Source organism: Mastigocoleus testarum BC008, assembly GCF_001456025.1.
Taxonomy (GTDB): domain Bacteria; phylum Cyanobacteriota; class Cyanobacteriia; order Cyanobacteriales; family Nostocaceae; genus Mastigocoleus; species Mastigocoleus testarum.
This window is the reverse complement of sequence record NZ_LMTZ01000128.1, coordinates 1-57,671: the sequence shown is the minus strand read 5'-3', so window position 1 is coordinate 57,671 and position 57,671 is coordinate 1. Positions and strand designations below refer to the sequence as shown.

General features: G+C 36.7%; 36 protein-coding genes, 1 tRNA gene, 1 pseudogene and 1 CRISPR repeat array. Of the genes and pseudogenes, 22 read left to right on the top strand and 16 right to left on the bottom strand.

The genetic code is table 11. From position 1 onward, the window contains the following. Positions 1–201 precede the first annotated feature (201 nt). Positions 202–570, bottom strand: a complete 369-nt coding sequence (locus BC008_RS33370; protein ID WP_027842545.1) for a group I truncated hemoglobin — start codon at positions 568–570, stop codon at positions 202–204. 1,082 nt (positions 571–1,652) lie between these two features. Beyond that, complete coding sequence (locus tag BC008_RS33365; RefSeq protein ID WP_027842547.1) at positions 1,653–2,297, bottom strand: DUF1997 domain-containing protein; 645 nt, start codon at positions 2,295–2,297, stop codon at positions 1,653–1,655. Positions 2,298–2,488: 191 nt separating this feature from the next. Between BC008_RS33365 and BC008_RS33360 the strand changes: the two genes are divergently transcribed. Together BC008_RS33360 and BC008_RS33355 are read left to right on the top strand one after the other, a co-directional pair. Further along, positions 2,489–3,148, top strand: a complete 660-nt coding sequence (locus BC008_RS33360) for an NAD(P)H-binding protein (protein ID WP_027842548.1) — start codon at positions 2,489–2,491, stop codon at positions 3,146–3,148. Between the two features lie 381 nt (positions 3,149–3,529). Next, complete coding sequence (locus BC008_RS33355) at positions 3,530–4,237, top strand: glycoside hydrolase family 24 protein (RefSeq protein WP_036265097.1); 708 nt, start codon at positions 3,530–3,532, stop codon at positions 4,235–4,237. On the opposite strand, the gene menH is transcribed toward BC008_RS33355, so the two are convergent. Together menH and BC008_RS33345 are read right to left on the bottom strand one after the other, a co-directional pair. Then, complete coding sequence (gene menH, locus BC008_RS33350; RefSeq protein ID WP_027842549.1) at positions 4,238–5,065, bottom strand: 2-succinyl-6-hydroxy-2,4-cyclohexadiene-1-carboxylate synthase; 828 nt, start codon at positions 5,063–5,065, stop codon at positions 4,238–4,240. It abuts the gene before it with no gap. A gap of 347 nt (positions 5,066–5,412) precedes the next feature. After that, positions 5,413–5,877: a metal-sensing transcriptional repressor gene (locus tag BC008_RS33345; RefSeq protein ID WP_027842550.1), complete on the bottom strand. Its 465-nt coding sequence runs from the start codon at positions 5,875–5,877 to the stop codon at positions 5,413–5,415. Between the two features lie 247 nt (positions 5,878–6,124). Here BC008_RS33345 and BC008_RS33340 point away from each other — a divergent pair, with 247 nt between their 5' ends. After that, positions 6,125–7,354, top strand: coding sequence for an HhoA/HhoB/HtrA family serine endopeptidase (locus tag BC008_RS33340; protein WP_027842551.1), 1,230 nt, complete (start codon positions 6,125–6,127; stop codon positions 7,352–7,354). 124 nt (positions 7,355–7,478) lie between these two features. Here the strand turns inward: BC008_RS33340 and BC008_RS33335 are convergent, their stop codons facing one another. Continuing rightward, complete coding sequence (locus BC008_RS33335) at positions 7,479–7,880, bottom strand: hypothetical protein (RefSeq protein ID WP_058184280.1); 402 nt, start codon at positions 7,878–7,880, stop codon at positions 7,479–7,481. A 182-nt stretch (positions 7,881–8,062) separates the two neighbouring features. Beyond that, a CRISPR array of direct repeats spans positions 8,063–8,466; the repeat unit is 37 nt; unit sequence GTTTCAATCCCTGATAGGGATTTTATGGTGTTTCAAC. A gap of 340 nt (positions 8,467–8,806) precedes the next feature. On the opposite strand from BC008_RS33335, the gene hslO reads away from it, so the two are divergent. Both hslO and BC008_RS33325 read left to right on the top strand, forming a co-directional pair. Continuing rightward, positions 8,807–9,715, top strand: coding sequence for an Hsp33 family molecular chaperone HslO (gene hslO / locus BC008_RS33330; protein ID WP_027842552.1), 909 nt, complete (start codon positions 8,807–8,809; stop codon positions 9,713–9,715). Positions 9,716–9,878: 163 nt separating this feature from the next. Continuing rightward, positions 9,879–11,948: a coiled-coil domain-containing protein gene (locus tag BC008_RS33325; protein ID WP_027842553.1), complete on the top strand. Its 2,070-nt coding sequence runs from the start codon at positions 9,879–9,881 to the stop codon at positions 11,946–11,948. 227 nt (positions 11,949–12,175) lie between these two features. Here the strand turns inward: BC008_RS33325 and BC008_RS45885 are convergent, their stop codons facing one another. Beyond that, complete coding sequence (locus BC008_RS45885; protein WP_036265741.1) at positions 12,176–13,963, bottom strand: SUMF1/EgtB/PvdO family nonheme iron enzyme; 1,788 nt, start codon at positions 13,961–13,963, stop codon at positions 12,176–12,178. 821 nt (positions 13,964–14,784) lie between these two features. On the opposite strand from BC008_RS45885, the gene BC008_RS33315 reads away from it, so the two are divergent. The 3 genes from BC008_RS33315 to BC008_RS33305 all read left to right on the top strand — a co-directional run bounded on the left by BC008_RS33315 (position 14,785) and on the right by BC008_RS33305 (position 17,063). Continuing rightward, positions 14,785–14,856, top strand: a tRNA-Gln gene (locus BC008_RS33315). A gap of 75 nt (positions 14,857–14,931) precedes the next feature. Continuing rightward, positions 14,932–15,981, top strand: a complete 1,050-nt coding sequence (locus BC008_RS33310; protein ID WP_027843772.1) for an ABC transporter permease — start codon at positions 14,932–14,934, stop codon at positions 15,979–15,981. A 554-nt stretch (positions 15,982–16,535) separates the two neighbouring features. Next, entirely contained in the window at positions 16,536–17,063 is a 528-nt protein-coding gene (locus BC008_RS33305) for a glycine-rich domain-containing protein (protein ID WP_058184278.1), read from the top strand. Positions 17,064–17,143: 80 nt separating this feature from the next. Here BC008_RS33305 and BC008_RS33300 read toward each other — a convergent pair whose 3' ends face one another. Further along, positions 17,144–19,462: a tetratricopeptide repeat protein gene (locus tag BC008_RS33300; protein ID WP_027843773.1), complete on the bottom strand. Its 2,319-nt coding sequence runs from the start codon at positions 19,460–19,462 to the stop codon at positions 17,144–17,146. A gap of 292 nt (positions 19,463–19,754) precedes the next feature. Here BC008_RS33300 and BC008_RS48800 point away from each other — a divergent pair. Continuing rightward, a pseudogene (locus BC008_RS48800) lies at positions 19,755–19,922 on the top strand (IS701 family transposase); the annotation flags it as partial. A gap of 666 nt (positions 19,923–20,588) precedes the next feature. Continuing rightward, positions 20,589–21,287, top strand: coding sequence for a response regulator (locus tag BC008_RS33295; protein ID WP_027843774.1), 699 nt, complete (start codon positions 20,589–20,591; stop codon positions 21,285–21,287). A 73-nt stretch (positions 21,288–21,360) separates the two neighbouring features. Here the strand turns inward: BC008_RS33295 and BC008_RS33290 are convergent, their stop codons facing one another. From BC008_RS33290 to BC008_RS33270, 6 genes are all read right to left on the bottom strand, one after another. Further along, entirely contained in the window at positions 21,361–23,601 is a 2,241-nt protein-coding gene (locus BC008_RS33290; RefSeq protein WP_027843775.1) for a substrate-binding domain-containing protein, read from the bottom strand. A 657-nt stretch (positions 23,602–24,258) separates the two neighbouring features. Beyond that, a complete protein-coding gene (locus BC008_RS46985) occupies positions 24,259–26,490 on the bottom strand; it encodes a substrate-binding domain-containing protein (RefSeq protein ID WP_235595980.1) in 2,232 nt (743 codons plus the stop codon). Positions 26,491–26,542: 52 nt separating this feature from the next. Beyond that, positions 26,543–27,445 (bottom strand): DUF1822 family protein, encoded by a 903-nt coding sequence (locus tag BC008_RS33280; protein WP_027843777.1) that lies wholly within the window; start codon positions 27,443–27,445, stop codon positions 26,543–26,545. After that, complete coding sequence (locus BC008_RS33275; protein WP_027843778.1) at positions 27,442–28,137, bottom strand: hypothetical protein; 696 nt, start codon at positions 28,135–28,137, stop codon at positions 27,442–27,444. The genes BC008_RS33280 and BC008_RS33275 overlap by 4 nt, the downstream gene beginning before the upstream one ends. Then, positions 28,109–28,249, bottom strand: a complete 141-nt coding sequence (locus tag BC008_RS49875; RefSeq protein ID WP_161938196.1) for a hypothetical protein — start codon at positions 28,247–28,249, stop codon at positions 28,109–28,111. The genes BC008_RS33275 and BC008_RS49875 overlap by 29 nt, the downstream gene beginning before the upstream one ends. A gap of 1,378 nt (positions 28,250–29,627) precedes the next feature. Beyond that, a complete protein-coding gene (locus tag BC008_RS33270) occupies positions 29,628–30,965 on the bottom strand; it encodes a dihydroorotase (RefSeq protein ID WP_027843779.1) in 1,338 nt (445 codons plus the stop codon). A 262-nt stretch (positions 30,966–31,227) separates the two neighbouring features. Between BC008_RS33270 and lepB the strand changes: the two genes are divergently transcribed. From lepB to BC008_RS33230, 8 genes are all read left to right on the top strand, one after another. Next, entirely contained in the window at positions 31,228–31,875 is a 648-nt protein-coding gene (lepB, locus tag BC008_RS33265) for a signal peptidase I (RefSeq protein WP_027843780.1), read from the top strand. A 1,606-nt stretch (positions 31,876–33,481) separates the two neighbouring features. Continuing rightward, positions 33,482–34,795: a hybrid sensor histidine kinase/response regulator gene (locus BC008_RS33260; protein ID WP_027846450.1), complete on the top strand. Its 1,314-nt coding sequence runs from the start codon at positions 33,482–33,484 to the stop codon at positions 34,793–34,795. Between the two features lie 47 nt (positions 34,796–34,842). After that, entirely contained in the window at positions 34,843–36,018 is a 1,176-nt protein-coding gene (gene ldpA / locus BC008_RS33255; protein WP_027846449.1) for a circadian clock protein LdpA, read from the top strand. 41 nt (positions 36,019–36,059) lie between these two features. Then, positions 36,060–37,808 carry a R3H domain-containing nucleic acid-binding protein gene (locus tag BC008_RS33250; protein WP_027846448.1) on the top strand — a complete coding sequence of 583 codons (1,749 nt, stop codon included), beginning with the start codon at positions 36,060–36,062 and terminating at the stop codon, positions 37,806–37,808. A gap of 965 nt (positions 37,809–38,773) precedes the next feature. Continuing rightward, complete coding sequence (locus BC008_RS33245) at positions 38,774–38,986, top strand: UPF0175 family protein (protein ID WP_036268366.1); 213 nt, start codon at positions 38,774–38,776, stop codon at positions 38,984–38,986. A 547-nt stretch (positions 38,987–39,533) separates the two neighbouring features. Further along, on the top strand, positions 39,534–40,823 hold the full coding sequence (gene bioA, locus BC008_RS33240) for an adenosylmethionine--8-amino-7-oxononanoate transaminase (protein ID WP_027846359.1): 1,290 nt from the start codon (positions 39,534–39,536) through the stop codon (positions 40,821–40,823). Between the two features lie 351 nt (positions 40,824–41,174). Continuing rightward, positions 41,175–44,708, top strand: a complete 3,534-nt coding sequence (locus tag BC008_RS33235; protein WP_058184276.1) for a tetratricopeptide repeat protein — start codon at positions 41,175–41,177, stop codon at positions 44,706–44,708. Further along, complete coding sequence (locus tag BC008_RS33230) at positions 44,647–46,305, top strand: phosphorylase family protein (protein WP_153009707.1); 1,659 nt, start codon at positions 44,647–44,649, stop codon at positions 46,303–46,305. The genes BC008_RS33235 and BC008_RS33230 overlap by 62 nt, the downstream gene beginning before the upstream one ends. Before the next feature lie 300 nt (positions 46,306–46,605). On the opposite strand, the gene BC008_RS33225 is transcribed toward BC008_RS33230, so the two are convergent. Then, the gene (locus tag BC008_RS33225; RefSeq protein WP_027846346.1) at positions 46,606–47,346 is read right to left on the bottom strand and encodes a pyridoxine 5'-phosphate synthase; all 741 of its coding nucleotides are present in this window, start codon (positions 47,344–47,346) and stop codon (positions 46,606–46,608) included. Between the two features lie 316 nt (positions 47,347–47,662). Between BC008_RS33225 and BC008_RS33220 the strand changes: the two genes are divergently transcribed. Further along, positions 47,663–49,177, top strand: coding sequence for a TRM11 family methyltransferase (locus tag BC008_RS33220; protein WP_058183555.1), 1,515 nt, complete (start codon positions 47,663–47,665; stop codon positions 49,175–49,177). Positions 49,178–49,486: 309 nt separating this feature from the next. Here the strand turns inward: BC008_RS33220 and upp are convergent, their stop codons facing one another. Together upp and BC008_RS33210 are read right to left on the bottom strand one after the other, a co-directional pair. Continuing rightward, entirely contained in the window at positions 49,487–50,122 is a 636-nt protein-coding gene (upp, locus tag BC008_RS33215; RefSeq protein ID WP_027846345.1) for a uracil phosphoribosyltransferase, read from the bottom strand. 235 nt (positions 50,123–50,357) lie between these two features. Beyond that, on the bottom strand, positions 50,358–51,602 hold the full coding sequence (locus tag BC008_RS33210) for a URC4/urg3 family protein (protein ID WP_036267810.1): 1,245 nt from the start codon (positions 51,600–51,602) through the stop codon (positions 50,358–50,360). A gap of 796 nt (positions 51,603–52,398) precedes the next feature. Here BC008_RS33210 and BC008_RS33205 point away from each other — a divergent pair. From BC008_RS33205 to BC008_RS33195, 3 genes are all read left to right on the top strand, one after another. After that, the gene (locus BC008_RS33205) at positions 52,399–52,878 is read left to right on the top strand and encodes a hypothetical protein (RefSeq protein WP_027845961.1); all 480 of its coding nucleotides are present in this window, start codon (positions 52,399–52,401) and stop codon (positions 52,876–52,878) included. A 190-nt stretch (positions 52,879–53,068) separates the two neighbouring features. Beyond that, positions 53,069–53,899 (top strand): fimbrial biogenesis chaperone, encoded by an 831-nt coding sequence (locus BC008_RS33200; RefSeq protein WP_058183556.1) that lies wholly within the window; start codon positions 53,069–53,071, stop codon positions 53,897–53,899. After that, a complete protein-coding gene (locus BC008_RS33195; protein WP_058183557.1) occupies positions 53,896–57,006 on the top strand; it encodes a carboxypeptidase-like regulatory domain-containing protein in 3,111 nt (1,036 codons plus the stop codon). The genes BC008_RS33200 and BC008_RS33195 overlap by 4 nt, the downstream gene beginning before the upstream one ends. Positions 57,007–57,671 lie beyond the last annotated feature (665 nt).

The following is a 57,671-nucleotide window of genomic DNA, read 5'->3' as shown; positions in this document are numbered from 1 at the left end:
TTGGAGAGACCCTGTAATCATTATCTACCAACTTTTGGTATTGCTGATAATCCTTAATTTTCCTCAAGCGATCTATAAACTAACTAAGTGTTTAATTATTCTAAAGTTCTTGTAAAGTTTTAACGCAGAGACATTACATCGCTACACCTTTCTTATGTTTCCTTTAAGATGCTAGAGCGCCATCGGGGACCCAGATAATTCTTAGTGGTTAAGAACTTCACCTCGAACAGATTCTGTAATTTGTGCCACTTCTGTAATTAAATCTTCAGGTACGTTCAACTCTCGGAGAGTCGCCACTATATTTTCAATTAGTGCATCGAAGTGCGTATCTGTAAGTCCAAGATGTTCTACTAATCTCTGGTGGGCTTGTCGCATTGAACGCCCATCATAGCCGGTCTTACCACCGAAAGCATAGGTCAAAAAAGATGCTAAATGTTCTCTCTGCCTATTCATGTCTATACCAGCAAAGAAATGGCTTACTTTTTCGTTTGCCATGAGTCGCAAATATAGTTTATCTACTGCAGCTTCTACAGCAGGCTCGCCACCAATCCGTTCAAACAATGTACTCATTAGTTAAACGATTCACCTTTAGTCAGGACTAAATAAGTATAAGTTTTGCTTTTTGCGATCAATAAACATCATCAAGCTTCACTTTCCATTTATTTGTGAATAATCTTGGAATTCTTTCAGCTTTGACTAACTCAAGAATACAATTTGCTAGTTACAAACTTGGATTTCTATATTCTGTTAAATCGCTTTGAAACAGATTAAATAGCTCAAACTTAACTGAAAATTGTATTAATGTATGTGAAACTTATTATATTTCACCTATAAATTGCAATTTGAGCCAATAGAAAAACGCTTAATAACAGGTTCACAACATCCTTGATTAAGAGCTAAAAAATTTCAATTAAATGACATAGCTCAGCAGAAGTTTTATCGATATGAGGAATACAATACAACATTATTAGATAGAGTAATAAATAAATTCCTAAAAATTACATTTTTTTGTATTTCTGCTGCAAAATTATCAGTATTATGTGATTTTTATATGAAATATTGAAGGGTATTATAAATTTAAAATCAGGGTTTGAAGACTTCTCATTATTTTTTGAGTAAGGCTGATATTTTACTTCACAAATTTCCACATAAACAATCTTAAATCTCGGTAGCAGTTGAATAAAAGGAAACTGCAAAAAGCTTCTAATCATCTTGAAGCTTAAAGAGGTAAAAGACTCAGGTAAAAAATTCGCTAAAATGTAATGGAGAGATTATCCGTATATCTAGATATAATAGCTACTTCAAAAAAGATATAGTTTAATTTTTAACGTCAATAAATAGTGTAATTTAGAACATTTGTAAGTTAATTTCCAACTCCAGTAAAATCTCAAATAATATTATTAGCAACAATCCCCAAGATAAATATGGGTTTCATAGTTATTCATGAGAACAATTCGAACTTAATGGCAATCAAATTACGAGAAAAATTGAAGACTATTGTCTCCAGTTTAATATTCCTTCTGAAAAAAACATAGAATTTACGAGGTATTAGATTATTGGGGGAGAAATTGAGGAGATTTAAGCAATTATTTCACTTTTATCGGAGTACTCAGTAAAAAATGAACTCTATTCTCCTCACATATCTCGACTGACTATATATTTTGATGAAAATCTTCTTGTACTTTGCGGGTTAAGCGTCGGGAAACTTGTCGAACAATTTGATTGAGTAATTTGTCACCAGTTGATTTAACTAAAGATTTGGGTAATCGCTGAATAAACTTGGGAAACTGAATATACACCTTCAAGTCTAATTCCCATTCCACTCTAGTTATGTGTTCTAAAACACCATTTTTCTCTACAGAATCTTCAAACAATTGTAGGGATGCACGGTAGTCAACATCGTAGTTCATGGGATCGTATCCAGGAATGGGTATCGTCCTAATCCTGTAAATCCCCTGTTCTTGAGGCAATAGTTCCAGACCAATTTTGGGCTCTAACTCGTAACCAAAAGAGCCAAAACGACCGATTACCAAGGCATAACCATTATCACCCAAAGGTTGTACTTTCATTGGTAGAGCACAACGTACAAACCAGGAAGCGTGATTGTCAAGGTACTCAGCCACACTTTCAGCAGAGGCGGACATTTTCATGCAATCACTGTAATGACCGCAAAATTCAGTTGGAGCATTAAAATTTAATTCTTCCGTTGTCTCCGGTAATACTCCGAAATTTGATTGTGCTGAATATACTATGTTGCTTTTCTCCTGAAATTGATGTTCCCGGTTTTTTGAAAGCATAAACCCATTCCTGTGTCTTGACCAATTTTTTTCTCTAAATTAATAATTCCCCTCGGAGTGGGGTAATTTCGCACCAGTCTTATTTGTCAGCAAAACTTTAATTATCTGTTCTTAAGTTCATCTCATCTCTAAAATAGAAAACGAAAAACAAACATGTACAGACATATTAGTTTCCTAGGGTAGCGTAAATCGTGAAAGCATTTGTAGCAGGGGCAACAGGCGAAACTGGACGTCGGATCGTACGAGAGTTAGTGGCACGTAATATACCTGTTCGTGCTTTAGTTAGGGATATTGAACAAGCAAAAACTATTTTGCCAGAGTCCACCGAGTTAATACAAGCGGATGTTCTTAAATCTGATACTTTTGTTTCCTCTTTAGAGGGATGTACTGTATTGCTATGTGCTACAGGAGCAAGACCCAGTCTCGATCCCAGCGGACCTTATAAAGTAGATTATGAAGGAACAAAAAATTTAGTCAACGCAGCTAAAAGTCAAGGAATAGAACATTTTGTTTTAGTTTCTTCAATGTGTGTTTCACAGTTTTTTCATCCACTTAACTTATTTTGGCTGATTTTGTATTGGAAAAAACAAGCTGAGGAATACATTCAAAAAAGTGGTTTAACTTACACCATAGTTCGCCCGGGGGGGTTAAAAAATGAAGATAATTCCGATTCAATAGTGATGGCAAAAGCCGATACTTTATTTGAGGGTAGTATCCCCCGTCAAAAAGTAGCACAAGTTTGTGTAGAAGCGCTGTCAAATCCAGAAGCACGAGATAAAATTGTAGAGATTATCGCTAAACCCGATGCTGCAGCCAAGAGTTTGCAAGAACTTTTCGCTGACGTGGCATAAATATCTAGGACGTAGTATTTCTGCGTCCTGATAGCATTTTTTGTCAAAGTATTTTTCGTCAATATTTTTTGATATGTTTGTCAATATTTTTAACTTTAAACTTGAATTTAAAATTTAGTCTGAATGTAATTTTTAACTTAACCTTAATTTTGAATGAGGATTTGACTTTGACCGCAGTTAAGAAATTGGGGTAAATATATCGTTTGTCTTATATTTTTGCTTCCGAAAAGGGAATGGGGATTGGAAATTAGTTGCTTGTTACTAAAAGAAATCGAAGTTAGATAAATCCCTTAGTTTTCTGCCCTGTGACAAGTGATTTTACCGGAATTTAGGTATAAAGACTTGTGTTTATATTCTGATAACTATATCCAATAATCATTAATGACACGAACTATTAAAGGGTTCCAACTTAGAGGAGCAGAGAAGTTTATTGGTCCACTCGCTGCACTTTTAGGCTTTGTGTTTATGATGCAGTGGTATATACACGGGACTTTAAGACCATCTGGAATCGATCCAGTATTTCAAGTTCAACAGCCACCTTTAATTATGGAAGGTGGCGATCCCTATATTAGGGCGCTAATGCGAACCATTTCAGCTAGCGAAGCTAACGATCCTCGTCCTTATTCGATTTTATACGGTGGTAAACATGTAAGCGACCTCAGCAGGCATCCGGAACAATGCATAACAATTGTTAACGGTCCCAACAAGGGAAATTGTTCTACCGCTGCAGGTCGCTATCAAATAATCAACACTACCTGGTATGACATTGCTCAGCGCTATCATCCCCAACCGAATCAATTTATGTGGTGGACGAATTATAGTTTTGAGGCTCAATATCAAGATGCAGTAATTTATAGCTGGTTGAGCGATTCAAAATTTTGGCAAACAAATTTTTCTAAATCTTTACAAGAAGGAAAGGTTAAAGATGTTTTACGACGTTTATCTCCAACTTGGACAAGTTTGGGATATGGAATTGAAAATAATTCTATGAGTCGCCATCTCCCAAAAATATACCAAAAAATGTTGAAGGAAGAATTGCAATTGGCTAACAAGTCACAGGAACAGGGAGCAAAAGTTAAAGGTCAGTAATTAAAATTCGGCACTTAAAAAATTCTTGACTACACTGACAAATTCTAATGGTTTTGCAAAATGAATATTGTGAGCAGTATCTCTAACTATTTTTAGTTGAGAATATTTGGCTTCTCGCTGAATCTTTTTATTTATTTCCACAAACTTTGGATCTAATTCTCCCACTAGCAATAATAAAGGAACATTGTTAGTTTTAAGTTTTGACCATAAAGAAGGTTGAACACCAGTACCCATCATCTTGAGGGATTTAACTAGTTGTTTTGGATCGTTTTGTAAGCGCTGTTTTATTAACTCTGAAAACTGGGTGTGGGTTTTTATATCGCCAAAAATTTCTTGGCTGTACCAGTTTGTAAGAAAAAGAGTAAAATCTTCTGGATTAATTATTCTACTTAATTTGCGAGCTATTTGAGCATCCCGTTTAATTCTTCCTAATCTTTCTGGTTCTGTAGCTAAACCAGGGGAGGCTGATTCCAAAATAACCTTGGTAAAATATTGGGGAAAATTTATAGTAAGATAGAGGGCTAATCTACCACCCATTGAATAGCCGATTAAAAAACATCGTTCGAGATTTAATTTCTTCAGTAATTTATCTAATAATTTCATTAATGCTTTCGCAGTATTCGGCATTTGATAGTATTCATCACTACCAAAAATTTGAGTTCTGCCATGTCCGGGAAGGTCAATTTTTAAACAATAGAAATCTTCAGCTACTATTGATGTAATTTGATCGAATTCATTAGTATTACCCATAAAACCATGTAAAAAAATAATCAGTGGCTTATGGGTATTGCCACTGAAAATATAGTTAAATTGATAGTTTTCAAACATTAATTTTCTGGCATTTTAACTATATAAATATGATTTTTAATATTATGTCAGGTAAATTAATGGGCGATAATTGATGAGTCATATTAGTGGACCAATAGGTAGCGCAGCTATAACGTAGCGTTTTAACGCAGCAAGCTGTTTGTTGACGCAGCTACGCTGAACACCGTAGGTACGTCTAACGCGCAGCGCGTTCTCGGGGGGACATGTAAGTGTACATAGCGCACAGCGATTAGTAATTGGTTACACGCGCTTCAATATCGTAGATAATTGATAATTGGTAATGGAGATAATAAACGAATAAAAATCTATCCATAACCAACATTATGCTATCCAAACAAGAAATTTATCTAAGGAAGAAATCTATCTAAGGCGGCTTTTAATTCTTTGATTTCTACCTCAATATTACCTTCATCCACGGCTCTCGCAATACACTCAGTTAGATGTTCATCTAAAACAATTCTTGCAACCCTATCTAAGGCTCCTCTGACAGCCGCAATTTGTAATAATACATCGGGACAAGGACTACTTTGTTGCACCATAGTCTTGATTCCACGCACATGTCCTTCTATTCTCGATAGCCGATTGACAATGCGTCGTAGTGACTCTTCACTGTGGATGTGAGCATGGGTATGATTTGTATCATTTTGAGTGTTATGAGTTTGAGTTTTGTGGATTTTATTTTTATTAGTTTTATTAGTTTTATTTCTTTGAGTTTTGCTGATATTTTCTTGCTTGATATCATAACCGAGTACATCTGAATTTTCTTCTGAGGCGGACAAGGATTCTTGAGAAAATCGGTTAGTTGTATTCATGAGCTGAATATTTTATTTTAGTGTCTCAATTAAGATCCTAGCCTACTGGTCAGCACAGATGAGTAATTTATTGATGATTTAATTTCGATCGCCACATCAAAAAGAAACCATAGCAGGAAAACAAACGTCTGCGACCCAAGATAAAGGACAAATCTGTCAGAATATCAGTAAATGTGATTGTCACGACTAACTAACAAATCAAGAAGTGTAAATCATTAAAAACTAGAAATTAACAACAGTTGTGTCTATGGGATTTTCCAAACTACCTCGCTCAATGCGTCAATTAACGACCCATCTTTTAGCTATTTTGATGGGTGTTGTGTTTACGGTAAGTACCGTTAGAGTATTACCTTCACAAGCAGAACCTGCACCTAGTTTATCGACAACAGATTCCAGTCAGTTGCTCGCACAACGCCAATCACCTGCAGCTGCTGCAGCCATTGGTAATCGTAGCTTTGTTACAGCGGCGGTAAAACGAGTTGGTCCAGCTGTTGTACGTATTGATACTGAACGTACAGTGGTTAGTCGCCAACGTCGTCTAGATCCATTTTTTGACGATCCATTTTTTCGGGAATTTTTTGGCGACAGTCTTCCACAACAAGCCCCCAGACGTCAACAACAGCGTGGTTTAGGTTCGGGCGTGATTTTCGACCGTACTGGACTGATACTGACCAATGCTCACGTAGTAGATAAAGCCGACAAGGTCACGGTTCATCTTAAAGATGGACGTAGTGTGGAAGGTAAGGTTCGAGGTGTTGATGAAATTACTGACCTAGCTGTAGTAAAGATTGACGCTGGGGATAATTTACCCGCTGCGGTTTTAGGTTCCTCCGATGACGTTCAAGTTGGAGATTGGGCGATCGCAGTAGGTAATCCTTTGGGATTTGACAACACCGTTACTTTAGGAATTATTAGTACTCTTAGACGTCCGAGTTCCCAAGTAGGAATTTCTGATAAACGCTTAGATTTTATTCAAACTGACGCAGCAATTAACCCCGGAAATTCTGGTGGACCTTTACTGAACGATCGCGGTGAAGTAATTGGAATTAATACTGCAATTCGAGCTGATGCAATGGGTATTGGATTTGCAATTCCTATTAATAAAGCAAAAACAATTGCAGCCAAATTACAGCGTGGGGAAAAAGTCTCTCACCCCTTCATTGGTGTGGTGATGCAAGATTTAACTCCAGAGATGGCGAAAAAATTTAATCAGGATCCCAATTCGCCAGTAGAAATACCTGAAATCAAAGGAATTTTAGTACGTCGAGTCGTACCTAATTCTCCAGCTGCAACAGCAGGTATTCGTCCTGGTGATGTAATTATTCAGGTAGATGGGAAACAAACAACTGAGGGCGAACAATTACTTGGTATCGTTGAAGACAGTGAAGTTGGTCAAACATTACAAGTAAAAATTCGACGGGGTAACCGCACACAGCAAGTTTCTGTGAAAACTACTCAATTACGAACTTCTTCGTAGATTGGTGATTGGGGATTGGCGACTGGCGACTGGGTATAGGAGACTGGGAATAGGAAGATAGTGTATTTTAACTCAATCGCCAATTCCCAATACCTAATCCCTAATCGCTAATCCATATATGACACTATCGTGTCACGCTACCGCTAACGCCATTACTAGTCAAAAACTGACGTAAGCTGAGTAAGCTTAAGCTTTGTCCGAGGGATATGGGTAGCATGGATACACCTTCCAAACGAGATTGTACCCAACCTTCACCCCAGTACCATTCATGGAAACCATCTATACCTTGGCTCAAGAGCAAGCGCAAACAGTTATCACCTGCGACATCAACTCGATGATGAATTGAAATAATTCCCATTTGAGTTGTAAATTCTAATCCTGAATGTAGTTGGTTGGCGCTCGAATTTAAATTACCCCAAGGAAGCCATTTTTTTAGTGTTACGGGATTTAAGAGACTTTCACGAATTTTATCGGCTGAAGCTTCAACTTCTATTCTTAATTGACTTTTTTGAAACTTTCCCAACATTTTGGTTTTTATCGTAAATTCTTTCTAATTTATAACGAATAATCAGTTATCAGTTGTCAGTGAACAGTTATCAGTTATCAGTTTATGGCTTGCGCCACGCCCTTACGGGCTACAGTTGTCAGTGAACAGTTGTCAGTGTTCCAGATATTGATCTAACATTTCATCTGATTTTGCGATCGCTTTTTTGAATCCCTGATAGGGATTTTATGGTGTTTCAACATCTTAGGATTCTATGATCTTTTGCTGCCATCTCTGTTTCAATCCCTGATAGGGATTTTATGGTGTTTCAACATAGAGATTTTTCACAATGCAATTCACAACTTTTACTACTGCGTTTCAATCCCTGATAGGGATTTTATGGTGTTTCAACATACTGTTTCTAAGTTGTTCGGGTTGCAAAATGAGTTTCAATCCCTGATAGGGATTTTATGGTGTTTCAACTTTTACTTTTCCGGCAATGGCTGGAGTATGACTTCTCAAGTTTCAATCCCTGATAGGGATTTTATGATGTTTCAACATATTTGTATCAAATCAAACTAAGGTTTCATGGTTTCAATCCCTGATAGGGATTTTATGATGTTTCAACTATAAAGGATTTCAAGAGTTGCGCCAACCTCAAAATGGACAAAAATCCCTAAAACCAAGACAGAGCAATCAATTCAGCCCATAATTTTGGTGAATGATTTTCAACACCCACAGGTTGGCGCAAAGACACAGCAAATAAATTGATTTATTGTACTGAAATACTATTCGAATAGTACCATCATCAAAACCTGAGAAATAACTGCCACAATTTAAACCCAATCCCCAATCCCCAATCCCCAATCCCCAATCCCCAGTCGCCAATCCCCAATCCCAAATAATTGTGAATCAGAATTTAAAATAGGTATATTGAACTTGTTAAGAAATGTAAGGTTATTTGTCACATGGCGGATCACTTAATTCGTGCAACAGCAGCAGATGATGGTATTAGAGTCGTTGGGGCGATTACAACACGCTTAAGTGAAGAAGCAAGAGTACGTCATAAATTGTCGTATGTGGCAACAGCCGCATTGGGTAGGACAATGACTTCGGGCTTATTGATGGCTTCCAACATGAAACGTCAAGAATCAAGGGTCAATGTAAGAGTTAAAGGTGATGGTCCACTGGGCGGTATACTTGTTGATGCCGGTTTGGATGGAACCGTACGTGGATTTGTGGAGAATCCATCTATCGAATTACCCCTCAATGATATCGGTAAGTTAGATGTTGGTCGTGCTGTAGGTAATGGCTATCTTTACGTAGTTCGTGATGTTGGCTACGGATATCCTTATTCGAGCACTGTTGAATTAGTATCCGGCGAAATTGGTGACGATGTTGCTCATTACCTTTTAAATTCGGAACAAACACCTTCAGCTTTAGTGGTGGGAGTTTTTGTTGACTCTACTGGAGTAACCGCCGCAGGTGGTCTGTTAATCCAAGTATTACCAAAAGCTGCAAGAGATGAAGCCCTTGTTACCAAGCTGGAATCCCGCGTTGCTGGGCTGTCTGGATTCACACCTTTACTACAAGCAGGCAAAAATTTAGTGGAAATTTTCCACGATTTGTTGGGAGATATGGGATTACAAATTTTCCCCGATACCCAAATATTACGTTTCAACTGTAAATGCTCTTTTGAGAGAGTTTTAGGAGCATTAAAAATGTTAGGAGAAGCTGAACTTCAAGATATGATTATTAAAGATGATGGTGCAGAAGCAACTTGCGATTTTTGTGGTACAGTTTACCAGGCAAATAAGGAGCATTTATCACAGTTGATTGTAGATTTACAGGCAGAATCCTCGGCTTCCCAAGGATAAAGTATAAAAGGGAACTGTGATTTCCCTTTGTTAATGGTATCTGTGGAAATACAAGCTTTAAAATTAAGGTAGCTTTTTCTGTCTGGAGAAAGTTACTATGGCAACAACAAAAATTAGATTTTAAAAAGATAAAACCGTTAAATAATTATTTTGGTGTGGGAAAATGACAGAGCGGGAAATTCCAGAAAATTGGCCGCCAGCCCGAGCAGGAGAATCACAGGGAATAGATGGATTGTCCCAGGTTAACCAATCCGGTCAGGTTTACGGTTCTGGTATACCTACTACTGGTTCAACCTCACAATCAGCACAACAACAAAAGCAAAATAGTTTGGCAAAAGCTGTATCGAATGATATTTCCACAGCTTCTAAACATAAAAGTAAAGTTAGGAAAATACCAGGTTTCTTGAAAAGTTGGGTTTTGTGGGCAGTTTTGCTCACTTTTGTCCCCGGTACAATTGCTTTCATGGCAATGTCGATGCTTTTGAAATTACCTTCTGCTCCCAACTGTCCGTCAATTTTTTGGCCTCTCGCCAGTGCTTCTGTACGGATACATTGTGCTCAAATAGCAGCTTCTAAAAATACGGTTAACGATCTGCTACAAGCAATGTCCTTGGTTAAACACTTACCTCAAAATCATCCCCTGAGGTCAGAAATTGACACGAGCTTAAAATTATGGTCCCAGGAGATTTTGGAATTAGCAGACGAAAGCTTTCAAGAAGGGAAAATAGAACAGGCTATTGCAACTGTTCGCAGAATACCGGATGATATGCCTGCGTATAAATTGGTAGAGGATAAAATTGCTGATTGGCGTTCCACCTGGTCAGATGCAAATGACATCTACAAAAATACGGAAGAGCATCTGCGGGAAGCACGTTGGCAACAGGCATTTATGAGCGCTGCTAAGCTGTTACGCTTGAATAATCGATACTGGACGACTATTAAGTATGATGAATTAAATAACATCATAACAAAATCACGAGAAGATGGTACTAAGCTAGCACAAGCTGAAGATGCAGCTAAGGGTAAAAGTGTAGATAAAATTCTTAAAGCAATTGAGACCGCAAAAGCGATTGAGAAAGACAGCTATATCTATCAGAAGGCACAAGAAGCAATACCAAAATTTGGACGCCGGATGTTAGAGCTTGCTGAGGCAAAAATTAAGCAAAAAGATGCTGATGAAGCGATATACATTGCTCAAAAAATTCCTGAAATTCCAGATTTGCAGACAGAAGTTGAAGATTTTATTGCTTTGGCTGATGCTCGAAGAAGTGCTTGGACTGGAAGTGTATCCGGTTTGGAATTAGCAATATCTCAAGCCCAACAAATTGATAGTTCTAGAAGTAATTACCAGGAAGCTCAACAATTAATTTCTCGCTGGCAATTGGAAATTGAGGATGTTGGGCGGTTAGAAAAAGCACGGACCCTGGCACTGCAAGGTACATTAGTCGATCTAAACGCTGCGATCGCAGAAGCTCAATTAATACCTGCAAGTAATCCCCGCTCTCGAGAAGCTAGACGGGAGATAAATAGTTGGCGTGCACGGGTACAAACAATTGAAGACCGACCATATTTAGATCGAGCAGATCAACTAGCAATTTTACAAGATATTAACTCCTTAGAAGCTGCGATCGCTGAAGCAAGTCAAATTCGGCGCGGTCGTGCTTTGTATCCAGAAGCGCGTCGCAAAGTTCGTAAGTGGCGATCAAAAGTTCAACGCATTCAAGACCAACCTTACCTAGATAGAGCAAGGGCTGTTGCACGCAACGGTAACTTAACAGAAGCAATTAATATTGCCCAACAAATTGGTCGGGGAAGGGCGCTATCAGGAGAAGCTCAAAGATACATTGCAGGTTGGCGAAGGGAAATTCAAGCCAGAGATAATTGGCAACAAGCGAAGGCTATTGCCCAGAGAGGAACGGCAAATTCTTTATCACAAGCCATTCGAATTGCACGAAGAATACCGAGAACAAGTTTCCTCCGCACTGATGCTAATCCAGCGATCGAACAGTGGAGTCGGCAAATATTAGATATTGCTCGCTTTCAAGGAAATTCTGATATTGTTCGAGCCATTGAAACTGCTAGATTAGTGCCACGAGGGACTGCTGCTTATTATTCTGCTAGAAACCAAATTCGTGCGTGGCAAAGATTGCTTAATCCCGAACCAGAAGTGACCCAACCTGCGGTTCAAGAAGTACCGACATTACCATCTGGAGAACAAGAACAGCAAGAGTGATGTTAGAGTAAGCGGGGCGCAAGAGTGCACAGAATGGATTATTGGTAATTGGTAATTGGTAATTGGTAATTGGTAATTGGTAATTGGTAATTGGTAATTGCCAGTTGTGGTAATCTTTCACTGATAACGGTAACCTTTGAGGGTTTATTATCAGCTGTAAACTGATGACTGATAACTGATAACTGTAGCCCGTAAGGGCGTGGCGTTAGCCATAAACTGATAACCGCTCATTCCGTAACACCATCACAAACTACTCGCAAGCCGATGTGATAAGGATTACTGTCTGGTATACCCCTCAGACGACTGGCAGAACGACAGGAGTCAGGAAAACTATGCCACGAACCGCCCCGCAGTACTTTCCTTTTAGTTTCACTAATTTCTATATCGGCTGTGCTGCCTGGGAGGGTGATATCGTAGTTTTCCCGCCAGTCATCTTGGCACCATTCCCATACATTACCGTGCATATCATATAAGCCAAAAGGATTCGCAGGGAAAATACCAACATTTGTTGTTTGCTGGCGATACTTACCTTTTGGACCTCCTGCATAACTACCTTTATACTCTATATCCTCATCTGCCCAATCTGTTCCCCGGTAATTTGCCAAGCTCATCGAGATAGTTTCACCAAAGTAAAATGGAGTGCTTGTTTTAGCTCTACAAGCATATTCCCATTCAGCCTCAGTAGGTAAGCGCATATTCATCTTAGTGTGAACGCTTAACCTGGCACAAAACTCCTGTACGTCATTCCAGGATACTTTTTCAACAGGTCGATCAAGGCCCTTAAAATATGATGGATCTGGATCTAAGTCAATTTTAAGCTTGGGGAAACAAGCAACGCGTGCCCATTGAGCTTGGGTTACGGTAAACTTACCCATGAAAAATGGTTCCACAATGACAATTTGTTGTGGTCCTTCATTCTCTAATCTTTCTAACTCCCATGCTGGCGAACCAATCATAAATTGACCACCGGGAATTGCTATCATCTCCTTTACTACACCCTCGCCCAAATCCAAAGTAAAAAATTCGGCTATTCCTTTTTTCTTCTGAAGCTCGCAGGTTTTCCCTATCCCCAAAAAGCGGGATCTAACATAGGCTATGGTTGCGAACTCAAATTCAAATGACTGAGTTTTAATTTTGGCTGGAATTTTCTTGGGCAAAGATGTTGGGGATAATTCTTTTGATGATGGTTCGCTCTCTCCAATTTCCTCAGTGGAAATTAACTGTTGCTTGACAGGATAAATTTCTCGTTCGTCTTTTGATTTGCCAACATCAGTAGGTAATTTTGCTTGTAGAATCTTATGATTTCCAAGCTCAATAGGAGAAAACTTCGGGGTTATGCTAGGAGAGTTTTCCTGAAACTTTTTAATCACATATTCGTGTAAATCATCAATATAAAAGTAAGCATCTTCATCTTTGTCAACAATAATTTTTTCAATACCTTCTATTAAATAACGGTGATAACTTAATAGTTCTGAAGCATCTGGGGCAAATAAATACGGCTTGGGAAGGCTATCAGCAACAGCTGCTGCTCCCCTTGCAAGGGACTGTTGCACACTTACGTTAACAACATTTTTGTTTTCTGAATTTTCTCCATGGGTGTCCCTAAAGTGACTGTCAAGGATGACAATTTGTCTTCTAGAAGAACTGCGGTTCATGCTTTCATGTAATATTCCAGCAGCTAATGCAGAGGAGCGAATCAAATCTCCAGTGTAACTTCTACGCGTTGTACTACTTGAAAGGTAAAGTTTACCTCCACTATCTTGAATACAATGACCGGAGTAAAAGAAGAAAATCAAATCATCACTTTGAGGATAAAGAAATAGATTTTCAATTTCTTCCTCCATCATCTGTAGATTTGGATTTGTCAATACTTTGATATCTTCTTCTGCAAAGCGACCAGCTTCCGAGCTTAATAACACTCGTCGTACTATATCGATATTATTTACTGTGCTTGGTAGCTGCTCTAAACCATGTTTATACTCGCTAACTCCAACCAATAGCGCCTTGTTTGCCATTTTAAATTCTCTAATTAAATTTTATTTATCTAGATTATAAAAAATAGTTGTATCATCCCTTGGAGTTAGCTTTAACCCAATAGAGCTAAATCCAAAAATTATTTCGGATATACAAATTACTTATTTAGTTTGTCGTTAAACTTTTATTGTCTCTTCTCTTACTTTAATAGTTTTTGCTCTGCTAGTTATATTACCGATAAATCGGTTGTTTTTTGGAGTTTATATTCACAGGTGAAAACACCTCAAAAACTCTGGCATTAACTATCAATACTTTTGAGCAAATACTTTTTAATTAATATTTTCAACATTAACGTAATATTCTACATTGATGTCGACCAATAAATCTATTTCTGAAGATATATTTGCAGCAATGACAATGGCGAAGTGGAAGATGCATTGCAGCGCTACGTGCAAGTCATTAATTTCCTGACTTAATTATGTAGTTCTATATCCAATGCTCCAAAAACTACATACTTTTCCAAAAACGGCTTACTCAGAGAAATAAAGCCAACCCGATTAAATACAGCTTCGGCTATACAAACTGTATTTGGAATGCGGATTGGCCTTTAAAACAGAAAGAAGGTTCTTTAAGATTCAGTGTACGGCTTATCTTTTACAGAAAAAATCCCGAAAAGTTCAGGAAAATTTAGTTTCAGATTGGTAAATACTTCGTACAGGTTAACCAAACTAAACCCACTCACCTCTCTCTTTATCTAATTTTTGCCGTTAAATAAAAATAGCCCTTAAAAAAAATATAATTTATCCCAAAAACCCTTGACAGTTCTTGGAGGTAGTTGATATGTTTATACAGGAAATAACGTTGGGGTGTCGCCAAGCGGTAAGGCACCGGGTTTTGGTCCCGGCATTCCTAGGTTCGAATCCTAGCACCCCAGTTCTCTACGAATGATATCCATGGATAACTATCTTGCTGGATTGTTTTTATATCCACTAAGATATTTATTATTTTTATGAATGAGAATAATCGTGCCCAGGTTTTATTAAAGATTTTCTCACCTTTAATAGCGATCGCATTGGCATTACTCATAGGTGCTATCTTCATCTTAATCGCTGGTGCTAATCCAATCGCTGCATATGCTGCACTGATACAGCAATCTCTTTTTACTTTCTTTGGGTTTGGCGATACTTTAAAAAAAATGACGCCATTATTGTTTACTAGCTTGGGAGTAATGATCGCCTTACGCGGAGGTTTATTCAATATAGGTGGAGAAGGACAAATCTATTTAGGTGCGTTGGGAAGTACTTTAGTTGGATTGTATGTTTCTGGATTACCTACTTTTATTCATATTCCATTAGCACTTTTAGCTGGTTTTATTTTTGGTGGAATTTGGGGCTTAATTCCTGGTTATCTTAAAGCGGTACGAGGTGTCAACGAAGTTATCGCCACGTTGCTACTAAATTATATTGCAGTAAATCTGATTAGTTATTTGGTGCAAAACCCACTTGAAGAAGCCAACGCACCGAGTCCTTATTCTCCTTTAATTGCAGAGTCTGCACGTTTACCGGTAATTTTTTCTGGAGGTTTTGTTCACGCTGGTATTTTATTGGCGTTAATCGCTGCAATAGTTACTTGGGTGTTATTAGAACTTACACCTTTGGGCTATCAAATTATGGCAGTTGGATTTAATCCTACCGCATCTCGTTATGCAAGAATTCCTGTAAAGCGCACTATGATTTTGGTCATGGTTTTAGCTGGTGGTTTAGCTGGTTTAGCTGGAGCTTCAGAGGTTATGGGGTTAAAATATCGCTTATTTGAACAGGTTTCTCCCGGTTTTGGTTTTGACGCGATCGCAATAGCTTTTCTTAGTCGTGGTAGTACTATTGCTGTAGTTTTGATTTCTTTGTTCTTCGGTGCTTTACAAAGTGGTGCGCGGGCTATGCAAAGTGTTGCTGGTGTACCTGTCACTATTGTTTATGCAATCCAAGGTTTGATGGTTTTATTTATTGCGATCGCTTTAGCAGTTGAGAGTTGGGTGAAGTTTTCCAAACCGCAAACGTAAAATCTATTTTTAAGGCTGATTCTTAAAGTTTGTTTTCAAATATTATTTTCATAACTTATTTTCAAGGCTGATATTAAAAGCTCATATTCATATTTTTCTATATACTTATTCTTTTACCAATGCCATGAATTAAGAATAAAATATTTTCATTTATTCAAACTAAATTAAGTATAGAAAACAAGTAAAAATATCAATAAATTTTGTTATTTTCATTATTCCGAAATCTTCATTTATTCTAGTGTATATATAAACTATCGGTAGATGAATTTTATTACTTATTAATTCAGATATGTTTCTATATATTTTTTATCAGTAAATCATATTTGGATAATCGAAATCTTATGCGAAATTCAAAGTATCATATTTCTAAAAATCATGCTCTTTCAATAAATTATTTCGCAATAGATATTAATTAATCTACATCTCAGAATAACTAAATAGTAAATTCACTCTAACATAAATTAGTCATAAAAATGTTAGCGTGATTTTTGCGAGCAAATCATCTAATGATTTATATTTCACTACTAAATTAAATTATTTCCTAGGATTACCAAATGAATATTTCTACTTTTGCAGATAAGCTAGAAAGATTAGATTTGCAATTAGTCGCAGATAAACTTATGTCATCAGAATATGGTTATGGATGGGATATGGAAAAAATACAACTAGCTATAGAGCGGTACAAAAAATTTTTAATTCTTCAATATCTTTATCCCAATTTTGAGTTAGTTCCTAGTAAAGAAATTGATGCAGTGTGGCACGAACATATTTTAGTGAATACACACCAATATATTCAGGACTGTCATTATCTATTTGGATACCTATTACATCATCGTTGGACTGATAGTAAAAAGGATATCTTAGAAAGTCAAAAAGCAAGAAGAGCTTTTATAACAACTAAGCAACTATTTATGGAAATATTTGCAGAGGATATTTTTGGGGAAACTACTTTTGAGGTTGCACCTTGTGTGGATTTACCAATATCTTCCGAAACTTCACTACAGATAGGCGCATGTCTTAACTTACCAAAATATTCATTCTCTGATGATGCACCTAGTTACGAACATTCCCAAATACTTTAATAGTTTTATACTTTTAATATGCTTTAAAATATAACTTTAAAGCATAAATATTTTTTATTTTAGCTCTTAATATTTAAGTCTTAATTAGGAAATAAAGACTGCATCTCTTTTGCTTCTGTAATCATTTTGAGACTTTCAAAACCTTCAGCAGCCTCTTTTGCTAACCGTTTAGCCTGGGTTAAATTACCTGTTATTTTTTCTAATTTAGCAAAGGTTGCTTTGTGAAAAGCAATGCTACGTTTATCTTTATGCCTTTGTGCCATTGGTAAGCTCAATTCTAGTAATTCCCTTGCTTCCTTGAGGTTACCTAATATTAGTGCAATATCTGCTAACCAATTGTGCATCGCTGCGGTAGCTCTTTGCCATCCAACTTTTTTAGCTTGTTCCAATGCTTTTCGAAAAAGTATTTGACTTTCTTGATAATTACCGCTTTGATAAGATATTCGCCCTTGGTAATAAAGAATATGAACTTGTTGTTCTTGAGATTCTAAATCCGATAATGAAGCTTGCTGTAATAGTTCTTGTTCTATGCCTAACCATTCTTTTGCTTGCTGCAATTTTTTCTGTTGAATATATAAAATTGCCATATTTGCAGCTAGATCTAATTGAAATTTAATTGTCTTATGGTGACGTAGATTCCAAGCTTCTTGGAGAAGCATTTCTCCTTCATCTAACTGACTTTTTTGGCGAATCCTCACTAAAGTGGATGCGCGATCGCATATTGCTTCCACAGCATTAGACCAATCACCAGCTTGTTTTGCTGCTTCAATTAACCAAGCAGCCCAATCCAAACGTTCATCCCAATAACCGCGAATATGAACGTAACCTTTAATATGTTGCCAAATCGCAAGGAAATCAGCATAGCGACCTTGGAACATACACCACTCCAACACACAACGAAGATTTTCCCATTCAGTTTCTAAATAACCATAATCAACATGCCATTCTTTCCAGTTAGAAGCTCCGTAAGCTTCTGAAAATTTGACGTACCAGTTTACCCATCGTTGTCGTAATTTTTGAGCGAATTCACGATGGGTAGCTAATTCTGCTAAAGCGTACTCGCGGGTAAGATTAAGTAAACCGTAGCGTCCTTGCTGCTGATAAACTAAAGAAAGTTGCTGTAATTTTGCCAATCCTCGATTGGTAATAATCGGATCTGACTTCTCAAAAGCTACACCAGCTGCTGTCTCTCTAGTTACAGGTTGTACAAACAGCGATAAGGTCATGAGTAAATAATGAGGAGGCTGATTCTTCAAGGAATTTACCGAGCCTGAAAAACAAAAACGGGCTACATCTCCTTGCGGATCTTTGATTTGTGGTAAAACATCTTCAAGGATATAACCTGCGGCCATTTGACCGATGGCATAGATAATAGCTGCTGGTATACCACTGACTCCATCAAATAATTCCTGAGATTCTGTCGGATTTATCGTTACACTTTTTTCTTTGGCTTCGTGTTGAATCAGTCGTAAACCATGTTCTCGCGGTAGACAACCTAGGCGGATAGGTACAAATAAAGCTTGCTCGCGGGTGGTAATAATCACCTTGACCGTTGGTGGTAAATCATAAAGTAAGGAGAGTACTTCCTGCTTATCCTCAATCGTTTCTAAATTATCAACAATTAGTAAAGTCCTGAGTTGAGATAATTTTTGTCGAATTATTTCTATTTGCTCTTGGAGAGGTAAATTACTAATTTCTGAAATGTCCAAAGTACGAGCAATTTCTCGGCATATTTCTCTGAGAGTACGCTCTTGAGTTAATCTTGGTAAAAGACCAATAGAAGTTAGATGATTTTGTTTCGCAGAGGTAAAAATTATTGCTTCAAAAGTAGGAACATCTGAGATAAAACCTTGATTTAAACTGGTTTCAAAGCAGCGGTAAGCAACTTCTACAGCTAAAGTTGTTTTACCCACACCACCGATACCATCAACACTAATTAGATGAGCAGAATGTTGAGGACTTAGTAGTTCCATCAACCTAATGATTTCTCTTTCCCGACCAACAAAAGCTGTGTATTCTCTTGCGGGTAAGTTTTGAAAAATACGAATTTTTTCGGGTGTTGGAATAAAAGTATACTTTCCTTCTGTTTGTGGAAAATTGCCAATACTCTTTTTGTTTGTAGTTTTTTCAAGATTTTTCTGAGGATGTTCTAACTGTTTTAATTTATTATTCAGAAAAATTCTGAGGCGGTTTTCCTTACCTCGGCTACTCCCACTGATATTCAGCTTTTTATAAACTTGTCCCATTCGCTTCAAGCAAGCATCCGCAGAAGTACTTAGTTCTGTGGCAATTTCCTCGTAACTTTGACCTTTCCCTAGACGTAATAGAAAAACAGCCTCTTGTTCTGGAGATAATTCATGCTCGTGGGCAATCTCAGTCAGAAAATCATGTGGCAACATTAGTCACAAAATTATTTTGATTGGTTACTTCTCAGTTTACTAAAATTTTCTGAATATTATCAGAGGATATCAGAGGGTAAATCTCTTCGTTGTTAGCAAACAGTAATTTTAACTACTTGATTTTATAATCTTACGGAATAAGATAGTTGTTAATTTGAGAATAAACAAGACTCGACCCCGACAAGTAGCAAACTTATTGAATCTATATCTAAGAAAACATACTAGACTCGTTTCGGCTCTGAATCGACTATAACTAAAATCAAAAATTTACTAGAAAAAGGGTATTACGCGTGGATGGAAGAGTAGTTTAAACAATCTTCGTTTAGTTGTGCAACCCATATTCTTATTTTGGCTTATTTATCCCTGGCTGAATGTTTTCCCAAACTCTAATTTGCTAATTGGCTTTAATTATTTAATTAGTGCAACAAATCAATTTCATCCCTTTTATTCTTTTGTGTAATTCAAGTTATTGCTTACTTCTTGATTTCAGAGAGTGATTCAAGAGGGATATTTCACACCCGTTCTAAATAAATCTTTTAAATCTACTCTGATTTTGTCAATCTTCAACTTCAACTTTAATTGTGAAATAAAATATTACAATTTTGAAGATATATATTTATTTTTTGAGATTTAATTTATCTTTAACTTTGTGCTGAACAATATGAAATTCCTGGCTGAATAACAGCCGAATTAACTATAAATTTTTCAGATTTGCAAAGTTATTTTTTTAATTTTTTCAGAGTATTTAATTTCTCAAAAATTACTAGTTCACTAGTGCCTTTTTTTATTCTATACTCTTCGTAAACACTTATATACTTACTCCTAAAGGAGGCTAACTTATAACTAAAGGTATAAAATTTAAATATTTTTCTAGTCTTTATCTTATTTTATGGGAACCAACAGAGGATTTATGAGTCTTTTGTTATGTTGTTTATGACATTTTCTGAAAGTGGTTAAATTTTGAGGCTAAGGCAAAAATAGAATCAAAACTTACCTTCAAGTACAAATACTCACTATTTTTATTGAGTAAATAAGCAAATTATGCAGAGATGCTTACAAGAGAATATTAAGTATCAGCCTTGCTCTCATTTTGTCCCACTAAAGGTTTTTTGAGTGAAAACGTAGCATGAAAAAATATCTGAACGGTAAAGCATCGCCTATAGTTCTATTAGTTGATGCTCATGAATTATCTTTGAGCAGAACTAGAGATTTACTAATCTCCTCCTATCCAGATTCTAAAATTATTACTGCACAAAGCATTGAAGATATTCTTAACAAATTTCCAAAACTAAAAATAGACCTGATAGTAATGGATATTTTGCTTCCAAACAGTCCTGGGGAAACCCCCCAGACTGCGACGGGAATCAATTTTCTTACTCATCTACTCGGTAATTATCCCAAACTTAATATAGTTATCCACAGCGAGCAGATTAGATCTCTAGTACCCATGAAACAAAAGATTTATTCTCACATTGGAGGTTTTACTGTTGTGAATAAAACCCTTGCAAGTGAGGAAATAATTACCAGAGTAAATTGGGCTTTAGAACAACTAACTTATGTTAAAGACATCAAAGATATTAAAGTTATTGACTCCGAACTAGAACTCAAACCAGAATGGCTTAAACTAGTAAATCTGGCATTTAGAGAAGGATTTAAAGATAAAGTAATTGCTAAACATATGTGTGTATCAGAACGTATGGTTCGCCATTACTGGGATAGAGTGCAAGAAGCTCTGAATATAGATTGCGAAGAATTAAAAAATCAAGGTAAAAATTTACGAGTTATAACCCAAATCAGAGCAAGAGAAGCAGGTTTGATTGATTGATTCTATTAATCACCAAATCGAGCTTTGTAATCGGGTTTCATAAAATGATATGAGACTCTTAAAAGATAAAATATTATTTATTCTTCGCATTCAAGATTGGAATAAATTCTGCTTCTTGAATTAAAGTATGTCCTTGATTTGTTGCAAATAGCTTGGCGTAAGCTTTTGCTGCTTCATGTTTATTTTGATCTTTTATTGTCTTGGATTTTATGTCCTCATTTATTTTAGTAATAATATATAGTGGTCTTGATATGGGATATCTATGAGTTTGAAAAGCCTGTAAATTAACCTGATTGCGAGGTCTTGGACATTGAGAAAGAGGAATAAATGGTCTCTTATAAGGAGTAATTAATTGGTCGCTTCTTTCTCCAATCGCTAAAGATTTGACACTACATTGTGGAATAACTTCAGATGCAGAAGCATAATAAATTGCTCCTGGTTCAACTCCCACTTTTTTTAAAGCTCGTGTTGTGAAGCTAACAAATTTAACATTATCGCCAAAACTTTCATCCCTAAGGATTTTGTGTTTAAAAAACTCAACTGTTCCTGATTCTTTTGGATGACGAGAATAAACTGTAATTGGAAGATCGGGTCCACCAAAGTTTTCCCAGTTACGAATTTTACCAGTATAAATATCTCTAAGTTGAGCGACAGTTAAACCAGAAATATTAAGACTAGGATTTACCGCAAGCGCAATACCATCAATCACTACTGGAATTTGTTGGAGTCTAAAGCCTTGCTCTTTGGCTTTTTGACGTTCTGAATTGGTAAGAGATCGGGAAGATAGAGAAAAATCGAGTTCGTTGTTCAACAACATTTTTATCCCGGTACCAGAACCAGGAGCATCTACACTAGAATCCGTATATTTTAATTTAAATTGGGGGTGGGTATTTTTAATGGCTTCCTCAAATTTTTCACGTATTGGAACCCAGCTAGTACTCCCTCCATAACGCCAGCTTCCCTTTGGAAGATTTATAGAGTCAAAATCATTTTGTTTTGTTTCTATAACCTCATCTTCGGTAGATTCTGTAAAAGGTGTTTCATAAACGTATAATAAAGCCGAACCTAGAACTAAGAAAGCTACAATTACATAAAATAGATTCCATAAGTTTCTAATATTTATAATCTGTGACTGACGATATTTTAAATTTTCTCTTTTCTTAAAAATAATTGAATTAAAAGTTTTTTCATCGGTCATTTCATCCCAGGAAAATATATCTATTTCTGGGGAAAGATAGATTGTCGGTAGCCGATTTGCTCCAGGATAACAAGTTTGATGAAAATCATCAAATTGAAAATATTCTAAGTACTTGCGTGCTGTATGAACAGCAGTAAAAATTGATTTATTCTGAGCAAAATTCCTGAAAAAATATTTCAAAAATTCTATCGCTGCAAGATTTGGTAAAGGCTCTTGCATCACAATAGATTGGGGCAAATTTAACTGTGACAGTTGTTGTGCCAATTCCAATCCATCACAACCATTAAAAATTACTAATTGCAATCCTTTTTCAATAGTCTTTTTTAAACCCTCTATAAGTTGTTCTATACTGAAACTATCTTTTTCGTTTAGCTCAATCCAACCAATAGATTCATCATCTTTCTTGCCACTATGACCAGTAAAGATAAAGATATGAAAACCGATTTTATCTCGCAGCGCTTCGTGTAATTCTTTGAAGCTTGGTTGCATTAAACAAACAACACTTGCCCCATTTTCCTTTAAATCTTCAATAAATTCTAAATCCTCTCTAATAATATTGTTACTTCTACCTATAACCAATAAAATTCTAATCTCCTTACTTTTTGGAAGAGAGTTAATGATTATTTTGTTGAGATTTTTGGGGATACTCAGAGCAATTCCCGCTTGGGGATAGTATTTTTGAAATATATCCCATTCTTCCCAGGGAAGATGCTGGAGCAAAGTATCTTCCGTCTCAATAATTACAGACGTTTCTTCATCTATTTGCTTTAGTTGTTGTGCAATTTCTACTAGCTTATTCAGAATTGGCTTCCATCTCAGATCGCCAGAGTTGAGCCATTGATTTAGACGCTTTTTCACCGCGATCGCATCTTCGGGGTTGTAATAGTTAGCAACGCTTTTAGGTATGAGACGTATTCCTGGTTTGGGAGCAATACAAGCACGCACGCTCTTTATTTGATAATAAGCCGATTGCCATTGTCTCAAAGATGATTCTAACTCTAAAGGGAGTGACAATAAAAAGCCTTCAGTTTCAACTTCGAGTTGCTCTACACTCAGTTCCACATTCCATCCTTTCGGTTGGTGGTTTTCTCTGAACTTAAGTTTGAGAAGTATCATTTTGATTCGCGTTAATTTATCTAATCGGACCTACAAAATCATCAAAAGTATGGAAGTATACTTTGGAACTATAAAGTTTACAGTTATAATCCTTGGGTATTAAATGTTTTGAGTTCTGATTATGCTCTCAAAATTCATGCGGTAATAGTTTAGTTACTTTTTCTCTAATTGATGTTAAGAAGAAAAAATAACCCAAAAAATAGCAAGAATAAAATACTCGCTGGTTTTCTATATATTCAATTTTTTTAACTATGTAATTTTATAAGCTGTTTGTTAAATTAAGCTTAATTTTAGTTAAGTAAAGTCTAATATTTATTAAACAAAAATTAACTAATACAAGGTTTTTATGAAAATCTGCAGTTTGAACATTGTCTAGATAATTACCTCACTTTTTGCTATTTCTTCAATCATTATCTTAATTTCTTCATCTGATAACAGAAAGGGTATTTATCTACAAATTTATAACCTAGTGTCATTAATGAGTAAGAAGTAATTAAACAAACATCACTCGGGAACTAATTTTTTCAATTTTATTAGATTGTAATTAATTAAAGTCAGAATAACTTAACAAACTCAAATTAAAATGAATTCACCTAGGAAAGAGATTTAATGACACCCCCTTACATAGGTGAATCATCAGTTTTGTTGAAAGGTCACTTATTTCTTCAGGTTTATAGGAATAAATCCAACTTCTTCAATTAAGATATGTCCTTGATTCGTATCAAATAATTTTGCATAAGCCTTTGCAGCTTTGTATTTATCTTGGTTTTCCCCAAGGTTGGATTCGGAATTTTTATAAGCCTTAGTAATTACATATAATGGGCGCGATATCGGGTAACTATGACTTTGAAAAGCTTTGATATCTACTCGATTACGTTGTTGCGGACACTCAGAGAATGGAACAATCGGCTTTTGATAAGGAGAAATCAAATGATCGGTTTCTCGTCCTAGCGGTAAAGACTTGACATTGCATTGGGGAACAATCTCTGAAGCTGTTGCATAGTAAATACCTCCAGGATTGGCTCCTACATTTTTCAAACCTTGTGTGGTTGTAGGAACAAACTTGACATCGCTACCAAAATTTTTATCTCTGAGGACTTTATGCTTAAAAAAATCAACTGTACCTGATTCTGCTAAACTACGGGAATAGGGTATTATCGGTAAGTCTGGGGCTCCAACCTGTTGCCAATTGCGAATTTTACCCATGTAAATATCCCTCAGTTGGGTGATAGTTAAACCAGGAATTTGAAGATTGTGGTTTACAGCAACAGCAATTCCGTCAACAGCAATTGGAATTTGTATGAGTTTGAAACCTCTTTCTTCTGCTATTTGACGTTCTTTATCTTTTAGACTTCGAGAAGACAGAGAAAAATCAAGCTCATCATTCAAAAGCATTCTTATTCCAGTCCCAGAACCAGGAGGTTCCGTACTTGAATTCGTATATTTTAATCTGAAGTGAGGATGTGTAATTTTTAGCTTCCGTTCAAATATTTCGCGTATTGGAGTCCAACTAGTACTCCCTCCATAACGCCATGTTCCCTTGGGAAGATTTATAAAACTCAAATCACCTTTTTGATTGCTTTCTTTTACTGTCCGATCATTTCTTAAAGGTATGGTAAAAGGAGTTTTGTAAATATAGAATAGGGTTGAACCTATGAGCACAGCAAGTATGCCCATATAAAAAAAATAACCCGGGTTTGTAATCAAAGAATTACGTTTTTTTGTTTTTTTATTTTTCCTGAATATCATTGAATTAAATTTTTTTCCGTCAGCCATTTCTTGCCAATTTAATGTATCTACATCTGGTAAAACACAAACTATTGGTAGCCAAGTGGCACCAGGGAAACAAGTGTTATTAAAATAATCTAACTGGAAATGTTCTAAGTGTTTACGTGCTGTATGGACAGCATCAAAAATAGATTTATTATTAGAAAATTCCTTGAAGAAGTATTTAAAAAATTCTACCGCAACCAGGTCTGGTACTGGTTCGCGCATCACAATAGAATGGGGTAAATTTAATTGTGCTAGTTGATTGGCTAATCCTAAACCATCACAAGAATTAAAAATTGCTAACTGCAACCCTCTATTTATTGCTTCCCGCAAAGCTTCTTTAAACTGCTCTATATTCAAGCTATGTTTATCATTTAGCTCAATCCAGCCAATGGTACCATTATTTTCACTTCCGCTATGTCCCGTGAATACGAAGATATGGTAACCATCTTCATCCCACAAAGCTTCACACAATGACCTAGGAGTCGGTTTAATTAAGCAAACAACTTTTGCTCCATGATTTTCCAAATCCTGAATGATTTCCAGATCATTTTGGGTATTAATACCATCACTTCTACCCACAACAACTAAAATTCTCATGTTTTGGCTTTTTGGGAGAAGTTTAATGGTTGTTTTATTTGAACTCTTGGGTAAACTGAGGGCTATTTCCGTCTGGGGATAGTATTTTTCAAAAATACTCCATTCTTGCCAAGGAAGCCGTCTCAAATCAAGATCCTTGGCATCAATAAGTACAAAAATTTCTTCATTGGTAGACTCCAGCTTTTGTGAAATTTCTATTAATTTATCCCGGATTGGTAGCCACCTCGGATCGCCACTATTAAGCCATTGGTTAAGATCTTTCCTTACAACTGCAGTATGTTCAAAACTAGAATATCTTGTCATACTTTTTGACACGATCCGGCTACCAGGTTTGGGAGCAATACAGGAACGTACTGAATCTATTTGGCGATAAGATGATTGCCACTTGCTTAAAGATGATTCTAATTCTGGAGATAATGGCGGTAAAAATCCTTCAGCTTCAACTTCTAGTTGTTTTTCCGTTAGATCTACATTCCATCCCTGTTGTGAATTTCCTCTAAGTTTAAGTTTGACAAGCACTATTGCCGTCTCCTTTGCTGTTACTGTTTGTTTGTGCGTTATTGTTATGCGTTCAAACGACAAAATCTTCTTTAATCGTTGTGTCTCCTAATATCAACATCACACTGAATTTTTCTTCGTGTTTGCAACTAAACTCCAGTTGAATCCAATTGTCGATATTTCTTGACTGAACTTCCATGCAAGGGTTGTGGTCTTCGTCAAGGATTACCAGTTGTAAATCTGCGGGTAAATGGGTTTCATCTTCACCAGGATAAGTTCTAACTCTAATATCAAAAACATCAGCAACATTAGAGGTTAACTGCACCATAAGTACCACTTGTTTACCGACATTAACAACTTTTGCCCGACTAACAGACTGGCTCTGAGACTCAAGGGTTAAAGGATCGGCAATAGCATTACCTCTTAAATTATGAGAAATCAACAACTCGGGAACTTGCCAATCTTGCTTAAATATTCCCTCAAGCCATTGACGTAAGTTGACAATGTGAATTGTTTCAAGTAAAGCCTCTAAAGGTTGCAAATCATTTAGTTCAATGGTCTCCGATGGTTCCAAAATCGCATTTATGGAAATAAAACCCAACAGTTTTACAGCATCGAATTTTCGGTGAAATTGAACTACAACATAACCAATTCGGTCGATAGTTGCTTCTGGTGGTAAAGGTATAGTTTTTTCGCCCGGAAGCACCGGAAGACATTCTAATTTACCAACATTGACTATCTCCAAATCAGCTGCATCAAATATTGCTCTTAAGCTTTTATGCCAACTGTCTCCTGTAAGTGTAGTTTTTATATTTAACCATGTAAGATAGCTGTGTACGGCATAAACCGCTAGAGTATTTAAATAAACTTTTTTACTTTTTTCTAAAGAATATTGTTCTGCAGCAAATTCCTCTGCTAATTTATGGGCGCATCTACTTAAAGGAATATTTATATGATAATATTTGGTATCAATCATTGATCGAGCTCCAAATTTGTACCTATTTCTCTTAATAGCGGCAAGCATTTTCTCTTCCAATGAGAGTAAATAGTTTGATTGCTACTATTTAACTGTCTGGCAATATCTGCAATTTTATGAGGTGGTTGATACAACAATAAGCGCATTGCTAATTGTTGACAGTTACAGTCCGGATTTTTTTTCAGATGACAATTTTTTAATTTGCCGGTTTTATCTTCTTCTATATAGCGTTTAATCCGCTCGCCCCAATATTCGCGATCGCGCTTTTGCATTTGAGCAATTTTTAGATCCAGTAAATTTAAAGTCGTACTTTGCCACCTCATATCAGGCAACATATCCAACATCGAAACCTTATCGTTATCATCATTAATATTTAATGGTTTATCCAAACTGATGGTATATTTCCCATCTGCTGCATATAGATCTTTAATCCGCCATTTCAGGTAGCCGTTAATCCATTGAGTTAGACTTTGTTGAACCGAAGAAGAATGGGGCTGAAAATCACAAATCTTTTTACAAACCCATTCCCAAGTTTTATTTAAAGCTTCTGGATAATCTTGATGGGATGACTTGTATATACCGGGAAACTGCTGAATTATTATTAGTAATCGGTTTAAAGCTTTACGTTTCTCTAGGCTATGTTCCGGGTAGCACCGCAATTCATCAAGAAGTGCTTGAAGCTGTTCTTCCACACCAATCTTTCTCCCTAGCAATTTTATTCTTTAATTTACTTAAATTTAAAATAGCTTTTACTGCAGAACATTCTTGTTTATATTCAGTATATTTTTGATTATTGGCGATCATTTCCGCTTTGCACTAATTAAGAATTCATTTTGAATCGGTGTTTTTGCTAAATTATTATATTATAGCTAAGTAGTAACACTATATTTTTGAGAAATTAGAGTATATTTTTCGATTCAAAATTCGATTGATAAAATAATTTTTATGTAATTAGACTTATATTTAGGCAGTTATGTAATTTTTCCTAATATTGCTATACTTTGTAAGATCTAGTTAGTATTGATTATTGTAACTAATGTAAATAACAATATAACAAAAAATATACCAACCAATTCTTGCTAGGAGTATTTTGAGCAAGAATAGTTGGCAGGATAAAATTGTTTTTTTCTGATAAAAGGTTTAACAAAATGCAAGTAAACTACTGAATTTAAATGAATTTTCAATACATCTTCAAATTTATGAACTTGATATTAGTATGTTTACTTGCAATATAATAAACTTTTCCAGAATCTGTTTTCATTCACATATTTTTACTGATACGTTCAAGGACAAATTGTATCATTGCAATGCAAATGTCAATCTACCACTACCCCGTTCACAATCGAATATTTCTCTCATGATTATGTATGTCCCAAATCTAAATTTAAAATATTATTCCGCAACTATGCGATTTATTGTCACTTTCTACAGACAATTAGATAATTTACTACTGCTTGCGCCCACAAAAACGAACTAGTGAGTCGATATAGATGCAGCAAAAACACTTGTTACGGTGTATTGCAATGCATAAATCACCCCACCAACCGTTTTTGGTAAAGCAGTTAGTTAATAAACCTATTTTGATTGCCTGAAAACTCAAACAGAAAAAGCAGAAACTATTTATTTGTCTCTAATTTTTCATGATTTTATTAAGATGTTTGTATTTAGTATTGCAGTTATATAAAAGACATGCATGAGTATATCCTCGTAAGAAGAATAAAAAAAAAGTTCCACAGGTATTCGTTATATTCCGGGATAATTTTAGGGGGCAGAAGACCTAGGATTAAGATAAAAAAAATACAATTATCATAAACTTTAAAGAATTTTTGTAAAACGAAATTTTTCTAGCCGTAAAAACTATTCATAGGTGTTTCAGCATACAAAATATGTAGAGACATTTTATGAGGACGTCTCTACAATTACAGTTTTTAGAAATACATTTTATCGCTCATGTGAAAAGCGACTAAAGTTTTATCAGCGTCGTGTTTATTCCACGCGCTACGCGAACGCAAAAAGAAGGGCAGTACCAACCGCAAGAAAGCAATTAATAAACTTGGTAGACTCTCCCCGAGTCTATTAAAGAAAAATCCTCAAGCCTTTCAGGCTGAGGAGTGTGAATGTCAAAAGATGTGCACAGATAAAGTCTTAAATCCCCAAATAAAACTTTGGAAATAGAAAAATGTTAACTCGGTAGAGGCGTGTCGACGAACCTTAAAGCTTGACCCCGGACTTCAGTATTCGGGCGACCTTTCTCATAAGCGATTTGACCACCTACAATAGTAACCACCGGCCATCCCGTCAGATTCCAACCTTCAAAAGGGCTCCAACCAGATTTGCTTAGTAATTCTTCCCGTAATACGGGTCGATATTTCTTCAAATCTACTAATACTAGATCGGCATCATACCCAGGAGCGATCGCACCTTTATTAGGGATTCCATATGCCTTCGCCACAGCAGTTGACATCCAGTTAGCTACTTGAGAAACCGTACATTTGCCCTCAACTGCAGCAGTTAACATTAAGGGTAGAGAAGTTTCAACTCCCGGCATACCTGAAGGGGTGTTGGGGTACTCCTTAGCTTTTTCTTCCAAGAGATGGGGCGCATGATCTGTGGCAATAAAATCAATCACACCGTCACGCAAAGCTTGCCATAAAACTTCATTATCGTGGGTTGTCCGCAAAGGGGGATTCATCTGTGCTAAAGTCCCAATTTTTTCATAGGCACTAACATTTAAAAGCAAATGTTGTGGCGTGACTTCGGCAGTAACCCAATCAGGTTTTGATTCCCGCAGCAAATCGGCTTCATCCGCCGTTGACATGTGCAAAATATGTAAGCGCCGTTGGTACTTTTTAGATAGTTTTAAAGCCAGTTTCGTCGCAAGTAGTGCTGTTTGATTATCTTGGATTTGGGAATGAATCGCTGGATCGTGAATTCCGGCAAATTGCTCTCGTCTTTGCTTTATCCTCATCTGATCCTCGGCATGAACAGCAATCAAGCGTTTGCCCCGAGCAAATATCCCATCTAATACTGCTTCTTCATCAACTAATAGCTTGCCTCCCATGGAACCCATAAAAATTTTAATCCCGCATGCTGGTTCTACCGCTAGCAAGTCTGCAACATTGTCTAATGTTGCTCCAATGAAAAAACCATAATTAACCAAGCATTTTTGGGCTGCCCGTTCTAACTTATCATCCATTTCTACTTGGGAAATTGTCGGAGGACGAGTATTAGGCATTTCCAAAAAAGAAGTTACTCCCCCTTTAACACAGGCACAACTTGCAGTAAATAAATCTTCCTTGTGTTCTAGTCCGGGTTCCCGAAAATGCACTTGGGGATCGATAACTCCTGGCAACAAATTTAGCCCTTGTGCATCAATTTCTCGAGCTGCTGTTACATTGTCAATTGATGATGCAACATCTAATATCTGACCTTCGTCAATGAGTACATCCCCGATACTCAATTCTCCATTGGCTAAAATAATGTTTGCACGGCGGATCAGTAAACTATGTGAAGATGTCATAGAGTTAGCAGGGTAAAAACGATGAATAAATCATGACAGAGTAACGTGCTTTTGGGTTAAACTGAGATGCACGATTTACTATAAGTTATAAATTTTTGCAGATTATGCCAAAATTTGAGTTTTAACTGTCTATTCTTTTCTCAAAACCTTCTAATCGCCATTTTTCGGCATCTCATCGTTAGAATGAATAAATATATTCTTTGTGACCTTCCTGTTGGGCAGTTTACTTACTTTCTTGTTGTCTGTAATTAATTAATTAAAGATGCAAAATCAAGTGTCCGATCAAAATTCCAGTCAACAACCAGATAATTCCTGGATTGCAGAACTAGTTAGAACAATTTTACTTAGCATTCTTCTAGCTTTAGGAATTCGTACTTTTGTTGCTGAGGCACGCTGGATACCGTCTGGTTCAATGGAACCAACTCTGCACGGTTCACCAAACCAATGGGAAGCAGATAAGATCATTGTAGATAAAGTGAGCTATAAATTTTCCGATCCTAAGAGAGGAGATATTGTAGTTTTTTCACCCACAGAAAACTTACAGAAAGAGCAATATCAAGACGCTTTTATTAAGCGGGTTATTGGCTTGCCAGGAGAAAAAGTTGAACTAAAAAATGGCCAAGTTCATATAGATGGTAAACCATTAGCTGAAAAACAATATTTGGATCAAGAGCAAAAAACAGAAATTAGTGTTTGTCATTCTTCCCAAAATTCCCCATTTTTAGCTCAAACAGAAACTATTCCGGCGAATTCGTATTTAGTGTTAGGAGATAATCGTAATAGTAGTTATGACAGTCGTTGTTGGGGCGTTGTACCAAAGGAAAATATCATTGGTAAAGCTGTACTTAGGTTTTGGCCTTTGAATGAAAAGTTTGGCTCTATTGATCGAGGAAATCCTTTGTATAAATAAAAAATATTCTGGTTCTGCACTATAAATGATTGTGCGCTCGGAATTTTATTTACTGCATTCATTTAAATGTCAATTAATAAAATTCCCCTCTAGTACCTGTTATGCCAAGTTATTATTTGAGCTTTACAGAGCACTTACAAATAAAAAAATCGAGGTGTTCAACTCATGTGAAGAACCTAAGGAGTTAGCAAATAAGACTAATTATTGAACAATATATTTTTAGGTTTTATTTTTAGTTTTGTGCTTGGATCTTCTACTATAAAGATTCCTAAAAACCTGAAATAATTAACATCGCCAATACATTGGTGAGTAAATTAACTCATCAATTTTAGCAAGCTTTTGCTATAGGCAAACCAGACAATAACAGTTCTATAAAAAAATATCTAGAATACCGTTAATTAACTTTTACGGTTTCGGGAGGTAAATTCGTCTCAAGTTAGTCTTGAGTTATTTATGCTGCCTCGATTAAATTAATAAACTGGGGACTCACGCAAAATTTAAACAATTACGTCATTGCGCTGTCGCTAAGCCCTAACTCTACACCTGCTTGCTTCTTAGTAACTATCGCAATGAAAAATTTTGTTTGTGTGAGTCCTAAAATTAGGAAAGTTTTTGATGCGATCGCTGTCATACAGCGCTACCTGTAGATCAAAATAAACCGCACTACTACTAACATCACAAGCACGGAACTGAGGACCAAGGATTTGCTAACGCAAGTTGCTAGTAGTATTTTTCATTAATTCTGCTGGGTAAGCTAAGGTTTGTAGTAGTGCTTCAGACTTGAAATTTGTAGTAGTGCTTCATATCATGTCCGCTTAATTACTTATGAAAAAATATGTTTGTTTGTAGTAGCGCTTTAGCGCCATAGTAAAGATATTGGCGCTAAAGCGCTACTACGAACCTTATCGCAAGTGTTTTACCGGACATGATATCAGCACTTGAAAATCAGAACTTTAATGGGCTATTAGCGTCAGCGTGTCCATCAGGACATAGCCTAACTACAGACCAATAGAACTTACGCAAAATTAACGTCATTACGTCATTGAAAATCAATTTAATATTTTGGCGAAATAGTCAAGTTCCCAAGATACAAATCAAAAAAAATATAAGTAGACTTGGTCCTTCAGAGAAGCAAAATCTTATTTGAATTAATCTAATTGAATTAATCTAACTGAATTAATCTAACCTAACGATCACAAAAATTCGCCAATTTCCTTTAAATTCAGATATGGTGGTAATTTTTGTATGCTAGACCGCATTTTGCTGAGTAAATGATATTTTGAGAAGCCTCTTATCATCAGCAAGGAAATTAGCATTATTAAGAGATATTATAACTACACTCCTATGCTCTGATAAATCCCCACGCTCTGCCTAAATGTGTAATTTGGTTTTCACAAATGCTGCAAAACTATAGCTAGAGTTTTTATACCTATAAGACCGGATAGTCAATTGGCAAATAGAAGATTTTATTATGTGTTTCTACTTGGAAACAACATCTCGGAGTTGTATTTTATCATCATTCTTGGTTGGATATATACCTATAATATAAACTGCTGCCATTTTTTAATTTGATAGTGAATAAAATTATCGACAAAATTACTAAAAAATGAGTTTAAATAAAAATAGAAAATATAAAGGAAATATACTTATAGTAGACGACACGCCCGATAATTTGAGGCTTTTGTCGGCAATGTTGACAGCTCAAGGCTATGAAGTTCGTAAAGCCTTAAGTGGAAAAATGGCGCTAACTGCTTGCCAAATGTTATTACCAGATGTGGTTTTACTAGATATTAATATGCCTCAAATGAATGGCTATGAGGTGTGTCGTCAGCTAAAAAATGATGATAAAACTTGTGACGTACCAGTAATTTTTATTAGTGCTCTTGACGATGTACTAGATAAAGTTAAAGCCTTTGATGTTGGTGGAGTTGATTATATTACTAAACCTTTCAATGGCACAGAAGTATTACTGCGAATTGAAAATCAAATTAATCTTCGTTGGTTACAAATTAAACTGCAAGAAAAAAATGTATTATTGCAACAAGCGCTGGATGATTTAAAAGCTGCCCAAGTTCAACAAATTCAAAATGAAAAAATGGTAGCATTGGGACAGATGGTAGCTGGTATTGCCCATGAAGTAAATAATCCAATTAGTTTTATCTACGGTAATCTTGACTACGCTCGTCAATATGTACAAAATTTGGTGAACTTAATACAGGCTTACCAAACAGAATATCCCCGCCCCACAAGTAAAATTCAAAAAATAATCCAAGATATAGATTTAAATTTTGTCATCAATGACTTACAAAATCTTATGGGGGCTATGTACAGGGGTGTAGATCGGATTCGTTCTATGGTGCTAGCGCTACAAAATTTCTCCAGACATGATGAAGCTCAAATGAAACAGGTTGATATTCATCAGGGGATTGAAAGTACTTTGGTAATGTTGCAACATCGACTTAAAGAAACTGAAAAGCGACCAGCAATCCATATTGTCAGAGAATATGGTAGTTTACCACTAGCAACCTGCTATGCCAGCGAACTCAATCAGGTGTTTATGCATTTGCTCAATAATGCCATTGATGCTTTAGATGAACAAAAACAAATAGCAAATAAAAGCGCTTCCCAGGCGAAAATGCCGCCATCACAGCCGCAAATTCGGATATCTACTCAATCTTTGAATACCGACCGAATTAGAATTTCGATAGCCGATAATGGAGCGGGTATTGATGAAGAAGTGCGTTCGCGTTTGTTCGACCCCTTTTTCACCACTAAACCGGTGGGAGAGGGTAGTGGCTTAGGTTTGTCAATTAGCTATCAAATTGTGGTGCAAAAGCATAAAGGAATGCTTGACTGTACTCCTTTAACCGAACGCGGTGCCGAATTTGCAATTGAGATTCCAGTAAACCAGCCAAATTAATTTGTAATCTACTACTCTTTTCAGTCACCAATTAGCATAATAGAAATGTGACTGTTCTTCAAAACGCTCCTTTAAAATCCCTTGAGGAAGGTAACTGGTTTAAGCTCATATGCGGAGCCAGCTTCCAACATCTGCCTGCAGTTAGAAGTTTAACGATTGCCTACACATTGGCTGGTGCTGACTGCATAGATGTCGCTGCCGATCCTGCTGTGATCGCAGCCGCTCAAGAAGGATTACATGTTGCCTCCCTATTTGTCAAGCAAGCTAGGGAGAAAGGTTTTTTGGCATCAAAAAGTCTACCATTACTTATGGTTAGCATAAATGATGGCGAGGATCCTCACTTTCGGAAAGCAACATTTAATTATACCCAATGTCCTCCCAATTGTTCAAGACCATGTGAAAGAGTTTGTCCAACACAAGCCATTGTTTTCGAGCGCCATCAAGAGAAATACTCTGGTGTTTTAGCTGAAAAATGCTATGGCTGCGGTCGTTGCGTTCCTATTTGCCCGTATGATAAAATTTATACATCATCCTATGTGTCGACGCCGGGAGCGGTTGCGCCATTGGTACTTTCAATGGGGGTGGATGCTGTAGAAATTCATACTCGTGTAGGACGGGAACAGGAATTTAAGCGATTGTGGCAATCCATTGTGCCATGGCTGAATCGCTTGAAATTAGTTGCGGTCAGTTGTCCAGACGACAAAGGATTCATTGAATACCTCAAATCGATATATGATTTGATGTCTCCTTTGCCGGGTGCATTGATTTGGCAAACTGATGGTCGTCCGATGAGCGGGGACATAGGAGGTGGCACCACTTTAGCAACGGTGAAATTAGGGCAAAAAGTTTTGACATCTAAGTTACCCGGATACGTGCAATTGGCAGGTGGCACAAACAGCTATACAGTTGCCAAAATTAAGGCAATGGGAATGCTGCGTACGTCTATGGGGAATGGGAGGAAAGGTGCTTCAAGTAACAATTCCTCAAATTTCTTTGAATTATCTGATAATTTTCCGAAATCCCCATATATTGCCGGTGTAGCTTATGGTAGCTATGCCCGGGTCTTATTGTCGCCAGTTCTTCAAAAACTAGAAGATAAGGAGGTGAATAACCATAGCGATCGAGCTATTGTCCGTCTTGAAGAAGAGCCAGACTTGCTTTGGCAAGCTGTAGAGCTTGCCCATTCTCTCGTTTCCCAGCTCAAGTTACAGCAGGAGCGCTAGTTCATAGTTCCCTATCTCTAAAAACGTCACCATATTAAAGCATGACGATTACAGACGATCTCCAAAAACTATTAGAAATTTTGCCCCAAGATCTGAGGCAAAATTTAGAGAACCATCCGCAAAGAGATAGCTTAGTAGAAGTAGTCTTGGATTTGGGTCGATGCCCAGAAGCTCGATTTCCTTCCGGAGCCGAGTATTTGAGCGACGTACCAGTCACCCAGGAACAGATAGATGATTGCATTGTGCGAGTGGGAAGCTTTGGCGCAGACAACAGAGCCGGAATAGAGCAAACCCTGCATCGCATCAGTGCTATTCGCAATCGCAGTGGGAAGGTTATCGGTTTGACCTGTCGTGTTGGTCGAGCGATTTTCGGTACCATTAGTATGATCCGCGATTTAGTCGAAACTGGAAAATCTATTCTGATGTTGGGTCGTCCTGGGGTAGGTAAAACTACTGCCCTACGGGAAATCGCTCGTACTCTCGCAGATGAATTGGATAAGCGAGTGGTAATTATTGACTCTTCCAACGAAATTGCCGGGGATGGCGATGTGCCCCACCCAGCAATTGGAAAAGCAAGAAGGATGCAAGTGTCCCATCCAGACCGACAACATCAGGTGATGATCGAGGCGGTGGAAAACCACATGCCAGAAGTGATTGTCATTGATGAAATCGGTACTGAGTTGGAAGCCTTAGCAGCCCGTACCATCGCTGAGAGAGGAGTACAGTTAGTTGGTACCGCCCACGGTAACCAAATAGAAAACCTGATCAAAAATCCCACACTATCCGATTTGGTTGGTGGAATCCAGGCTGTAACCCTGGGGGATGATGAAGCCAGAAGAAGGGGTTCTCAAAAAACTGTACTGGAAAGAAAAGCTCCTCCAACCTTTGAAATTGCCGTTGAAATGCAAGAGCGGAAGCGTTGGGTTGTTCACGAAGATCTCGCAGATACTGTTGACGGTTTGTTGCGAGGACATCAACCTACTCCCCAAGTTAGAACCGTTGATGAGGAAGGTAATATCAACATTACCCGTCAGTTAACTGCAATCGACGGTCATAAGAAGGGTAGCCGCAGAGAAGAATCTTTAGCTGCTGCAGGTTCTGGCAGGAAATCCACTGGTTGGCGTGCTAGCGGACAAATGATTCCGCTACCATTATCTTCTGAAGCAGAAAATGGTAATGGTTCTGGGCGAAGTGAGTTTGAACGCTTATTACGTAAAGAATCTTTAAGTAACGGCAATAGCTTCGGTCGCAATAGCAGATCGGAATCGGGACCAAACGGTGAAGATCTACCACTCCATATCTATCCTTATGGTGTCAGTCGCCATCAATTGGATCAAGTCATTGGGGTTTTGAATTTGCCAGTGGTCTTGACAAAGGAACTGGATAATGCTGATGCAATTTTGGCTTTGCGATCGCACGTGAAAAATCATGCGAAGTTGAGGCAAATGGCAAAGGCGCGCCATCTACCGATCCAGATGCTCAAAGCTGGTACTATTCCTCAAATTACCCGTGCTTTGCGTCGGTTACTGAATATCGACGAACCGGAAGTTACTGACGATCGCGAGTTGCAACTTTTTCTCCATAGCGCCAGCGATGATGAGATGGATGCTTTAGAAGAAGCTAGACTTGCGGTGGAACAAATTGTGATTCCTAAGGGACAGCCAGTAGAATTACTGCCTCGTTCGCCACAAGTACGTAAAATGCAGCACGAATTAGTAGAACACTATCGGCTGCGATCGGACAGTTTTGGGGATGAACCAAATCGCCGATTAAGGATTTATCCTGCTTAATTGAATTACACATTTAATTTAATTTACACAAAGCCCCTTTTCTTTACTGGAGAGGGGTTTTTGAAGTCAGAAGTCAGAAGTCAGGAGTTAGGAGTTAGGAGTTAGGAGTTAGGAGTCAGGAGTCAGGAGTCAGAAGTCAGGAGTCAGGAGTCAGGAGTTAGGAGTCAGGAGTTGGGAGTCAGAAGTCAGGAGTTGGGAGTCAGAAGTCAGAAGTCAGAAGTCAGAAGTTAGGAGTTAGGAGTCAGGAGTCAGGAGTCAGAAGTCAGGAGTTAGGAGTCAGGAGTCAGGAGTCAGAAGTTAGGAGTTAGGAGTCAGGAGTCAGGAGTCAAGAATGAAGATCTAGAAGTGGAAATGGCTTATTAAACCTGAATTTTTAATAATTTTTTGCTTTTGCGTTCGCTTCGCGGCGGCGCTTTAGTGCCTATCGCCAATGAAAGATTAATTTATTATCGTTATGATGCGATCGTGAAGGCTTTAAAGTTAAGTTAAGGCTTACCAATATTATTTTTCATTTGTTTTGACAGATTTTTGAGACCAATCTGAGCCCAAACAATTTAATTAAGCCCGAGATTATTTGGATCTATATTGTGATTGTGCTACATTAAAGTTAAGCTGTATTGCAGCGAAAAAAATAGTTATGATTCTAAGGATTCATGACTCATAATTTTTCTTGTGCCCCTTGTGCTTACATTTTTTTATGCAGATTTGCTTGAATGTGTAGCATTACAAGAAAAAACCCCGCTGCAGCATTAACAACGGGGTTATAACTCTATGAACTAAAGTTAGTGTATCACATTAAATTTGTTTTGTGATATACGTTTTTTGCATTTTTATAAAAATGTAATTCGACAGTGTTAAAAACCGCCTAGTTTTCATTGTTCCATAGTGAACAGACTAGGTGGTTTTTGCAATGTAATGTTTGACAACTAATCGAAATATTTACATGTATTACTGGACTATTTTTGATGACACTGGTGAATATTCAATTACCTGAAACAGTATTTTCCGCTCTTCGGAAAAACCCAGAAGAATTTGTCCAAGAAATGCGAATTGCAGCAGCAGTCAAGTGGTATGAGTTGGGGGAAGTATCACAAAATAAAGGATCAGAAATTGCTGGACTTAATCGTGCAGAATTTATCAATGCTTTGTCCCGTTATCGAGTAGATTTTATGCAGTAAGTAAGTCGGCACAAATAAACCCAACTACATAACAAAATATAAACTAGCCTGAAATCCCTGTGTTAGCGGAGCGTGTCCGACGGGACATATGCTTTCACGTTCTAAGTGAGCAAACCAACTTTGCATCGATTGGGATACTTGATCTGAAATAATCTTACCGTTAATACGGTCACTAGGGCGACAATAACCTCATAATAATTGCTATAGCAATCCTTCCTATTTGATTTGTGAACGGATAAATCCTGTAGAGATGTTGCATGTAACGTCTCTACAATGTTGGTTTTTATAAATTATTTAGGATTACTAGATATAAATAAATTTGAACAAAAGATACCACCATAAAACATGGTTTGTAATTCTCATTTCTAATCAGAAAGAGAATTCCACCAACACTATAATACTAAAAGCATCTACAATATTTAATGACTCAGTTTCGGTCTATTAAGAATTTACAAAAATAATTCACTCCATAATTTATTACCTGTAGGGGCGCACCGACGTGCGCCCGAATGAGTTAATTTGATAATTTGTACCGATCTCTAAATAAATGCATCCCCACATTTGGTACCCCTTTACCCAAGCAAAAACCTCTCCTCCTCCCTTAAAAGTAAAATCAGCCCGAGGAGTTTGGTTAGAGTTAAAAGATGGACGCAAAATCCTTGACTGCATTTCTAGCTGGTGGGTAAATATCCACGGACACACCCACCCCAAGATTGCAGAAGCGATTTTTCGCCAAGCAACAGAATTAGAACATGTGATTTTTGCCGGTTTTTCCCACGATCCAGCAGAAATGTTAGCCGAACAATTAACCGAAAGACTTCCAAATGGTTTGAATCGAGTTTTCTTCTCTGATAATGGCTCAACTGCTGTGGAAGTAGCTTTGAAAATGGCTTATCAGCACTGGGTGAATCAAAATCAGCAACGCCAAAAATTTATTGCTTTTGAGGGAGCATATCACGGAGATACCTTTGGAGCGATGTCTGTGGGTAGTCGTTCTATATTTACTCAGGTTTTCTCTGATATGCTGTTTGAGGTGGATTTTTTACCTTACCCAGCAACTTACATCGGCGATCCAAAAATAGTAAAGCGCGAACAAGAAGTTTTAAACCAACTTCAGGAAAAATTAGAACGAAACCCAAAAGCATATGCAGGGATAATTATTGAACCCCTGGTGCAAGGTGCAGGTGGAATGCAAATGTGTAGGGTGGAGTTTTTACAGAAATTGCATCAATTAGCCCAGCAATTTGATACCTTGCTGATATTTGATGAAATTATGACCGGGTTTGGTCGCACTGGAGATTGGTTTGCTTGTCTCAAAGCTCAAGTAACACCTGATATTATTTGTCTTTCCAAGGGAATTACCGGTGGATTTTTACCTTTAGCTGTCAGCATATGTTCTGAAGAGATCTATGCAAGTTTTTACAGTGACGATCCAATTAAAACTCTGTACCACGGTCATAGTTATACCGCAAACCCCATTGGATGTGCAGCAGCTTTAGCTTCCTTGGAATTGATGGTGGAAAATGAACCTGCTTTTAAAGGGATGGAGGAAAAACATTTACAATATCTGACAAAATTGAGGGAAGCTCCTAAAATTGAACCCAAAATTGAAAAACTGCGGGTTACTGGTACTATAGCCGCAATGGATATTGTCAATTCACAGAAATCGGGATATTTAAATAAAATTGGTTTGGTAATTAGAGAAAAAGCGATTGAAAAAGGTTTGTTGTTGCGTCCTTTGGGTAATGTACTTTATTTGATGCCCCCTTATTGTATTACTGATGAGGAATTATCTATGGTTTATCAGGGAATTGGGGAGATTTTAGATAGTTTGTAATTTACTTTAAATGCAGAGAAAGGAAGATTTAGTATTGAGTGACACAAAGCATTTCATGTGTCTTATGTCTCCTTAGTTATAATTAGGAAGTTATCTATAAGAATTTCTAGGAGCATTGCTGATAAGGATATTCAAAAAAATAACTTCCCAATAAATTTTCTTACAGTGTCTCACTAATTAGCCTTCGCAATTACAAAATTTAGTAAATTATTTCTGCGAGTGTCCTAATATGCTTGAATGCAGAAGATATTTAGGTGATATTGTTATAGATTTAGGGACAATTAGGAAAATATTTAGGTGATATTGTTACAGATTTAGGGACAATTAGGGAAAATTTTTATTTTAACAGCTATGCCTCGTTTCTTTGGGAGTCATCATTTAGAAATATTAGAAGCGCTTTCAGAAAATTGGCTGAATAATGCTTCACCAGTATTCTTCCTCCAAGGTTTTCCAGGAGTAGGAAAAAGAGCAGTTGCATATGAGCTAATAAAATCTCTTAAGAATTCAGATTGGATTATTCCAGAAATCGTAGATATGCCTGACAGTCAAACTAACTCTCTCAATGATTTATTTTTAAATATAAGTGAGGAGTTAAGTTTGTGTAAAGAAGAAACAATGTCTCGCGCTGTAGAACTGGGACATTCACTGGAAAAAGCCTTAGAAAAAATCTTAATAAGTAAAAAAGTTTTGATTGTTATTGATGAATTTCAAAGAGCATTTATTAGTGGTTCAAATCAGCCAATTGATTCAGTACAGAATTTTTTGCAGAAAATAAGTCGTCGTAGCAAAGTTTCCGGACGCATATTAATCCTAACACCGAAGTTAATCGATGAAACTGAATTTTGGTCAAATAATTATGAAACAAAAACTTTAGGATGTTTGTCATTTCAGGAAGCAGAAGAATTATTAGAAATATTATTAGTTGAAAAAAAGAGAAGTCAAGAAGTACCCCATCAACGTCGTTATGATATTGTAAATTGCTTGGGTTGCAATCAAAGAGCTATCGAAGTTTTTGTTGGTAGCTTAAGGAGAGATTCTTTAGAATACTTGATTGGAATTTCTCCTGAAATATGGAAAACTGAAGATCGCAAAATATCAGAAGATTTTTTATATAAATTAGAAAAAAATTTATTAGAACAAATACTAAGCCATTTTTCTGGAGAAACTATTGAGTTTTTACAATATATTTCTGTATATCGTAATAAAGTTAAAAGAAAAGCTTTAGAAAATTTAGTATCGAGTAGCAAAAAGAGAAAAAAATTATTTGAAATTTATCGGGATGAATTGATAGATAGCTTTATTTTAGAACAACGTAGTGGGTTATTTAGTTTACATCCCGTAGCCAAACAAATAGCATTAAAGCGTCTTCAAGAAAAACCTCAAGAATTACAGAAAGCTCATTACATAGCATCAAGTTATTATACTCGTCATTTTAAATCAGATAATTTCAGCAAGGAAAAACCATCCAGTAGGGGAGGTAAGTTTGTAGAAGCTCGCTATCATTTAATCCAAGCTGGAAAAGAATCAGATCTGAAGTCAATTGCTTATAATTTTGAAAATTACTTATTAAAAGAAATTATTTATAAACGAGAAATTCCTCAGCAGAAAAACGAGCTAAATGAAATGATTGCTATTTGTTTAGCATTACGAGAATCTTTATATTCCCAAAGTATTGAATACTATCTTGCTAAACTGTTTAAGACAAGAGGGACGCAAGAAGACTTAAAACAAGCCCTTCTTCACAGTGAATACGCAACAGAATTTACTGTATCTGATGAATATTGGAAATTTCGTATTGATTTAGAGCTACAGGTTAATGGAATTGAAAAAGCTATTAAAATTGCTAATAACAGCTTAGATAATGTTCCTGTTGATAGAGGGCGTTCAAAGCTTTATTTATATTATGCAGATTTATTAGTCAGAATAAATAAACAAAGTGAAGCCGTTCTTTTACTAAAAGAGGGGATTAATAAGATACCTCCAGATAAAGGATTAAGTTCACTTTACCTTAAATGTGCTGAATTATTAACGAAAGAAAATAATTTGGATGATGCGATAAATTTACTTAAGGAAGGAATTAATATTATTCCAGAGCATCAAAAAGAATATTTATATCGGGATTGTGGAAAATTATTAGCACAAGATGAAAAGCAATTATCTCAAGCTATAGATTTAGTTCAAACAGGTATAGATGATACTTTTTCTGTGAAATTTCCTACTTCTTTATATGAGCTACATGGAGAATTACTGATTAAGTCAGGGAAGGTCAAGCAAGCTGTTGAGTTTTTTCAAGATAGTATTCAAAAAATTCCTGTTGATTGGGATTCCATTGGTTTTTATAAAAGATGGGGAGATGTTTTAATAAGATTAAAGGAAGAAGATGAAGCTATCGAGCTACTGAAAGAGGGTATTAATGTTATACCTGCTCACAAAGGACCAGTTGCTTTATATCAAAGTTGTGCTGAATTATTAGCGAAGTTAAATGGGAAAGCAGAAGCTATTGAATTATTACGACAAGGTATTCGGAGAATTCCTCCCGATAAAAGTCACACTATATTATTTCAACGTCAAGGAGAATATCTTGCTCAATTAGGAAATATTAATCAAGCTCTTGATATATTGAATGAAGGAATTAATCAAACTACGAATAGTCAAGGTCGTATTACACTATATCTCTGTGGTAGTCAATTATTAGTCAATGAAAATAATATTTCGGCAGCTATAAATTTTATCAAAAAAGGAATTACACAAATTCCTCCCAATACAAGTATTGTTTCTCTGTACGCAACTTGTGGGAGTTTACTAGCCCAAGATAATCGAATAAAAGAAGCAATAGAGTTATTACAGTCAGGGATCCAATGCATTCCTCCAGATAAAAATCTTGGTACACTTTATGATAGTTGTGCAAATTTACTAGCCCAAGAACATCGAATAAAAGAAGCAATTGAATTACTACAACAAGGAATTCAACACATTCCTCCAGATAAGAATCTTTGGGAACTTTATGATAGTTGTGCAAATTTACTAGCTCAAGATGCTCGGATAAAAGAAGCAATTGAATTACTACAACAAGGAATTCAACGCATACCTCCGGAAAAAGATCTTCGCACGCTTTATACAAACTGTGCAAATTTACTAGCTCAAGATGCTCGGATAAAAGAAGCAATTGAATTACTACAACAAGGAATTCAACGCATACCTCCGGACAAAGATCTTCGCACGCTTTATACAAACTGTGCAAATTTACTAGCTCAAGATCATCGGATAAAAGAAGCAATAGAGTTACTACAACAAGGAATACAACGTATTCCTCCGGATAAAGGTCTTCCTGTACTTTATACAACTTGTGGGAATTTACTAGCCCAAGATGCTCGGATAAAAGAAGCAATTGAATTACTACAACAAGGAATTCAACGCATACCTCCGGAAAAAGATCTTCGCACGCTTTATACAAACTGTGCAAATTTACTAGCTCAAGATGCTCGGATAAAAGAAGCAATTGAATTACTACAACAAGGAATTCAACGCATACCTCCGGACAAAGATCTTCGCACGCTTTATACAAACTGTGCAAATTTACTAGCTCAAGATCATCGGATAAAAGAAGCAATAGAGTTACTACAACAAGGAATTCAACGCATTCCTCCTGATAAAAATCTTTTTGCCCTTTATGATAGTTGTGCAAATCTATTAGCCCAAGATAGTCGAATAAAAGAAGCAATAGAGTTACTACAGCAAGGAATCCAGCGTATTCCTCCCGACAAAGGTCTTCGTGTGNCTACAGCAAGGAATCCAGCGTATTCCTCCCGACAAAGGTCTTCGTGTGCTCTATACAACTTGTGGAAATTTACTAGCCCAAAATGCTCGGATAAAAGAAGCAATTGAATTACTACAACAAGGAATTCAACGCATTCCCTCTGATAAAGAACTTCATGTACTTTATATAAATTGCGCTTCTTTGCTAGCACGAAGCAATAAAGTCAGAGAAGCGATCGCTATCTTGAGAGAAGGTTTATCTATTATTCCTTTTAATAAATATGGTAGACATCGTTTAGCTGAGAATGCGATGCTATTTTGTTTAGCTAGTAAAAACGATTTAATTTTAGAAGAAATTTTAGCAGGTAATGGCAAGAATTCTTTAGAGCCAGAAATGCTTGAATTAGGAAAAGTATTGAGCGCTCAATTAAAAGGAAATTGGCAAGAAGCTGCAGAAATTGCTCATCAAGCAAGAACAACATTTCATAATCTTCTACTACTCACTGAAGAAGTTTTTTCCTGGCTTTGTGCTGGAGATTTAAATTCTGCAGAGAAAGCAATTCAGAGTTTTACTTCTCGCAAATCTCCAGTGGGACATCCGATTAATTGGCTCAAAGCATTTATTGCGATCAAGAAAAAAGATTATCAATTGGCAGAAGAAATTATAATTGCTTATTTAGATCGTCCATTACAAGCAAATGAAACTATCGACAGGGATTTTTTACTCTACCTGTGGGATACATCTGTAGATTTTAAGGAAGGGATAAATATTGCTTTTAACTTTCCTACTTTACCGCCGTCTTTGACAGGATTAGAAACATCAATTACCCGCCAACAGAATGATGTTAATGTTCTCCCCAATATATTAAACGGGAAAAATAATTCTTATAAAGATACTCTAGAAATTCCTACTCCATTAGAAATCACTCCTCCACTACATAAGGAACAAACACAAGAACAAACCCCCATAGTGAATGCAGCTGATGTTTTGATTGTGACTGTAACAAAAGTAGAAAGTCGTGCTGTGATGCAGGTTTTTGAGGGGTCTACTGGTCATGAAGCTAATCCACAACCAATCAATAATCGTATTTACTTTAACTTGGGAACTGTCAATGGTGCGCGGGTTGTTTTAACACAATCGGAAATGGGTACTAGTGGTTTAGGCGCTTCGTTACTCACAGTACATAGTGGGATTGACGCGCTTTCACCTGCTGCCGTTATTATGGTAGGGATTGCTTTTGGAATTAATGAGGACAAGCAGTCTATCGGCGATATTTTAGTTACAGAGCAATTGCGTCCCTACGAACTGCAAAGATTGGGTAATAGTGGAGAAGACAATCAACTTAATATTATTTTGCGCGGCGACAAACCCCATGCTTCACCATGGCTAATTAATCACTTCAAAAGCACAGATTTATTTTGGAACGGTGCTGATGTACACTTCGGTGTCATGCTGACTGGTGAGAAGCTAGTGGATAATGTAGATTTTCGCGAGCGACTTCATGACTTTGAGTCAGAAGCAATTGGCGGTGAAATGGAAGGGGCTGGCTTGTACGTCGCTTGTCAAGAGAAAAAAGTGGACTGGATTCTGGTCAAAGGTATTTGTGATTGGGCTGACGGGAATAAAGCAGAAGATAAAGAGATTCGCCAGCAAAAAGCTGCTCAAAATTCTGCAGAGTTTGTGCTCGAATCACTAAAATTTGCACCAATTACTAAACAAAATTGATAAGTAAAAATCTACAGATTACTTAAAAAATTGCCTAGTACAGACAAAATAACTAGTAGTCCTTTTCATTAATTATGACGGATTGGTTTGTTGTCAAAACCCCGGTAGAGACGTTGCATGCAACGTCTCTACAACCCATCAAAACTAATGAAAAGGACTACCTACTAGCATGGATACTACACCACATAAACTACGAAGGTTTCTAGAGACGTAGCATGCTACGTCTACGATAGGGTTTCTTCGATAAACAAACTCATCAAAATTGATGAATATAAAAGGAGTATGAAGATAAAAGGAATATCAGGTAGAAGACAAAATTTCCAGATAAGCCTTAACCGTATTATGCAATCCCATTTCCAATGCTTCAGCAATTAACGCATGACCGATGGATACTTCCAGGATGTTGGGAATAGAACAGAATTTTCCTAGATTTTCTAAATTTAGATCGTGTCCAGCATTAACACCCAAACCTGATTCTAAAGCAACTTTTGCTGCTTCAAAATATTTAGGAAAAACTGTTTCTACATCACCATCGCGAAATGCAGTCGCGTAAGGTTCCGTATATAATTCAATTCGGTCAGCACCAACATCCTTCGCTAAGGGTATTTGAGTTACATCTGCATCCATAAACAGACTTACCCTAATCCCAAAAGATTTTAACTTTTGCACGATTGGTTTGAGGCGATCGCTATCTTTGCTTAAATTCCAACCACTATCAGATGTGAAAGCATCGGGAGCATCGGGTACTAAAGTACATTGTGTGGGTTTGACCTCACAAACCATATCCATAAAGTTGGATTCAAACGGATTACCTTCGATGTTAAATTCGATATTTTTGAATTCAGGTAGAGCAAGCATTTCTGCTAGTTCATATACATCTGCAGGTTTGATGTGTCGCTGGTCTGGACGGGGATGAACTGTAACCCCATATGCACCTGCATTAATAACTATTTTGGCTGCATTTATAACACTAGGGATGCCAATATTCCGAGAATTTCTGAGTAAGGCTACCCTGTTGATATTAACACTAAGCTTGGTCATAATGAATATATTTACAAAAATGGCGACAGTACAAACCCAACTATTAACCTTATGTAAGTCGAGATTGGATTGGAAATAGGAAAATGTAAAGCGTAATAGGTCGTGAAGAACTGATTATTTTAACAAAATTCCTATTTCGGTATATTTTAGAATAATTCCTTTGACAGTTTTTACCTTTGAGAATTGGGCGTTTGAACTCAGAGTTTATTTATCAATATTTTTTGTTTTATTTTTATTTGCAAAATTACTAAGAATATCTTGGCAGGTCTCATCACAGAATAATTTCATCAAAAATAAATTTCATCGCAAATAAACTGTGAATAAAAGTAGAGATATTGTAGAGTTTGGCGATTTTCAAACTCCCCTAAACCTGGCGAAACAAGTAGCGCTTATTGCCATCAATTCGCTTGGTAATATTAGAACAATTATAGAACCGACTTGTGGTTTGGGTACATTTATCGAAGCACTGATAGAAATTGAAACAGAGTTTTCAAGAAAAAATCCAACAGAAACATCAATTAAAAATATAATCGGGTGGGAAATTAATCCCAAATATGTCGAGATTGTTAAAAATAATTTATCTGTCAATAATAAAAAAATTTTGATATCAGTAGAGGAACAAGATTTTTTTCAAGTTAATTGGTCTGAAATTAATCATCAGCTTCAAGAACCAGTATTGTTTATTGGTAATCCTCCGTGGGTGACAAATTCAGAATTAGGTAAACTACTCAGTAAAAATCTTCCAGAAAAAAGTAATTTTCAAAAGTTTACTGGTTTTGCTGCAATTACGGGAAAAAGTAATTTTGATATTTCAGAATGGATACTCACGAAAATATGCGAACAGATTTCCCATACTAACTCAGCTATGGCATTTTTGGTCAAAACATCGGTAGCAAGAAAAGTTTATCAAAATATTTGCCAAAATAATTTATTAATTTCATCTATGTTTATTCGTAAAATCAATGCAAAAAAACACTTTGGTGTAAATGTAGATGCTTGTTTATTTTTTGCCAAGGGGACAACAAGTATTATTAATGAATATCTTTGTCCTGTATATAATAGTTTAAAAGCTTCAAAACCATGTACAACTATTGGAATATCTAAAGGAAAATTAATTTCAGATATCAAAGTATATAAAAAATTATCAGATATTGATTCTGGATGCGAATTTAAATGGCGTTCTGGAGTTAAGCACGATGCATCAAAAGTTATGGAATTTCAAGTTACGACCGAGGGTTTACTAAATGGATTGGGAGAAATAGTAGAACTACCTGATGACTATTTGTACCCAATGTACAAAAGTTCTGATATTTCTCAACAAGAATTACAATCTCCTACCAGGAAGATGTTAATTACCCAAGAAAATATCGGAGATGACACGCAAAATATTATTAAGTGGTCTGAGAAAACTTGGGAGTATTTAATCCTTAATTCTAAATATTTCGACGCAAGAAAAAGTTCGATTTACAAATATGCTCCCCGCTTTTCAATTTTTGGGGTCGGTGATTACACTTTTAAACCTTGGAAAATTGCCATATCCAGCCTTTACAAAAATATAAAATTTACTAAAATTGGACTTTTTCAAAATAAGCCTATAGTTCTAGATGATACTTGTTATATGTTGGGTTTTGACTTGGAAAAAGAAGCAGATTTGATTTTTCAAATACTCACATCCGATATCGCCAGCAATTTTATTAATTCCCTAGTATTTAAAGATAATAAAAGAACTATCACAGTTAGTCTTCTAAATCGGATAAGCTTAAGGTCTATTGCCCTGAGGCTTGGGTTAGATACTGATTTCGAACGTTGCTTTTTTGTTGATAGTAAATAGACATCTCTGGGAAATAATCTAGAGACGTACCAGAGCCTGCGGCGTCGGTGAAGCCTCTGGTACGTCTCTACAAGGGTTTCGGGTATACATATTTGATTCCAGAGAGTTCTAATGAGAATATAGGTTAGAATATTATATTTCCACGGGAAATAAGGAACATAGAAACATTTTCTCGCTATATCCCCTATCTGAAATCGAATCGAAGCAAATATACTTCTATAACAATTGAGAATAATTCTTACTTTTACCTATATTTTGATACACATATTTTTTAATTAATCCTCTCCTTTTATCGCTTCAGTTTTCCAATTAAAGGGTTCCAAACATTCTATCTCCAGCGTCTCCCAAACCGGGGATAATATAACCATTTTCATCTAGTTTTTCATCAACAGCAGCAGTGAAAATTGGAACATCTGGATGTATGTCACAAAAGTGTTTTAGACCCTCTGGAGCTGCAAGTAAACAAATAAATTTGATAGATAAAGGATTTGTGGATTTCAAACGCTCAACAGCTGCGACTGCGGAATTACCTGTTGCTAACATCGGGTCTACCACTACAACGTTACGCTTATCAATATCCTGTGGAACTTTAAAATAATATTCAATTGGGATAAAAGTGTTAGGGTCGCGATATAGCCCGATATGTCCAACTCTCGCAGATGGTATTAGCTCTAACATACCATCTAATATTCCCTGCCCAGCCCTTTGAATCGAGACAATAACTAGTTTCTTTTCTGGTGCTAGTATGGGAGCATGCATTGAAGCCATGGGGGTTTTAATCGATTCGCTTTTCAAAGGTAAATCGCGAGTGACCTCATATGCTAACAGCAGACTTATTTCTTTAAGCAGAGAACGAAATTTAGCTGTGCTTGTTTCAATTTTACGCATTATTGTCAGCTTATGCTGAATCAGAGGATGCTTGATTAGGGTTACTTGCTGTTCCATATCTGAGTAAATATTAAGGAGCGCGGAGGAATTAACTCGCGCTCATAAAATCTAAGTATATAAGCTACAGCTAATTAGTCAATTATCTCAATAAAGAACGTTGCACAAGGGAGTCAGAAGTCAGAAGTCAGAAATCAGGAGTCAGGAGTCAGGAGTCAGAAGTTAGAAGTCAGAAGTCAGAAGTCAGAGACGTTAACATCACTCATTACCCATTACCAATTACCCATTACTCAACTCAAAACACCGTACCATCGCTTTCTATCTGTATCGGAGGTATTCCACCCGTTCTTAGTTCTGAAGCTATTTTACGACCAGCGAGCCAAGTTCCACCTTGAAGAATTTTAACTAACGGTAACTCTTGAGAAGTCATATCTAATTTCTCGCGGATTTTCGCAGCGATACGATCCAACATAACAACCGTCAGAGCACGCCACTCAACTATAACTTCTGATGAGACGGGATGGGGAGAACGTAAAACATTAGGACGTTTTACTTCAATCAGTCCTAAATCAATACATAAACCACCATTACGATATTCCGGTAGTCCAGTCAAATCATCTAAACCAGTAATCTCCCAACCTAACTCCTGTAGAGGTTCCAACAGAGAATAGGTCAACCATTGGGAAAGCTTATGAAACGGTACAAAACCATCATCTTCAATACTGCGGTGAGACCAAACGTCACCCAAGTTAACCCCATCAAATTGTAATCTTCCCGGCCAAATATCACTAAATCCTTCTAATAAAGCTTCTAAAATACTTGCTGCAGCTAACTTATTATTTTTAACTTTAGAACTCAAATAATGTACCAAATTTCCCGGACGAGGATTTGTTGCTCCAAACATCTCTGGTTTGGAAAGCAAGACTCTACCTAACTTTTGTAATAGTTTTAAACGTCCGCTAAATCCTACCAAATAATTTTCTGAACTTACCTGAAAACCAGTTGCTAGTTCTGATTCTCCCAACGCTTGTAATTTTCTTGCATCCACACAATATATCTGATGGCGATCGCTAGAAAAACTTCCTTGACAAAACATATGGAGACTCGCGATCGCTAACCCTTCAGAGCGTTTAAAACTCGAGCCCGTACTTTCTTCGTAATAAACCCAACTACTACCAGCGCCAGCATCCAATAAAATACTGAGAATAGCTAAATCTAGCTTAGCTACTGCTTTTTCTGTGGGTTTTAAATGGGCTAATGCTCGGTCGAAATCCTTTAAACGTTCTATTCCTCCAGCTTCAAAATGTCGCCAACGGCTGTGGAAAGGAATATGTAAATCTGGATACTCAGCATGCATCACATCAATGACGTAATCTGCTACTTTTCCTAGCCGATCCAAATTACAAGTGAAGTAGGATGAATTACCTTCGAGCACCATTGCAAACAACTCTTGACAACGTTCGCGAATCGCAATTGGCGATCGCAAGTAAGCAACCAAATTCCTTTGAGTTATTGGTGTACTGATAATTTCTTGATTCATCTTAGTTACCCCTGTTTTTATACACCAAAACTTGATACAACACTATTAAAATCCTTTGCAGTTGCTGAAAAAAAGCAATCCGCTCAAAATAGAGATGTTTTGTGTAATAATACACCTTTTCCCCAAAATATCCTACTTAACTCCAGAAATATATTTCTTGTTCGATATTTATTCAAGCTGCCATATTAATGAGATATTTTGCCCGTATCGCAAGCAAGTCAGTAGATAAAGTACGTTTACTCGTGAAGTGCTAACAAGTCAACGAATACAAGCGAAAGCCATCTGACTGACTAATCCGTCCAAATGCGATCTATGCTTTACATTTAATTCCACATATTTGCGTACTTAAGTAAGTAGGCGAGAAAAAAGTAAACTATGTGAATAAATATAAAATATCTGTATTTGGCTAGTAGTAGCGCTAAAGCACTATTACAAACAAGTTATGATTTTTCTTACTAACGTACTTACCTGTAATTTTTTTGTGTATATTTCATTCATTATTGATATTAATGTAATAAATTATGTAAAAAAATATTTAACTTTTCCGGACTGTTTAGCTCAGAATTAAATCAAAATTTATTTGATAGTTGTATTCCGGTTTGTTTAATAATTAGTTCTCAAGATAGATAAAATTACCACTTTTATTTGGGAATAATATTGTTTTTATTAATAGAAAATTATTTGTAGTTAATAATATTAATATTTACGTATTTTTTACATGTTATTAAAAATTAAATTAAAGATACTATTGCAATTAATAAAAGATAAACATTAGTAAATTTAACAAATTAAAATCATGTTAAATCGCAAGTTATTCATTTCTGCAATTCTACTTACTAGTACTTTCTTCGCAGGGTCTTCTTCTGCTCAAGCAGCTCCAGAAACTCAGGATGTTTTATTCAATGGTACCTATGAAGGTGGGTGTCAATTCAGTGGCAAAAAAGATGGTACTGTCACCCCCAATGCATTATTTGGTGCTACTTCTTTAGGTTCTAGTACAACTTATCCCGATGCTGTATCAGGGGAAGTTACAGTTAGCTGTAATGGTCTGCTTAATCAAGTTACAGCTTCTGAACCGGAAGTTATTAACGCACCAGGAGGGGCGAATTTTTCTGCAAAGCTTTCATACTTAGATGATGCTCCTGGGGCTACTCCTAAGGTGATTCTTACCAATACTGAAACTACAATCAAAGTAGATATGACAGCAACTAGTCTTTCAGCAATTCCCACAGGAGATTACGAATTCAAAGTAGTTGTCACAGCAACTCCTAATTAATTTGCAGGTTTTAGATGCATAAGCTTTAGATGCGTAAGTTTTAGATAACAAGACCGAGTTGAAGACGTCGTATAACTCTTGCTAAGACAGGGTGTGTTTACCAATTTTATTGAGTAATGTTTGAATATCTCTTCATCATTCAATCAAAGCTCTAATATTTACTTTTCAAATAAATAAAATTACTTTTTATATGTTAAATATTTTACGTTATTTCATCCCATATTTTTGGTTTGTAAGTATTGCTTCGAGTATATTTTGGTCCCAAAGCAGTGCTGTCGCTGAACTTGGAGTTTCACCGATAATCATTGAATCACAAGCGACACGAGGTCGTTCGGAATCAGTAATTAATATTAATAATACTAGCGAGGAACCAATTCGAGTACGGATTTTCGCTGCACCTTTTACATATAGTCGAGAAGGAAAATTTAAAACACTATCTTCTAGCGATTGGGACTTGAGTTCGTATCTGCAATTTTCACCTAGGGAACTCACTATCTCACCCAAAAGTTCGCGAAAAGTTCGTCTGTTAGCTCTATTGGATCCAAATTTACCTGATGGTGAATATCGTGCTGTTATTTTTTCTGAAACTCTTACTAAAAATAACAGTACAAATACTACCAATGTGGGTATGGTGACTAGAGTTGGAACAACATTATATGTTGCGAAGGGCGATCGACGAGTACCATTATTAACTGTAACTAACAGCAGCTTTGATGAGCAGAAAAACCAGTTACGCTTACTGGTGCAAAATCAGGGTTCTGCTTCTGCGCGTCCTCTCGTATCTTGGGAATTGAAACGGAGTGGAAAAGTTGTTCTTAAAGGTCAAACTCAACCTGCAACAATAATTTCATCTAGTGAAAGAAATCTTTTGATAGAATCTTTATCTAAGAAATCTTCCTTATTACCTCCAGGAAAATATCAGCTTAGTGGAAAATTAATCTGGAAACAAGATAGAAAACATCAAAGTTTACCGTTCCAAGTTCCGGTAAATGTTGGTCGATATGTTGGGGAAGCAAAATGACAGATATCGCTACACCAACCCAAGATTATATTCCACAATCACAGCAGCTATCATCTCAAATCTCTATTTCTACTTTGCAAGCAAATAGGAATGATAAGGATATCAATAATTTTGATTACAGTACTGCTGCACCTCCAGAACAAATGGGAATGGAGTTAAGTTCGAGTGTTGAACCGTACCATATAAATAAACTCAACGGTCAAATTAAAGATGAACAAGCAAACACTCAAAACGGTCGAGATAATAAATTTAAGTTGCTAAGAAGTAAACTCAAAAAATCAATATTATTACGGTCATCTCCGAACTCCACAAATTCCCCAACTCAAAGTCAAACTTCAGACCCATCAACAACTCCTCCCTCGACTAATTCAAAACTAGAACCATCTATAGACCCAACAGAAGTTAATATTCCTACAACTTCGAACTCCATAAATTTCCAGACTCAAAATGAAAATCTAAGCTCTTCAAAAAATCAATTTAGGGATGAAAATTCATTCGAACCTCCCTTTCAAGACTCGAAAATACAACAATCTCAATCGACGACTAATTCTGACATCGGGAATAGGAGTCAAATAGCAGTTTCAAGTTCGTCGCAGTTTAGAACTTTCCCTGTCGGAGTGTTGATTGGGAGACGGAATGTCAGACAAAGTATGTTGGTACGCGGTGGAGAAGATGGTTCTCAGGTTATAGAATTTGAGAAATGGTTATTACCATACAATGAAGTTATTAAGATATTGCAGTTTAATACTCAAAACTTACCGGATGGACGAGTAGAATTACGATCACCTACTGTTAATACTCGAATAAGTCTTAAGGAACTGACTAAGGATCCAAAATTAGGATTAGCATTTTCTATTCAAGACTTGAAAAAATACTTTGGAGTTAGTGCTAATTTTGATCTTAAGGACTATGCTATTCGCCTTGAGATTCCACAGTCAAATCGTCGTGTTTATACCGAAATTGATGAGAAGCCCGTAAATTTAGAAGGGTTACCAACTTTACAAGCACCTAAATTTTCTCTATCTACTGTATCTCAGCGATTAACAGTGCAAGGGGGTGAAAGTCAATCCTTGAATTGGCGTGGCGATGCTAGTGCAATTGGAACAGCATTTGGTGGTAGCTGGTTTTTACGTACTGAACGGTCACAGATACAAGATAAACAAAAGTGGAATTTAGCCGAAGCTCAATTTTTACGTCAAACAGAAGCTGCAGATTATATTTTGGGTTCTCAAAATCCCTTCTGGTTGAATACAGAAAATACTGGTAGTTATTGGGGATTTACTACCATTCAACGTCAGGGTTTTGTACCATCACAATCGATTTTGAACCTATCACCAGAGCAACGCCTGCAAGCAGATTACCTGGGAAGAACTATTACAGGAAAAGCAGAACCGGGAACTTTAGTACAGCTAGTAGAAAGTTTTACTAATCGCTTAATCGATGAAGTTTTAGTGGATAGTGATGGTACTTACGAATTTGATAATGTTGCTGTCAGGGGTAAAATTCCCTTAAATAAATATAGCCTTTATCTTTACCCTCAAGGTAGACTTGCCGCTCAACCAGAAATTCGAGAAGTAACTTTAAATAGCGTTCCTGGACAATTACCCAAAGGCGGATCTGCTTTGATAGTTTCAGCAGGAGGAGAACGTCAGTTAACTAACAGTTTTCTGGGCAAATTTACGGGTTTTCGTGGCGGAGTTGCTAAACGTTGGGGAGTATCAGAAGATTTAACCTTAGGTTTGGGCGCTGTTCATAATGGTTCTGCAAGAGGGTTAACAGAAATTTATTGGCAACCACGAAAATCTGCTTTGTCGGTAGCATTATCAAGCTTGACGCCGGGAATAGGAGGCAAAAAAAGTAATGATTGGCATTTTCGTAGTAACGTCAACTTCCAGCCCTCCACAAATTTTTATGCAAATTTCAGCAGTGACTTTGTTCGGAGTCGTTTCTATGTTAATTGGCGATTAAAACCATTCCTATCTGTATTTAGTCTCCTCGATAGTCAAAAAGCTGCAAAAATTGGTGCCCAATTTATTCGTAGTCGTAAAAATGCCTTCACTTTTGCTAGCCTCAGCGTAAATACTGAAAATAAATGGCAATGGAATTTACTGCAAAGATTGGGACAAGTAGAACTTTTTTCAAATGGAAATGAAACTAGAACTAATTCCGAATTAGCTTACTACTTTAATCCGAACAAATATAGCAATAAAGGACATGCTTTAGTTTTGGGTTATGAAACCAAGTTGAATTCGGACGATAATGATTTATTAAGTTTAAATTGGCGATATCGCTCAAAAAACCAAACCTATGGTGGTAGTCCTGTTTGGGAAGCTGAATTAGGCTATGGAGTTGGTTCTCAAGGTTCTGGTTTACTTGCCGCCGTCAGTACTTCAATTTTACCAGGACTGAAATTACGGGGAAGATATCAGGGGGCTTCTTTGACTTCTGACCAGTCTGCATTTCGGCTGGAATTTTTACCCAGTCTCAACTTGCAAGGTGGAATCAGGGGTAGTAGGAGACGCGATCGCACTTTACGGAGCGAAGGCGGAATTTTACTTCAAGCTTTCTTCGATCAGAATGCTAATGGTAAGCGCGACTCGGGAGAAAAAATATACCGAGATGACTTAAATTTACTAGTTTCCCTCAATAATCAATCCTTAAGCTCAGCCAAACCAGAAACAACAGGTAGTCGAACTTCAATTAATTTGTCTCCAGGAAAGTACCGTCTCGATCTAGACCCAGCAGGTTTCCCAATTGACTGGCAAACTTCAACATCAGCTTATGCTGTAGAAGTCGTTGCTGGTAGTTACACCTCAGTTTCAATACCCTTAGTTCCGGCTTATACTATTTCAGGAGTAATTAAGGATAAACGGGGAAATGCATTAGCTGGTGCAACAGTAGAAGCAATAGATTCTCAAACAGGGAAAAAACACCTCTCCATTACCAATAGTGCTGGTGTTTATTATTTAGAGCATTTAATGCAGGGTAATTACCATTTACAAATTAATGGTCAAATACTTCCCCGAAAGATGGTTAAGCTTAATTCTAATTCTCAAAATTGGCAAAAACTGAATATTAATATAAACCAACATCTTTCCTCAAATTAAACAGGACTTACGCAACGGATATTTGTCATTGCGATCGGAACGCAGTGTAGGAAAGCAATCCCAGCGTCTCGGGAGATTACGTCGCTAACGCTTGTTCTAACGAACACGCAATACCTACGGTACACTAGAGCCTGCGGCGTCGGCAAAGCCTCTGACTAGCGTCACGCTCCGCTAACCGCTAAGCGCTAACGTAATGATGTAATTACGTTGATTTTGCGTAAGTCCTATTAAAAATTAAGCCTAATTTGAATTTTTATAAGGTTAAGGCTTTCAAAAAACTTTATAAATTAAATTTATTGATTGTTAGGAAGACGATACACCACTAGAACATCCTTTTTATTGGGGAGCGTGGATTTGTCAAGGTAGTACCGGTTCTCTGAATTTGAATTCTTAAAGGTAATAATTTGCACCTTTCTAAGGAAAGGATCGAGTTCAAAAGTATTTTCATCCCCGTAAGGGGAAAATAATTTAAAACTTTATGGACATGAATAGAGCCATATAGAGAACCGGGTTCAAGTTTCCATCCCCGTAAGGGGAGAAGAATTTAAAACTGGTTGATTGCGGTCATATATGCAATATCGCTTCACATCGTTTAATGGGTGGGGCGGGGATATCGCTACCCCTTTCCCCCCGACAAACCGGACAAGCAAGTTACCCTGCATCCG

Coding starts and splice junctions, on each gene's coding strand:
- hslO (WP_027842552.1), top strand. CDS start 8,807: ATGGCGGATCACTTAATTCGTGCAACAGCAGCAGATGATGGTATTAGA.
- BC008_RS33365 (WP_027842547.1), bottom strand. CDS start 2,297: ATGCTTTCAAAAAACCGGGAACATCAATTTCAGGAGAAAAGCAACATA.
- BC008_RS33245 (WP_036268366.1), top strand. CDS start 38,774: ATGACACTGGTGAATATTCAATTACCTGAAACAGTATTTTCCGCTCTT.
- BC008_RS33305 (WP_058184278.1), top strand. CDS start 16,536: ATGAATATTTCTACTTTTGCAGATAAGCTAGAAAGATTAGATTTGCAA.
- BC008_RS45885 (WP_036265741.1), bottom strand. CDS start 13,963: ATGGCAAACAAGGCGCTATTGGTTGGAGTTAGCGAGTATAAACATGGT.
- BC008_RS33210 (WP_036267810.1), bottom strand. CDS start 51,602: ATGAATCAAGAAATTATCAGTACACCAATAACTCAAAGGAATTTGGTT.
- upp (WP_027846345.1), bottom strand. CDS start 50,122: ATGGAACAGCAAGTAACCCTAATCAAGCATCCTCTGATTCAGCATAAG.
- BC008_RS49875 (WP_161938196.1), bottom strand. CDS start 28,249: ATGATCGCCAATAATCAAAAATATACTGAATATAAACAAGAATGTTCT.
- BC008_RS33295 (WP_027843774.1), top strand. CDS start 20,589: ATGAAAAAATATCTGAACGGTAAAGCATCGCCTATAGTTCTATTAGTT.
- BC008_RS33355 (WP_036265097.1), top strand. CDS start 3,530: ATGACACGAACTATTAAAGGGTTCCAACTTAGAGGAGCAGAGAAGTTT.
- lepB (WP_027843780.1), top strand. CDS start 31,228: ATGCAAAATCAAGTGTCCGATCAAAATTCCAGTCAACAACCAGATAAT.
- menH (WP_027842549.1), bottom strand. CDS start 5,065: ATGTTTGAAAACTATCAATTTAACTATATTTTCAGTGGCAATACCCAT.
- BC008_RS33270 (WP_027843779.1), bottom strand. CDS start 30,965: ATGACATCTTCACATAGTTTACTGATCCGCCGTGCAAACATTATTTTA.
- BC008_RS33280 (WP_027843777.1), bottom strand. CDS start 27,445: ATGATTGATACCAAATATTATCATATAAATATTCCTTTAAGTAGATGC.
- BC008_RS33340 (WP_027842551.1), top strand. CDS start 6,125: ATGGGATTTTCCAAACTACCTCGCTCAATGCGTCAATTAACGACCCAT.
- BC008_RS33325 (WP_027842553.1), top strand. CDS start 9,879: ATGACAGAGCGGGAAATTCCAGAAAATTGGCCGCCAGCCCGAGCAGGA.
- BC008_RS33290 (WP_027843775.1), bottom strand. CDS start 23,601: ATGATACTTCTCAAACTTAAGTTCAGAGAAAACCACCAACCGAAAGGA.
- BC008_RS33225 (WP_027846346.1), bottom strand. CDS start 47,346: ATGACCAAGCTTAGTGTTAATATCAACAGGGTAGCCTTACTCAGAAAT.
- BC008_RS33205 (WP_027845961.1), top strand. CDS start 52,399: ATGTTAAATCGCAAGTTATTCATTTCTGCAATTCTACTTACTAGTACT.
- BC008_RS33250 (WP_027846448.1), top strand. CDS start 36,060: ATGACGATTACAGACGATCTCCAAAAACTATTAGAAATTTTGCCCCAA.
- BC008_RS33300 (WP_027843773.1), bottom strand. CDS start 19,462: ATGTTGCCACATGATTTTCTGACTGAGATTGCCCACGAGCATGAATTA.
- BC008_RS33335 (WP_058184280.1), bottom strand. CDS start 7,880: ATGTTGGGAAAGTTTCAAAAAAGTCAATTAAGAATAGAAGTTGAAGCT.
- BC008_RS33195 (WP_058183557.1), top strand. CDS start 53,896: ATGACAGATATCGCTACACCAACCCAAGATTATATTCCACAATCACAG.
- BC008_RS33200 (WP_058183556.1), top strand. CDS start 53,069: ATGTTAAATATTTTACGTTATTTCATCCCATATTTTTGGTTTGTAAGT.
- BC008_RS33370 (WP_027842545.1), bottom strand. CDS start 570: ATGAGTACATTGTTTGAACGGATTGGTGGCGAGCCTGCTGTAGAAGCT.
- bioA (WP_027846359.1), top strand. CDS start 39,534: ATGCATCCCCACATTTGGTACCCCTTTACCCAAGCAAAAACCTCTCCT.
- BC008_RS33345 (WP_027842550.1), bottom strand. CDS start 5,877: ATGAATACAACTAACCGATTTTCTCAAGAATCCTTGTCCGCCTCAGAA.
- BC008_RS33310 (WP_027843772.1), top strand. CDS start 14,932: ATGAATGAGAATAATCGTGCCCAGGTTTTATTAAAGATTTTCTCACCT.
- BC008_RS33260 (WP_027846450.1), top strand. CDS start 33,482: ATGAGTTTAAATAAAAATAGAAAATATAAAGGAAATATACTTATAGTA.